The sequence below is a fragment of the Acidimicrobiales bacterium genome (genome assembly GCA_035294085.1).
Taxonomy (GTDB): Bacteria; Actinomycetota; Acidimicrobiia; order Acidimicrobiales; family Bog-793; genus DATGLP01.
This window is the reverse complement of record DATGLP010000002.1, coordinates 1-56753: the sequence shown is the minus strand read 5'-3', so window position 1 is coordinate 56753 and position 56753 is coordinate 1. Positions and strand designations below refer to the sequence as shown.

Genomic DNA, 56753 nt, shown 5'->3' with positions numbered 1-56753 from the left:
GACGATGCCCACGAGCATGAGCAGCGAGGCGCCGAAGGTGTAGAGGAAGAACTTCGTCGCCGCGTACGCCCGCCGCTCGTGCCCCCAGCCGGCGATGAGGAAGTAGACGGGGACGAGCGTCGTCTCGAAGAACAGGTAGAAGAAGAGCAGGTCGAGCGAGAGGAAGCTGCCGAGGCAGCCCGCCTCGAGCACGAGGAGCCAGAAGGCGAAGGCCTTCGGCTCCTCTCGCTCGGCCGCGCCGAGGAGCACGAGCGGGAAGAGGGCCGCCGTGAGCACGACGAGGAAGAGCGAGATGCCGTCGATCCCGAGGTTCCAGGAGATCCCGAGCGCGGGGACCCACTCGTGGAAGGTGGCGAGCTGGTAGCCGGCGACGCCGACCTTGAACTCGGCGAGCACCGCCGCCGCGACGCCGAGCACGCCGAGCGATCCGGCGAGCGCGACGGCCCGGATCGCGGCGCGCGCCGACCTCGGCAGCGCGAGGACGACGAGCGCGGCGCCCGCCGGCACGAGGACGAGCGCCGTGAGGTAGGGGAAGGCGGCCGTGGCCGGCATCGTCAACCGCCCGCCCGCACGAGGAGGTAGGCGACGAGGACGACGACGCCGCCGAGGAGGCCGAGGGCGTAGGAGCGGACGTAGCCGTTCTGCACCCGCCGCAGGCGCTGCCCGCCCGCACGCACGAGGCGGGCGAGCCCGTTCACGGCGCCGTCGACGACGGAGCGGTCGACCGAGCTGGCCACCTCGGCGAGCACCGTGCCCGGCCGGGCGATGAAGCGGTCGAGCGCCCAGTCGAGGAACCACGCCATGTAGAGGGCGCGCGGCTCGAGGGCAGGTCGCTCGCTCGCGCTGCGCCAGGCCGCGGCGGCGAGGAGGACGCCGGCCAGCGCGAGGACGCCGTCGGCGACGGCGAAGGCCCACAGCTCGGGGACGCTCCAGTGGTGGACGAGGAGCGTGCGCCGCACGACGGGGTCGAGCCACCGCTCGAGGAGGACGAAGTCGGGGTGGAAGGGGAGGTTGATGAACCCGGCGAGCGCCGAGCACGCGGCGAGCACGACGATGGGGGCCGACATCACCCAGTCGGGGTCGTGCGGCTGGACCTGCGCGAGCGCCGCGCCGTGCTCGCGTCCCCAGCGGCGCACGCCGAGGAACACGAGGAAGTACTCGCGCCCCATGTAGTAGGCGGTGAGCACGGCCGTGACGGCCCCGATCGCCCACAGCGCCGGGCTCACCGCCCAGGCGTTGAGGAGCACCTCCCCCTTCGACCAGAACCCCGACAGCGGGGGCACGCCGGCGATCGCCAGCCAGCCGACGAGGAAGGTGACGGCCGTGAGCGGCATCAGCCTCCCGAGCGCGCCCATCAGCCGCAGGTCCTGCTCCTCGTCCATGGCGTGGATCACCGCCCCGGCGCCGAGGAAGAGGAGCGCCTTGTAGAAGGCGTGCGTCAGCATGAGGAAGATCGCCGCGACGTAGGCCCCGGACCCGGCGGCGAGGAACATGTAGCCGAGCTGCGAGACCGTCGAGTAGGCGAGCACCTTCTTGATGTCGGTCTGCGAGGTCGCCGCCATGGCGGCCACGAACGCGGTGACGGCGCCGAGCCAGGCGATCACGTGCGCCGCGTCGGGCGCGAGGTGCAGCACCGGGTTGATCCGGCACATGAGGTAGACGCCAGCGGTGACCATCGTCGCCGCGTGGATGAGCGCCGAGACCGGCGTCGGGCCCTCCATGGCGTCGGCGAGCCAGGGGAACAGCGGGATCTGGGCGGACTTGCCCACCGCCCCCAGGAAGAGCAGGAGGCCGACGGCGACGAGATCCCCGCTCGACAGGCGCGAGAGGCGAGAGAAGACCACCGTGTAGTCGAGGCTGCCGGTGCGCTCGAAGATGAGGAAGAGGGCGAGGAGGAAGCCGGCGTCGCCGACCCGGTTGTAGATCATGGCCTTCTTCCCGGCGCTCGCCGCGCTCGGTCGCTCGAACCAGAAGGCGATGAGCAGGTACGAGCAGACCCCGACGCCCTCCCAGCCGAAGAAGGTGACGAGGAGGTTGCTCGACAGGACGAGCATGAGCATGCAGAGGACGAAGAGGTTCATGTAGCAGAAGAACTGCTCGAAACGCTCGTCGTGGCGCATGTAGCCGACCGAGTAGAGGTGGATGAGCGCGCTCACCCCGGTGACGAAGGCGGCCATCGTGAGCGACAGCGGGTCGAGGAGCAGTCCCACGCCGACGTGCAGGCGCTCGACGGAGAACCACGGGAAGAGGTGCTCGGTGACCTGCCGGTGGGCCGGCGCGCGCTCGAAGAGCGCCGCGAAGACGACCGCCGTGACGACGAAGGACGCCGCGACGAACGCCGTCGCGAGCCAGCCGGCGAGCGGGTTGCCGAGCCGGCGCCCGAACGCCACGAGCAGCGCGAAGCCGAGGAGCGGGAAGGCGGGGATGAGGAAGGCGGCGTGCAGCACGTTCGGTCCGATCAGCCCTTCAGGAGGTTGGCGTCGTCAGCGGTCGCCCCGGTGCGGCGGCGGAAGAGGGCGACGATGATGCCGAGGCCCACGACAACCTCCGCCGCCGCGACGACGAGGACGAAGAACACCGCGACCTGGCCGGCGACGTCGTTCAGCTCGCGGGCGAAGGTCACGAAGGTGAGGTTGGCGGCGTTCAGCATGAGCTCGATGCACATGAACATGACGAGCACGTTCCGCCGCACGAGGAGGCCGACGGCGCCGATCGTGAAGAGGGCGGCGGCGAGCACGAGGTACCACGAGGCGGCGACGCTCATCGCGAGGCGACCTCCTCGCGCTCGCCCTCGTCGTCCTCGGGCTCGCGAGCGCGCGCGCCGATCTCCTCGAGGGGGCGCCGGCCCGGCCGGCGGGCCAGCACGACAGCGCCGATGACCGCGACGACCAGGAGCGCGGAGGTCACCTCGAAGGGGACGAGGTACGTCGTGAAGAGCGCGCGCCCGAGCTTGGCGACGTTGGAGCCCGGCCCCGTGAGCGGCGCGCTCACGCTGCGCGCGCCGGTCGTCCAGTGCCCCGTGCCGAGGAGGAGGACCTCGGCGAGCACCGCGGCGGCGACGAGGAGCGAGACGCCGCGCTGGACGCGCAGCCGCTCGCTGAAGATCCGCTCCCGCTCGTCGACGCCGAGGAGCATGATCACGAAGAGGAAGAGGACGACGATCGCCCCGGCGTAGACGATGACCTGGACCGCCGCGAGGAACTGGGCGTTCTCCTCGAGGAAGAGCACGGCGACGCCGAAGAGCGTCATGACGAGCAGCAGCGCCGCGTGCACGGGGTTGCGCGCGAGGACCACCCCGAGGGCGCCGGCGAGCGAGATCGCCGCGGCGACGGCGAAGGTCACGGCGTCCGGGTAGGTCGCGGCGAGCAGGTGCGCCCCGCCCATCAGCGCACCTTCCCGCCGAGTCGCACCGGGATCTTGCGCGCCGCGACCTCGCGGATCGAGATGTTGCCCGTCGCGGCGTCGTCACGCCGGCCGCTCTGGCCGCCCTCCGGTGGCCGCACGCCGTAGCCGAGCTCGCCGGACCACTGCACCGTCCCCTCGTAGGCGGCCGCGCCCGACGGCGCGGTCGCCCGCATCCAGCCGGAGGTGTGCGCGTCCTCGCCCTCCCGCCAGTCCTCCCAGGGCAGCCGCTTCGGCCGCCCGTCGTCGTCGACGAGGAGCTCGGCACGGGTGTAGATGGCGTCCGCCCGGCTCGTGAAGGAGAACTCGAAGAGCTTCGACTCGGTGATCGCCTCCGTGGGGCAGGCCTCGACGCACATGTCGCAGTGGATGCAGCGCAGGTAGTTGATCTCGTAGACGAACCCGAAGCGCTCGCCCGGGGACACGGGCGCGTCCTCGGGGTTGTCCGCGCCCCGCACGTAGATGCAGTCGGCCGGGCACACCGCCGCGCACAGCTCGCAGCCGATGCACTTCTCCATCCCGTCCTCGTAGCGGTTGAGGACGTGGCGCCCGTGCAGCCGGGGTGGCTTCGGGCGCTTCGCCTTGGGGTACTCGGTCGTGACGCGCGGCGAGACCACCTGCTTCAAGGTCTGCTTGAAGCCGCCGAAGAACCGGAGGTCGTCGAGGAGACCCACGGCTAGCCCCTCCCCTCGCCGCCGTCGACGAGCGGTCGAAGGCCCACGGTGCGCAGCTCCGCCGCGGCGAGGGCCTCCCGACGACGGCGCGCGACGCGCAGCGCCTGGGCGAGGAGCAGCCCCGCCACGAGGCACGCCCCGATGAGCCCGAGGCCCCACGACGCCGACTCGATGACGCCCGCGACGATGAGGAGCCACGCGAGCGACAGCGGGATGAGCTGCTTCCACCCGAGCTCCATCAGCTGGTCGTAGCGCATCCGCGGGAGCGAGGCCCGGATCCAGACCTGGACGTAGCAGAAGACGGTCGTCTTGCCGACGAACCACAAGATGGGCCACAGCCAGCGCACGACGTGGAACCCGGGACCGTCGGGTCCGCCGAAGAACAGCGTGACGACGATCGCCGACATCGTCACCGTGTTCATGAACTCGGCGAGGAAGAAGAGGGCGAAGCGGATCGAGGAGTACTCGGTGTGGAAGCCGCCGCCGAGCTCGGACTCGCCCTCCGCGAGGTCGAACGGCGGGCGGTTGAGCTCGGCGGTCGAGGCGACGAAGAAGATCGCGAAGGGAACGACGCCGAGGCGCAGGACGTTCCACATCCAGAAGTGCGGCGCCTGGCTGTCGACGATGGCTCGCGTCGAGAGGCTGTGCGCCTCGAGGATCACCATCACGACGGTGAGCCCCATCGCGGCCTCGTAGGAGATCATCTGGGCGGAGGCGCGCACCGAGCCGAGCAGCGGGTACTTCGAGCCCGAGGACCACCCGGCGAGCATCGTCCCGTAGACGGCGACCGACGAGAGGGCGAGGAGGAGGAGGATGCCGATCGGCGGGTCCGCCACCTGGAGCTCGACGACGTGGTGGGCGATGGTGACGACCCCCCCGACAGGGACGATCGTGAAGACGAGGAAGGCGGGCAGCAGCGCGAGGTAGGGCGCGAGCCGGAACACGACGCGGTCCGCCCGCTCGGGGAGGAGGTCCTCCTTGAAGAAGAGCTTCGTCCCGTCCGCGAGCGTCTGGAGGATGCCGAAGGGACCGGCGCGGTTCGGCCCGATGCGGTTCTGCATGTCCGAGATCGCCTTGCGCTCGAACCAGATCATGAGCAGGACGGAGACGAGCAGGGCGGCGAACGCGACGACGACCTTCACGAGCGCGATGACGAAGGCCCCGAGGTCCACGCCGTGGAGGAAGAGCGGGTCGCCCACTACGCGCGCTCCAGCCGGACGTCGGTGGCGAGCGCCGTGGCGTCCACGAGCTCACCGGGGTCGGGGCCCACGGCGTTGGCGCTGAGCGCGACGACGCCGCTCGGCACGCCCTCGTCGGGCCGCGCCGGGACGACGAGCTCGCCGCGCGCCGAGCGCAGCCGCACGGCGCCGCCGGGCGCGACGCCGAGGCGCTCGAGGTCCGCCGGGTTGGCGCGCAGGACCTGCTCGGGCGCGAGCTGCGCGAGCGAGCGGCTCGCGCCGACGAGGGTGCCGCGGTCGTAGAGGGTGCGGGTGACGACGAGACGGTGCGAGGAGTCATCCAGGCGCGCCGGCGCGGGCGGGGTCGGCGGCGCCTCGGCGCGCAGCGTCGAGGGCGCCGTGCGGCCGATCCCGGCCGACCGCCCGAGCGGCTCCCCCCCGGGCGGGACCGCCGCGCCGGCCGACAGCGGCGCTCCCTGCTCCGGCACCGACACGATGCCCGGCGTCGCCATCGCGTCGATCGGCCGCGGCGAGCGCCCGATCGCGACCGGGACCGACGAGAGCGGGACGACGACGCCGTCTCGCCACTCGGGGCGTCCGAGGAGGTCCGGCCGCAGGCCTCGGTGCGTCGGAACGAGGGAGGCGATCTCCTCGCCGATCGACTCGACGTTCTCGAAGCCGAGGTCAGCCCCGAGGAGGCGGGCGAGCTCCGCGGCGACCGACCAGGCCGGCCAGGCGACGCCGGGTGGGAGGACCTTCTGGGCGAGGCGGGTGACCCGGCCCTCGCAGCTCGTCGTCGTGCCGGTGCGCTCGTTGTCCCCGGCGAGCGGCAGCACGACCGCGGCCGCCCGATTCGAGGCGTCGTGGTGCGTCCCGAGCGAGACGACGAACCTCGCGCGCGAGAGCGCCTCGCGCGCGAGCGAGCGGTCCGGGAAGTCGGCGAGCGGGTCGGCCCCGAGCAGGACGAGGACCGAGAGCTCCCCGGCGGCCACAGCCTGGAGGAGCGCCGTGGCGTCCCGGCCCTCGGCCGCCGGGAGGGCCCCCCACGCCGCCTCGTAGTAGTCGCGGCCGTCCCCGAGCGCGACGCGCCCGGGGAGCACGCCCGGCGCGAGGCCCATGTCGAGCGCGCCCTGGACGTTCGCCCGGCGCAGACCCGAGAAGAAGCGCGCCGCGGGCAGGGCGTCGCGCAGGATCGAGGCGGCCGCCCCGAGCGTCTCGCCCGACTCCGCGAGCGACGCGCGCCCGACGACGACGACCACGCCCGCGCCGGCCGCCTCGCCCGCGGGGGCCTCGAGGAGGCGGCGGGCCGCGGCGAGCGACGCGGGGTCGACGCCCGGCACCTCTGTCGCGCGCCCGGCGAGGGCGCTCGCGAGACGAGCAGCCTCGCCGGGGCGGTAGGGGAGGCGCACCGAGGCGTGCGCGGCGAGCGAGCTCGGGAGGGTGCCGCACTCGACGAGCGACACCGCGCCGGACAGCACCGCCGCGCGCAGCCGCAGGTAGAGGACCGGGAGCTCCTCGCGCAGGTCCCCCGACAGCAGCACGACGGCGCGCGCGCGCAGGAGGTCCTCGATCGTCGCGCGCGGCAGGCCGAGCAGGTGGACGGCGGGCACCCCGTCGCCGAGCTGGGCGTCGACCGAGTCGGTGCGCAGCACGGACTTGACGAGCTTGGCCCACGCGTACGCGTCCTCGTTCGTGAGCCGGGCGCCGCCGAGGACGCCGATGCGCGGGTCATCGGTGCCGGCGCCGGCTGCCCGCAGCTCGTCCGCCACGAGGCGCAGGGCGCGAGCCCAGCTCGCTGGGCGCTGCTCGCCGGCCTCGGCGACGAGCGGCTCGACGAGGCGGGAGGGGGCGTGGGTCGCCTCGAAGCCGAAGCGGCCCTTGTCGCACAGCCAGCTGTGGTTGATCGGGTCCGAGTCGACGCCGAGGTAGCGCACGAGCGCGCCGGCCGACGACTGGGCGGCGACCCGGCAGCCGAGCGCGCAGGTCGTGCAGGTCGTCTCGACCTGCTCGAGGTCCCAGGGGCGGGCCTTGAAGCGGTACGAGGTGGTCGTGAGCGCGCCGACCGGGCAGATCTGCGCGGTGTTGCCCGAGAAGTAGGAGCTGAACGGGCGCTCCGGGAAGACCGCGACCTCGATCCGGTCGCCACGGGAGAAGTAGTCGATGAGCGCCTCGCCGGCGACCTCCTCGGCGAAGCGGATGCAGCGGGCGCACTGGATGCAGCGCTCGCGGTCGAGCAGGATGAGCGGGCTGATGGCGATCGGCTTCGCCCAGTGGCGCTTCTCCTCGATGAAGCGGCTCTCGCCCGGCCCGTGCGAGAGGTCCTGGTCCTGCAGCGGGCACTCCCCGCCCTTGTCGCACACCGGGCAGTCGAGCGGGTGGTTGATGAGGAGGTACTCGAGCACCCCCTCCTGCGCCTTGCGGGCCTTCGGCGACGAGGTCAGCACCTCCTGGCCGTCGGCGACGCGCACGAAGCACGCGGGCTGCAGGGAGAAGCCGCGCGGGCCGGAGATCTCGACGAGGCACATCCGGCACATGCCCACCGGCCGCATCCGGGGGTGGTAGCAGAAGCGCGGGATGAAGACGCCGGCGCGCTCGGCGGCCTCGATGACGAGCTCGCCAGGGTGCGCGGTCACGGCGCGGCCGTCGATCGTCAGGCTCACGCGCGCCGAGGCGACCGTCTCGCTCACCGCCGGCCTCCCAGCGGGCAGCGGCCCTCCTTCACGTGCAGCAGGATCTCGTCGCGGAACATGCGGATCGCCGAGGCGATCGACGAGGGGATCGAGGGGCCGAGCACGCAGATCGTCGTCATCTGGGGAGGCCAGGTCAGGCCAGGAGCGATGTTGTCGCAGACGTCGAGCAGCAAGTCGACGTCCTCCTCCCGACCGTCGCCGCGCTCGAGGCGCCAGAGGATCTTCTCGAGCCAGCCGCTGCCCTCTCGGCACGGCGTGCACTGGCCGCAGGACTCCCGCCAGAAGAAGCGGGTGATGCGCCACGCGGCGCGCAGCGCACAGGTCGTGTCGTCCATCACGACGACCGAGCCGGAGCCGAGCATCGAGCCGGCCTTGCCCACCGCCTCCTGGTCGAGTCCGAGGTCGAGGTGCTCGGGGCCGAACCACGGGGCCGAGACCCCCCCGGGGATGAAGGCCTTGAGCTCGCGCCCCGGTGCGAGCCCCCCGCCGAGGGAGGGGTCGAAGATGAGGTCGCGGAAGGTCGTCTTCGACATCTCGAGCTCGTACCAGCCGGGCCGAAGCACCTGACCGGAGAGGGCGAACAGGCGCGTCCCCGTCGACGAGCCGTGGCCGAGCGCGGCGAAGGCCTCCCCCCCGTGCAGCACGATCCACGGAAGGTTGGAGACGGTCTCGACGTTGTTCACGACGGTCGGCTCGCCGTACAGGCCGATCGCTGCCGGGAAGTACGGCGGCTTGATGCGGGGGAAGCCTCGCTTGCCCTCGAGGCTCTCGAGGAGGGCCGTCTCCTCCCCGCAGATGTAGGCGCCGGCACCCGGGTGCACGACGAGGTCGAGCGAGAAGCCCGACCCGAAGATGTCGGCGCCGAGGGCGCCGTGCTCGTACGCCTCGTTGCACGCCTGGGTGAGCCGCTCGAGGCCGAGCGCGAACTCCCCGCGGCAGAAGACGAACGCCTGGGCGGCACCGACCGCGAAGGCGGCGATGATCGCGCCCTCGATCACCTGGTGCGGGTCGCGCTCGATGAGGAGGTGGTCCTTGAACGTGGCCGGCTCGCTCTCGTCCCCGTTCACGACGAGGTAGGTGGTCGCCGCCGGCCGCAGCATCGACCACTTCCGCCCGGCAGGGAAGCCGGCGCCGCCGCGCCCGAGCAGGCTCGCCCGGTCGACCTCGGCGCGCACGGCCTCGGGCCCGAGCTCGAGGGCGCGCCGCAGGCCCGCGTAGCCGCCCGTCGCGAGGTAGCGCTCCAGGGTGTGGCTGTCCTCGTAGGAGAGCCGGGCGGTGACGATCGGCTCGGGCGTGCGGATCACGGGCGCGCCCCCCCGTCGCGGCGCGCCTCGGCCGCCGGTAGGCCGACGGTCCGCTCGACGCGGCACAGCACCCCGTGCGGTGGTACGACGTCGGCGAGGGCCCCGCGCCGCAGGTCCTCGACGAGCGAGTCGAAGCCCGACGGATCGAGCGGCCCGAAGAAGCGGTGGTTCACCTGCACGCACGGGGCGATGTCGCACGCCGCGACGCACTCGGCGTCCTCGAGGGTGAACTCCCCGTCCGGCGTCGTCTGCCCGACGCCGATCCCGAGGCGCGCCTCGGCGTGCTCGAGCAGCTCGTAGGCGCCGCGCAGCATGCAGGCGATGTTCGTGCACACGGCGATGACGTGGCGACCGACCGGCTCGAGGTGGAGCATCTCGTAGAAGCTCGCCGTGCCCCGCACCTCCGCCGGGGTGATCCCGAGGATCTCCGCGATGTCCTCCATCGCCTCGGCGCTCAGGTAGCCGTCCTGCGCCTGGGCGAGGTGGCACAGCGGGATGAGGGCGGAGCGACGCCTCGGGTAGAGCGAGACGACCTCGAGGGCGCGCCGACGCGTCTCGGCGCTGAGGCGCGCCATCAGCGGTCGACCTCGCCGATCACCGGGTCCACCGACGACAAGATGGCGATGGCGTCCGCCACGAGGCCCTGGCGCAGGAGGGCGGGCACGCTCTGGAGGTTGACGAAGCTCGGCGCGCGGATGTGCATCCGGTAGGGCTTGTTCGAGCCGTCGGCGACGAGGTAGCAGCCGAGCTCGCCGCGGGGCGACTCGACGGCGACGTAGGTCTCCCCGGCCGGCACCTCGATGCCGCGCGTGAAGAGCTTGAAGTGGTGGATGAGCGCCTCCATCGACTCGTCGATGCGGGCGCGAGGCGGCGGGGTCACCTTCTTGTCCTGGAGGCGGTAGTCGCCGGCCGGCATCTTCTCGAGGATCTGGCGAACGATGCGGACCGACTCGCGGATCTCCTGGAGCCGCACCGCGTAGCGGTCGAAGGTGTCCCCGACGGTACCGACGATGACGTCGAAGTCGACCTCGTCGTAGGCGAGGTAGGGCTGGGCGCGCCGCAGGTCGAGCGGCACGCCGGCGGCCCGCAGGATCGGTCCGGTGGCCGAGAGCGCAATCGCCAGCTCGGGCCGCATGATCCCGACCCCCTCGGTGCGCTCACGGAAGATCGGCTGGTTCGTGATGAGCTCGTCGTAGTCGTCGACGCGCAGCTCGATCGTGTCGACGACGGCGGCGACGTCGTCCTCCCAGCCGTCGGGCAGGTCGGCGGCCACCCCCCCGGGGCGGATGTAGTTGTGGTTCATCCGCAGCCCGGTGACCTTCTCGAAGAAGGACAGGACGAGGTCGCGCTCGCGAAAGCCGAAGATCATCATCGTCGTCGAGGCGAGGTCCATGCCGTTCGTCGCCGCCCACATGCAGTGCGAGGCGATGCGGTTGAGCTCGCACATGAGCATCCGGATCCACGTCGCGCGCGGCGGGACCTCCACGTCGAGGAGGCGCTCGACGGCGAGGGCGTAGACGAGCTCGTTGAACAGCGGCGAGAGGTAGTCCATGCGCGTGACGTTCGTCCCGCCGGAGATGTAGGGCAGCTCCTCGCCGGTCTTCTCCATCCCGGTGTGGAGGTAGCCGATGATCGGCTTCGAGCGGACCACCGTCTCGCCCTCGAGCTCGAGCATCATCCGCAGCACGCCGTGGGTCGAGGGGTGCTGCGGGCCCAGGTTGAGGATCATGGTCTCGCCCTCGCCGAAGCGCACGTCTGCCTCGTCGGGGTCGAGCGCCGCGTCCTCGGGGAGCCGCAGCACGGCACCCTCCTCGATGAGCAGCTCGATCGGGCTCGTCGCCTCGCGGGGGCGTAGCTCCTGGGGACCCTCCAGCGTCTCGTGCTCGAGGCGGGCCTCCTCGGCCTCGTCGGGCACGACGGTGCGCGCGCCGGGGGCGTCCGGGTGGAGGACGCGGCGAACGGTCATCGCGGCCCCGGGGCCTCCTTGAACTGCACCGGGACGCGGCCGACGCTGTAGTCCTTGCGGAGCGGATGGCCCTCCCAGTCCTGGGGCATGAGGATGCGGGTCATGTCCGGGTGGTCGGTGAACACGATCCCGAACAGGTCGTAGGCCTCCCGCTCCATGTTCTCGCTGCCCGGGTAGACGTAGAAGAGGGTCGGGCAGCGGGCGTCGTCCTCGGGCACCTGCACGCGCAGGCGGACGCGCTGGAACGGATCGAGGGCGAGGAGGTTGACGACCACCTCGAAGCGCTCCGGCACCACCTCGGCGGGGAGCGGCCGGTCCGGGTGGCGCAGGTAGTCGACGGCGCAGAGGTCCGCGCACATCGCGAAGCCGGCGTCGCGCAGCGCCTCGGCGAGCGCCACGTAGCGCTCCCGGCTCGGGAAGAGCACGTCCTGGTCGTGCGAGCGGACGGCGGGCACGCCCGCGCACGCCGGCAGCTCGGCCAGCGACCGCAGCGGTGCGCCCGGTGCCGCGGCGGCGCTCACCGCGGGGTCCCGACGTGCACCGGGACCGAGAGCGGCTGCACCCAGCCGGGGACCTCGACCGGCTCGGTGGGTGCGCCTGCCCCCTTGCGCCGACGGGCGAGCTCTCCCGTGCGCACCTTCTCGTGGAGCGTGAGGATGGCGTGCATGAGCGTCTGCGGGCTCGGGGGGCAGCCCGGCGCGTAGACGTCCACGGGGACGATCTCGTCGACGCCCTGGACGATGGCGTAGTTGTTGAACATCCCCCCGGTCGACGCGCACACGCCCATGGAGATGACCCACTTCGGCTCGACCATCTGGTCGTAGACCTGGCGGAGCACCGGGGCCATCTTCTGCGAGACGCGCCCCGCCACGATCATGAGGTCGGCCTGGCGCGGCGACGGCCGGAAGACCTCCATGCCGAAGCGGGCGAGGTCGTACTCGGCGGTGCCCGCTGCCATCATCTCGATGGCGCAGCACGCGAGGCCGAAGGTGGCCGGCCACATGCTCATGCGCCGGGCCCACTTGACGAGCTCCTCGAGCCGCCCGACGAGGAAGTTGTGGGTCAGCGACTCGAGCCCCTGCCAGGACGCCACGCCGACCTCCTAGGCCGCTTCCCCCGGCGCCGAGGCGGCGCGACGGATCGTCGTGCGCGTCGTGCGGCCCGAGGGGGCCACCGGGCGGACGCGCTTGATCGGGCCCCAGTCGATGGCGCCGTCCGCGACGAGGTAGAGGAACGAGAAGAAGACCGCGGCCGCGAAGACGATGATCTCGACGAGGCCGAAGCGGCCGAGCTGACGGTACACGACGGCCCAGGGGAACAGGAAGACAATTTCGATGTCGAAGATGATGAAGATCATCGCGACGAGGTAGAAGCGCACCGGGAAGCGCCGGGGCGGCTCGTAGGTGGGGACGATCCCGCACTCGTAGGGGGCGTCCTTCGCCGCCGTCGGCCGGCGCGGGGCGAGCAGCCGGGAGGCGGCGAGGGAGAGCCCGGCGAAGAGCACGCCGAGCACGAGGAGCATGAAGATCGGCAGGTAGCTGTCGAGGCTTCCCATGGCTTCGGCCCGTTCTACCACGGCTCGCCGGAGGCGGTCACATTGGGCGCGAGCGCCCTGTCCGGCGCGCCGGGACGGCCGAGGGCCTCCCCGGCCGGTACGCTCGGGCCGTGCCCGCACCCTCCGACGGCGCGCCGCCCGCCGGGCGCGCCCGCAGCGATCGCCGCCACGACGTGCTCGTCGTCGGCGCGGGGCCGAGCGGGGCGGCCGCCGCCTACTGGCTCGCCACCGCCGGCCTCGACGTGCTCGTCGTCGACAAGAAGCGCTTCCCGCGCGACAAGACCTGCGGCGACGGCCTCACCCCACGGTCGGTCCGTCAGCTGCACGACATGGGCCTCGGCGACGAGCTCGCCGGGTTCCACCGCTTCGTCGGGCTGCGGGCGCACGCCTTCGCCAGGGAGCTCGCCCTCGCCTGGCCGCGCCGGCGAGGACTGCCCGACCATGGCCTCGTCGTCACGCGGCGCGACCTCGACGCCCTCGTCGCCGGGCACGCGGAGAAGGCAGGGGCCACGCTCTGGCAGGGCGCGGAGGCCGTCGCGCCGCTCGGTGCGGGTGCAGGCCGAGGCGGGCCGGCCGAGGGCGCCGTCGTCGTCGAGCGCGAGCGCGGCACCACGACGGAGGTGCGCGCCCGCTTCGTCGTCGTCGCCGACGGCGCCAACTCGCGCTTCGGGCGCGCGCTCGGGACGCAGCGGGACCGCTCGCTGCCGCTCGGGCTGGCGCTTCGCGGCTACTACGCCTCGCCTCGCTCGGCTGAGCCCTACCTCGAGTCGCACCTCGACGTGCGCGACGAGGCGGGGAACGTGGTCCCCGGCTACGGGTGGATCTTCCCGCTCGGCGACGGACGGGTGAACGTCGGCGTCGGCCTGCTGTCGACGTTCGACCGCTGGCGCTCCGTGAACACCTCGAGGCTCTTCGACGCCTTCGTCGCGTTCGCGCCCACCTCGTGGTGCCTCTCGTCCGAGACGCGCCTCGGGCCGCCGACGGGTGGACGGCTGCCGACCGGCCTGTCGGTCGGCCCGCGCGTCGGCCCGGACTGGCTCCTCGTCGGCGACGCCGGGGGCGCGATCAACCCCTTCAACGGGGAGGGCATCGCCTACGCGTACGAGACCGGGCGGCTCGCGGCGACGACGATCTCGGAGGCGGCGGCGGGCGGCGGCCAGGGCGCCCTCGCCGCCTACGCGGCACGCCTCGAGGAGGAGTACGGCCTCTACTACAAGGTCGCGTCCGCCTGCATGCGCGCCATGGGCCGGCCCGACCTCATGCGCCGCCTCGTGGCGACGGGCATGCACTCCGCCTCGGTGATGGGCTGGGTGCTGCGCATCATGTCGAACATGCTGCGCGACGACGAGACCGGGCCGGCCGAGCTCGCCTACCGGGCCCTCGTGCGCCTGGCGACGCGCCGCGACCGCTCGGCCGCCGCGACCGCCCTGGCGGAGGCCGCGGCGGCCTCGAGCGTGCGGGCGAGCTCCGCCTCGCCGTGGGCGAGCGAGCAGAAGAGCACCTCGTAGGGGCTCGGCGGCAGCGCGACGCCGCGCGCGAGCATCTCGGCGAAGAAGGCCGCGTAGCGCTCGTGCGCAGCGGCGCGAGCGCCCTCGTAGTCGCGCACCGGCGCGTCGGCGAAGAAGACCCCCGCGAGCGTGCCGACCTGGGGCACCTGCGCTGCGAGGTCGGCCTCGGCGAAGGCCTCGGCGAGCCCGGCAACGAGGGCGCCGACGCGACGCTCGAGGAGCTCGAAGGCGTCGTCGCCGAGCACTCCGAGCACCGCGAGGCCCGCGGCGGTGGCGAGCGGGTTCCCCGACAGCGTCCCCGCCTGGTAGACCTCGCCCGAAGGGGCGAGCACCTCCATCACCGCGGCCCGTCCGCCCAGCGCGGCGAGCGGCAGGCCGCCGCCGATCACCTTGCCGAGGCACACGAGGTCCGGCGTGACGTGGTAGCGGCCCGCGGCGCCGGCCCGCCCCAGCCGGAAGCCGGTGATCACCTCGTCGAAGACGAGGAGCGCGCCCACCTCGTCGCACGCCCGGCGCAGGCCCTCGAGGAAGCCGGGCACGGGTGCGACGAGGCCCATGTTCGCCGCCACCGGCTCGACGATCACGCAGGCGACGCGCTCGTCGAGCTCGGGGACGACGTTGAAGGGCACGACGAGCGTGTCCGCGACCGCTCGAGCCGGAACGCCCGCCGAGCCCGCGAGCCCGAGCGTGGCCACGCCGCTTCCTCCCGCGGCGAGGAGCGCGTCGGCGTGGCCGTGGTAGCAGCCGGCGAACTTCACGATGCGGTCGCGCCCGGTGAAGCCCCGGGCGACGCGCACCGCCGTCATCGCCGCCTCCGTCCCGGACGACACGAGCCGGACCATCTCGCAGCCGGGCACGGCCTCGACGAGCGTCTCGGCGAGACGGACCTCGCCTTCGGTCGGCGCGCCGAAGGTGGTGCCCCGCTCGGCCGCGGCGGCCACCGCGCGCACCACCTCGGGGTGGGCGTGGCCGAGGATGGAGGCGCCCCAGGACTGCACGTAGTCGACGTAGCGCCTCCCGTCGACGTCGGTGACGTAGGCACCCGAGGCCGACGCCACGAAGAACGGCTCGCCCCCGACCGCACGGAATGCCCGGACCGGCGAGTTCACCCCGCCGGGGATGACCGCGCGTGCCCGCTCGAAGAGCGCTGCCGACGACGCGAGCCGCTGGCTCACCGCGAGCCGAGCGCCTCGGCCACCTCGGCGGCGAGGTACGTGCACACGAGGTCGGCGCCGGCACGTCGCATCGCGTACAGCGCCTCGAGGGCGACCGCGCGCCGGTCGAGCCAGCCCCGCTCGGCGGCGGCGGCGAGCATCGCGTACTCGCCGGAGACGTGGTAGGTGACGACGGGAACGTCCACCGCGGCGCGCACGTCCGAGACCACGTCGAGGTAGAAGAGCGCCGGCTTGACCATGACCAGGTCGGCCCCCTCGGCCAGGTCGAGCCGCACCTCGGCGAGCGCCTCGCGCCGGTTCGCGGGGTCCTGCTGGTAGCCGCGCCGGTCGCCGCCGCCTGCGATCGTCACGTCGACGGCATCCCGGAAGGGCCCGTAGAGGGCCGACGCGTACTTCGCCGCGTAGGCGAGGATCGCCGTCTCGGCGTGGCCGGCGGCGTCGAGGGCGGTCCGGATGGCCGAGACCTGGCCGTCCATCATCCCGCTCGGCGCGACGACGTCGGCGCCGGCTCGAGCCTGGGCGACGGCGATCTCCGCGTAGCGCTCGAGGGTGGCGTCGTTGTCCACCGTGCCGTCGGCGCGGACGAGGCCGCAGTGGCCGTGGTCGGTGTACTCGTCGAGGCAGCAGTCCGCGATGCACACGAGCGCGTCGCCCACCTCGGCGCGCAGCTCCGCCAGCGCGACCTGGACGATCCCGTCGGGGGCCGACGCCTGCGAGCCGGTGGCGTCCTTGCGCTCGGGCACGCCGAAGAGCAGGATCGCCGGCACGCCGAGGGACACGAGGCGCTTCGCCTCGGCTCGCAGCGACGCCACCGTGTGCTGCACGACGCCGGGCATCGACGCCACCGGCACCGGCTCGTCGATGCCCTCCCGGACGAACAGCGGCGCGACGAGGTCGTCGACGGACAGCCTCGTCTCGGCGACCATGCGCCGCAGCGCCGGCGTGCGGCGCAGCCGGCGCATCCTCCTCGCCGGGTAGCCGCCGACGCGAAGCGGCTCGGGCATCGGCACGAGACTACCGCGGGCCCGGCGCCCCCGCCCCCGGGCCCGCGCCCACGGGGCGAGGCCGGCCGCGTGCGTACGAGGCGAGGGCGGCGACGATCCCCTCGGCGTCGTGACGGGTCGCCTCGCACTCCACTGCCACCCCCGCGGCCTTCGCCGCGCGGGTCGTCTCGGGTCCGATCGACACGGCGACCGGCGGCAGCAGCTCGCGCCCGGCCAGCGCGAGGAAGCCGCGCACCGTCGACGGCGAGGAGAAGACGACGGCGTGCGCGCCCTCGAGCGCGCGCAGCGCCTCCTCCGCGGCGGCGGGCGGGACGCTGCGGTAGGCCTCGACGGCCTCGACCTCGTAGCCGAGCGCAGCGAGCCCCTCGACAAGGGCGTCGCGGGCGGCGGCGGCGCGGGGCACGAGCACCGGCGGCCGCCGCCCTTCCGGCGCCGGCGGGAACGCCTCGACGAGCCCCTCGGCGACGGCGCGCGTCGCGACGAGGTCGGCGCGCACCCCCCGCTCGGCGAGCGCGCGCGCCGTCGCGGGGCCGACCGCGGCGACCCGGGCAGCGCCGAGGTCGCGCGCGTCGCGCAGGTGGGCGAAGAGCGCCTCGACGGCGTTCGCCGACGCGAAGACGACCCACTCGAAGGACCCGGCTCGGCGCGCCGCGGCCTCGAGCGCGCCCGGGTCGCTCGGCGGTGCCACCTCGATCGTCGGGAAGGCGATCGGGCGCGCGCCCGCCTCGGCGAGCTGCTCGAGGAGGCGCCCCGCCTGGCGCGCCGGGCGGGTCACGACGACGCTCCAGCCGAACAGCGGGCGGGCCTCGATGGACGCGAGGTGCAGCCCGGCCACCCGGCCGACCACGATGGTCGCCGGGCTCTCGACCGGCGCGCCGCCGAGGCCTGCGAGGGTCGTGCGCAGGCTCGTCTGCTCGGGCGTCGTCCCCGCCGTGACGGCGAGCACCGGGGTGTCCTCCGGCCAGCCCGCGGCGAGGAGGTGCTCGGCGACCTCGGCGCGACGGGCCGCGCCCATGAGCACGACGAGGGTCGCCTGGCTCGACGGCGGCGGCCAGGACGCCAGCGCCCCCGGGTCGTGGCCGGTCACGACGGCGATCGTGGAGGACACCCCGCGCATCGTGAGGGGGACGCCGGCCGCCGCCGGCACGGCGGCGATCGACGGCACGCCGGGGACGACCTCGTAGTCGACGCCGGCGGCCTCGAGGGCGAGCGCCTCCTCCCCGCCGCGCCCGAAGACGTAGGGGTCCCCTCCCTTCAGCCGGACGACCGTCTCGCGAGCCCCGCGGCGCACGAGGAGGTCGTTGATCGCGCCCTGGTCCGGGGCACCGCCGCCGACCGGCTTGCCGACGTCGACGAGCTCGGCCCCCGGTCGCGCCAGCGCGAGGACCGCCGGGTCGACGAGGCGGTCGTGCACGACGACGTCCGCCGCCTGGAGGAGGCGCTCGGCGCGGCGCGTGAGCAGCCCCGGATCGCCGGGGCCGGCTCCGACGAGGTAGACGGTCACGGCCGATCCCCGACGAGCGCCCTCCCTCCGGCGGCCTCGAGCAGCTCGGCGGCAAGGGCCCGGCCGAGCGCCGTCGGGTCGTCGCCTTCGAGCGCGCGACGGACCACGACGTGGCCGTCGGCGCTCGCGAGGACCCCCTCGAGCCGCAGGCCGCCAGCGCCGATCTCGGTCGCGAGCCCGCCGATCGGCGCGTCGCAGCCGCCCCCGAGGCCGGCGAGCAGCGCCCGCTCCGCGAGCAGCGCTCGGTGCGAGCCCGGGTGGTCGATCGCCGCCAGCGCCTCGCGGGTCGCACCGTCGTCCTCCCGGCAGCGCACGGCCAGCGCCCCCTGGCCGACCTGGGGCAGGACGGCGGTCGTCGGGAGCACCTCGGCCGCCTCGGCCTCCAGGCCGAGGCGGCAGAGCGCCGCGAGCGCGACGACGACCGCGCCGGCTGCGGGCACCTTCGACAGCCTCGTGTGCACGTTCCCGCGCAGCTCGACGAAGCCGAGGTCCGGGCGCAGCCAGGCGAGCTGGGCGCGCCGGCGGGGCGCGCCGGTGGCGACGAGTGCACCCGGCGCCAGCTCGTCGAGGCGACGGCCGACGAGGGCGTCCTGCACGGCGGAGCGCTCGGGCACCGCCGCGATGCACAGCCCGTCCTCGGCGCTGCTCGCCGGCAGGTCCTTCGCCGAGTGCACCGCCGCGTCGGCACGCCCCGACAGCACCGCCAGGTCGACCTCCGCGCTGAACACGCCGCGGCCGGCCAGCGAGGAGATGGGGACCCCGGCGAGACGGTCGCCGAGCGTCTCGAGCGGCACGAGGTCGACGGCGATCCTGCTCGACGCCTCGAGCTGCGCCGCGACGAGCTCCGCCTGGCGCATGGCGAGCGGGCTGCGCCGCGTCGCCAGCCGCAGGCGCGCCGCGCTCATCGCGCGCGTCGCGCGGACCGCGCGGTCATCTCAGGAGAGCTCGAACAACGTGCGCAGCGCCTCCGCGAGGCGCTGGCCCTTCGGCGTCCCCGCGGCGCGCTTCAGCTCGACCGTCGGGGCGTGGAGGAGCTTGGCGACGATGCGCCGGCTCAGGGCCTCGACGCTGGCGCGCTCCTCGGGGGCGAGCCGCTCGAGCAGCGGGTACAGCCGCTCGAGCTCCGCGAGGCGCACCTGCTCGGCGCGCGCACGGAGCTGGGCCACGACCGGCGCCACCGTGCGCTGGCGCGCGCTCATCCGGTAGCGCTCGAGCTCCTCGTCGATCACGCGCTCGACGCTCGCGAGCTCGGCGCGACGCGCGGCCCGCCCCTCGTCGGCGAAGGCCGTGAGCGCGGCGAGGTCGAGGAGGGTCACGCCGGGCAGCGACCCGACGGCGGGGTCGACGTCACGCGGCACGGCCGCGTCGACGACGAGGAGGGGCCGTCCGGCCCGCTCCGCCAGCACGCCGGCGACGTCGGCCTCCTCGACGAGGACCTCGCCGGCCGCGGTGGCGGTGACGACGACGTCGGCGTCGGCGAGCTCGGCGCGAAGGCGCGCCAGCCCGACGTGGCGTGCCCCGAGTCGCTGCGCGAGCTGGGCCGCGCGCGCCGTCGATCGGTTCGCGAGGGTGATCGCCGGCGCCGGGCGCTCCTGCGCGAGCGCGGCGGCGATCGCCTGCCCCATCTCGCCGGCACCGATGACGAGCGCCCGCCGGCCCTCGAGCGACCCCCCGAGCCCCTGGCGCGCCAGCGCCACGGCCACGTGCGCGAGGGAGGTGGTCCCCCGGGCGATGCCCGTCTCCGAGCGCACGCGCTTGCCGGCCTCGACGGCGTGGCGGAACAGCGCGGCGAGCACGGGGCCGGCGGCCCGCTCGCGCAGCGCCCGCTCGCCGGCCCGGCGCACCTGGCGGAGCACCTCCCCCTCCCCCAGCACGGCCGAGTCCGCGCCAGCCGCCACCTCGAAGAGGTGGCGCGCCGCGGCATCGTCGTAGGCCACGAGGAGGTGCTCGCCGAGCGAGGCGGCCGCCGGCGAGGCGCCGAGGCGGCTCTCGAAGAAGGCGAGGATGTCGGCGAGGCCGTCGTGGAAGCGCTCGAGCACCGCGTAGACCTCGGTGCGCATGCAGGTCGAGACGACGACGGCCTCCGAGAGGTGCGGGCTGTCGCACAGCCGCTCGAGTGCCTTCGGCAGGTCGGAGTCGCCAATGGCCAGGCGCTCGAACACGTCGAGGGGGACGCGGCGCTCGTGGACGCCGACGACGACGAGCGACACGCCTACCTCCTCCCGCCGGTCCCGAGCGCGTCGTTGGCGCAGGTCCCCGGGGCCACGCGCGCTGCCCCCGGGGGCCGGCAATCACCTCCGAGGTTAGCGAGGCCCGGCCGCAGCCGCCGGTCGGGGCCTCGACCGGTCGAGCCGGCGCGCCTCGCCGTGGGCGCCGAAGTAGGCGAGGACCTGGAGCTCGACCGCGAGGTCGACGTGGCGCACGGCGACCCCCTCGGGCACCTCGAGGTGCGCCGGCGCGAAGTTGAGGATCGAGCGGACGCCGGCCTCGGCGAGGCGCCACACGACGTGCTGCGCGGCGCTCGCCGGCGTCGCCACGATGCCGATCGCGACGTGCTCGCGCGCCACGATCGCCGGGAGGTCGTCGAGGTGCTCGACGAGCGTGGTACCGACGCGCGAGCCGACGACCCTGGGATCGACGTCGACGAGGGCGACGACGCGGAAGCCGTCCGAGGTGAAGCCCCTCGAGCCCGCGAGCGCGCGACCCAGGTTGCCGACGCCCACGATCGCGACGGGCCAGTCCCGGTCCAGCGCGAGGGCGGCGTCCACCCGCGCGAGGAGGTGCGCGACGTCGTAGCCGGTGCCTCGTAGCCCGTAGCTGCCGAGGCGCGAGAGGTCGCGCCGGACCGTGGCGGCGTTGACGCCGAGGCGCGAGGCGAGCTCGGAGGACGACACGGTCGCCTCCTCCCGTCGGAGAAGGTCGGCGAGCTCCCGCCGGTAGGCGGCGAGCCGGACGACCGCGACTCCGGGGATCCCCCGCACCCAGCGCGCTCCCCCCTCGGCCTCGACGGGCGCCGACGCTACCGGGCCGCTCGCCCTGGCGACAAGGCTTCTCCGTAGACTCGCCGCTTCTCCGTAGACTCGCCCCGATGACCGCCTCGGTGGCCGCCGTCGCCGCGACGCTCGTCGCGCTCTGCCTGTCGCTGTCGACCTTCGAGCGCTACCTCACCCGGCGGGCCCGCCACGAGCTCGCCTTCGCGCTCGCGTTCCTCGCCTTCGCCCTGGCGTCGGGCGCCCTCGCCCTCGGCTCGACGAGCGGCTTCGACGGCCCGACGTTCCGCCTCTTCTACCTCGTCGGGGCGATCGTCGACGTTCCCGTGCTCGCGCTCGGCACCGTCTACCTGCACCTGCGAACGCGCGTCGGCGACTGGTTCGCCCTCGGCGTCGCCGCGTGGACCGTCGCGGCCGCCGTCGTCATGGCCACCGCGCCCTTCACGCACCCCCTGCCCGCCCACGGCCTGCCGCAGGGCTCCGCCGTGCTCGGCCCGCTGCCGCGCGCCCTCGCGGGCGTCGGCTCGGGGGGCGGCACGGCCGTGATCCTCGCCGGCACCATCCTCAGCGCGGCGCGCCGGCGGCGCGGCCCCGTCGCCGTCGGCAACGTGCTGATCGCCGCCGGCACGCTCATCACGGGCGCGAGTGGCGTCGCCAACTCGGCGTTCGGCGCCATGACGGCGTTCGCCGTCGCGCTCGGCGTCGGCGTCGCCGTGATCTTCGCCGGCTTCCTCGTCGTCGCGTCGACGCGCCCGGTGGGCGCTGCTCAGCCCGCCTCGGTGAAGCGCGCCGCGAGGTAGCGGTCGACGTCCTCCTCCCGCAGCCGGTAGGACTTGCCGACGCGCACGGCCGCGAGCTGGCCCGAGCTGATGAGACGGTAGACGGTCATGTTCGAGACGCGCAGCACCCGCGCCACCTCGGCAACCGTCATGAACTGCGACTTCGTGTAGTGGACGGTCAGTTCGATCACCCCTCTCCGCCGCTTGCACTGTAGGCCAGTGGGGTTCGTGGGGGAAGTGGGGTGGCGCGGCGGGCACCGGCCGCTAGCCGGCGCCGCCGAGCTCCTCGGCGCGGCGCGCCGCGGCGAGGACCGCCTCGAGGAACGCGGAGCGCACGGAGCGCTCCTCGAGGACGCGCAGCGCCGCGGCGGTCGTCCCGCCGGGCGAGGTCACCGCGGCGCGCAGCGCCTCGGGCGACTCGCCGCTCTCGGTGAGCAGGCGGCCCGCGCCGAGGATCGTCTGGAGCGCGAGGGTGCGCGCGACGTCCCGGTCGAGACCCGCGAGCACGCCGGCGTCGATGAGCGCCTCCGCGACGAGGAACAGGTAGGCGGGCCCGGAGCCCGACAGCCCCGTCGCCGCGTCGACGAGCCGCTCGTCCAGGCGTACGACGACGCCGATCGCCGAGAGGACCTCCTCGGCCCAGGCGAGGTCCTCCTCGGTCGCCGCGCTGCCCCCCGCGACCACCGACGCGGAGGCCCCGACGAGCGCCGGCGTGTTCGGCATGGCCCGGACGACGGCCGTCTGCGGCCCCAGCCATGCCTCGAGCGTGGCGAGGCGCACGCCCGCGACGACGGAGAGGACCCGGCGGTACCCGCCGGAGCGCACGAGCGCGCACGCGCCCCTCGCGTCGTCCGGCTTGACGGCGAGGACGGCGGCTTCGGCCGCGACGGGCGCCTCGACGACCGCGACCCCGGCGAAGCGAGCCGCGAGGGCGCTACGAGCCTCCGGCCGGCGCTCGAGCACGGCGCACTCGCCGGGCGCGGCCCAGCCCGCCCGGAGCAGGCCGCCGAGCAGCGCGCTGCCCATCCGACCGCCACCGACCACGAGGACGCGCCGCACGCCGGGGAAGGCTAGGCGCTCAGGCGCACTCGACGAGCGTGCGCGCCGCGAGGTCCTCGTAGAGCGAGGCGAGGCGCGCCGCGGCCGTCGGCCACGTGTAGCGCCTGGCGACACGCGCCGCGCGCTCGCCGAGGGCGGCGGCGAGGGACGGCCGGCTGAGGACCGCCTCCACCGCCGCGCTGAAGCCGGCGACGTCGCCCCGCTCGACGAGGTACCCGGTGCGGCCGTGCTCGACGAGCGTCGTGAGCCCGCCGACGGCGGCGGCGACGACCGGCGTGCCGCAGGCGGCCGCCTCGAGGGCGACGAGCCCGAACGACTCCGAGCGGCTGGGCACGATGCAGCAGTCGGCCGCCCGGTAGTAGGTGGAGAGGAGCTCGTGGGGCTGGGGCGCGACGAAGGAGACCGCCGCCTCGAGGCCGAGCGCGACGGCGAGCCCGCGCAGCGCCACGTACTCCTCCTCGCCGCGCGGCCCGCTCGGCCCGCCGACGACGACGAGACGAGCGCCGTCGAGGCCGCCCGCCCGGAGGGCCGCGAGGACCCGCAGCGCCACGTCCGCCGCCTTGAGCGGCTGGATCCGGCCGACGAAGAGGAGGATCGGCGCACGCTCCTCGAGTCGCAGGGCGCGGCGCGCCTGCGCCTTGTCGCCCGGGGAGAAGAAGGCGTGGTCGACGCCGGGCGCGACCACCTCGACGCGCCCGGGGTCGGCCCCGTAGAGGTCGACGAGCTGGTCCACCTCGACGGTGCACGACGCGAGGACGGCGTCCGAGCACTCGATCACGGCTGCCTCGGCGTTCGCCCGCCGGCCTGGCGCCTCGGGGTCGAGCTCCTCCGGGCTCGCCTCCGCCTTCACCCGGTCGAGGGTGTGGAAGGTGGAGACGAGCGGGAGGCCGAGGCGGTGCTTGAGCGCGTGGCCCGCCACGCCCGACAGCCAGTAGTTGGCGTGGATCACCTCGGCGGGACCACCGCTCTCCGCCGCGGTCTCCATCGCCGCCTCGACCGCCTGCGCGAAGGCGTCGACGAGGGTGTGCAGACGGCCCTTGGGCACCTCGGCGGGCGGACCGGCGACGAGGTGGTGGACCGTGAGCCCCGGCTCGACGGCCACCGACGCCGGCTGTCCCGGCGCCGTCGCGCGCGTGTAGACGTCGCAGGTGACGCCGGCTCGCGCGAGCGCCGAGGAGAGCTCGCGCACGTAGACGTTCATGCCGCCGCCGTCGCCCGTTCCGGGCTGGGCGAGCGGCGACGTGTGCATGGAGAGCATCGCCACCCTGCGCATGGGACGCTACAGCGTACCGGGGAGCGCCCCCCGCCGCCCTTGGGCTCGCTCGCCGCGCGGCTCGCGCGCCGGGCGCGCCAGCCGGCCCGCTGCCGAGCTCGGCGCGTACCGGTACCAGGCGACGCCGACGAGCAGGTCTCGCCCGACGGGCCCGAAGGCGCGGCTGTCGCGGCTCGCGCGGGGGTTGTCGCCACCGAGCCACAGCCTCGAGCCCTCGCGGGCGAGCAGCCGCTTCACGAGGAGACGTCCCGGGTCGTCGGGGTCGCGCACGACGACGAGGTCCCCCGGGCGCACGCGCCGCGTGCGGCGCACGAGGAGGCGCTCGCCGTCCGCGAGCGTCGGAAGCATGCTCGGGCCGCGCACCTCGACGCGCCGGCCGGCGAGCCAGGCCACGGTGGCGCCGATCCCGGCCAGCAGCGACGCGGCCACGAGGCGAGCGGGGTGGGGACCGGTAATGTTGACCCGTTCGCCGACGCCGGCGGTCCGGCCGCGTCGCTGGCGACGCTCAGGTACCTGCGATCGAAGGAGTCGACGCATGCATCTCACCTCACGCCTCCTGCAGCTGCTCGACCGGGCGCGCACCCCGAGCGTCGTGCACGCCCACTGCGACCTGCCCTGCGGCGTCTACGACCCCGCGCAGGCGAGGATCGAGGCGGAGTCGGTCAAGGCGATCATGGAGAAGTACCACGCCTCGGACGACCCGGTGTTCAAGGAGCGGGCGGTCACGATCAAAGAGCAGCGCGCCGAGCTCGTGAAGCACCACCTGTGGGTGCTGTGGACCGACTACTTCAAGCCGGAGCACCTCGAGCGGTACCCCCAGCTCCACGAGCTGTTCTGGAAGGCGACGAAGTCCGCGGGCGAGGCGAAGAAGACGAACGACGTCGCGGTGGGCACCCGCCTGCTCGACGAGATCGCCGAGATCGACCGCATCTTCTGGGAGACGAAGAAGGCCTAGCCCAACCTGGCGCGGCCGCCGGTCGGCCCCGTCGACGCCAGCCGGCGGCCGCGGCTCGGGACCGCCGGGCCCGCCGGCGCCGGTGGCGACCCTTCGACCTCTGCCTGACCCGTACGGCGCGAGGCAACCCGGCGCCCGCCCGCGGCGAGCGACCTTCGGCCCTACCGGCGCCCCCGGCCGCCGTGGCTCGCTCTGGGTGGACGGGTGAGCGAAGGGGGGCCCCATGCGGATCCGGCGACCGAGAGGAGCGGGCGGCGAGCCGCCCTCGTACCTGCTGGCGTGCGAGCCTGCCCCCCTGCGCCTGCACCCCGGGCTGCGCACGGCCGCGCAGCTCGCGCTCGAGCTGACCGGGAGCGCGCCCGAGGGCCCGCCAGCGCGCCCCGACAACGGCCCCGCCCACCCCGGACACGCCACCGCGGCCTGAGGCGTCGCCGGGGCGCGCCTAGCGAGCGGGCGGCGGCACGGCGTGGCGCTCGCAGCGGCTCACGCCAGCGGTCTCGGTGGCGTCGAGCGGCGTGGCGCAGACCTCGCAGACGGCCTGCTCGCGCTCGAGGCTGGCGAGTTCCGCCTCGATGCGGTCCAGCTCGGCCTCGAGCTCGTGGACGATGCGCCTCGCGTCGGCGAGCGGGTCGTCGCCGACGGGCTCGCGCCCATCCGGCGCGTCCTGCGGCTCCGTCCAGGCTGGCACCGCGCCCGAGGCTAGCGTCGGCACGGCCCGCTCGCCGTCGGCAGCCCGACGTGGCCGCTCACCGCCGGTACCCTGGCGGCGTGCGCTCGCGGTGGCTGTCGAGGCGGGCGATCGGCCTGCACGTCGCGCTCGGTGCGTGCCTGCCGACCTTCGCCTGGCTCACCGACTGGCAGCTGCACCGCGCCCTCGGCGGGAACTCCCTCAGCTGGGCCTACACGTTCGAGTGGCCGCTGTTCGCGTGCTACGCGCTGTTCATGTGGTGGCGGCTGCTGCACGAGGACGGCACGCCGCCCGAGGCGGCCGACGACGACGCCCCCGCCGGTGCGCCCGACCCCGTCGACCTCGAGCTCGCCGCCTACAACGCCTACCTCGCCGGCCTGGCCGCCGAGGACGAGCGCCGCCGGCGCGAGGCGAGCGCCGGTCGGTCCCCCGAGGGACGGCGAGCGCAGCAGCCGTAGGCTGGGCGAGAGCCCCAAGGAGGCGCGCGTGGCCCTGTCGATCGGCATCGTCGGACTCCCGAACGTCGGGAAGTCCACGCTGTTCAACGCGCTGACCCGCGCCGAGGCGCTCGCCGCGAACTACCCCTTCGCCACGATCGACCCCAACGTCGGGGTCGTCGCCCTGCCCGACGATCGCCTCGAGCGCCTCGCCGCCCTCTACCGAAGCGAGCGGATCGTCCCGGCCACCGTGCGCTTCGTGGACATCGCTGGCCTCGTGCGCGGAGCCTCGAGGGGCGAGGGGCTCGGGAACCGCTTCCTCGCCGCGATCCGCGAGGTCGACGCGATCTGCCAGGTCGTGCGCGCCTTCGACGACGCGGACGTCGTCCACGTCGAAGGCCGGGTCGACCCCGCCGAGGACATCGCGACCGTCAACCTCGAGCTCGTCCTCGCCGACCTCGAGACCGTCGATCGCCGCCTCGCCCGCCTCGAGAAGGAGGCGCGCGCGAAGGCGCAGCTCGGCCCGCAGCTCGAGGCGACGCGCGCCGCACGCGCGATCCTCGAGTCGGGGCGCACCATCTCCTCGGCCCTCGGTGCCGTCGACGCCGGCCTCCTCGAGGACCTCCACCTGCTCACGGCGAAGCCCTTCGTCTACGTCTTCAACGTCGACGAGTCCTCGCTCGGCGACCCGCTGCGGCGCAAGGAGCTCGAGAGCCTCGTCGCCCCAGCGGAGGCCGTCGTGCTGAGCGCCAAGCTCGAGGCAGAGCTCGCCGCGCTCGAGGGGCGCGAGGCGGCGGAGCTCCTCGCCGCCTACGGCGAGTCGGCGTCCGGCCTCGTCAAGCTCGTGCAGGCCGGTTTCCGGCTGCTCGGGTTGCAGACCTTCCTCACCGCCGGACCGAAGGAGGCGCGTGCCTGGACGATCCGGGCGGGCGAGAGCGCGCAGCGCGCCGCCGGGGTCATCCACAGCGACTTCGAACGCGGCTTCATCAAGGCCGAGGTGGTCAGCTTCGACGACCTGATGGCCGCCGGATCGCTCGCTGCCGCGCGCGCCGCGGGCCGCGCACGCGTCGAGGGTCGCGACTACGTGCTGCGCGACGGGGATGTCGTCGAGTTCCGCGTCAGCACCTGACGCGCCGCCCGAGCGGTGGCGGCTCCCGCCCGGGCGCCGCCTCGGAGACGCCGTCGCGGGGCGCCGGCGAGGCTAGCCTCGGCCCATGCCGTCGCGGCGCGCCCCGACGCAGCGGCGGCGGGCGCTCCACCGCAGGCGGCGCTCGCCGAGCCGCCGCGCCGTCCTCGCCGCGTCGGCGTCCGTCCTCGCCGTCCTCCTCGCCGTCCTCGGCTACCTCGTGGCGACGACCGCGCCTCGGCCAGCGGCATCACGGCGGTCCCGACGACCGGTCCCCCTCGCGCCGAGGCCCACGGCCCGGTCCCCGTCGGGCGGCGCGAACCGCTCCGGGCCGCGCACGGCGACGACGACGCGCGGGCCGAGCACGACAGCGGCCCCGACGACGAGTGCTGCCGGGGCTGCGCCGACGACGAGCGCCGCGCCGGCTCCGGTGCCGGAGGTGACCGTCCCCCCCTCGAGCGTCGTCGTCGAGGTCCTCAACGGCATGGGCGAGCGCCACGCCGCCGCGGACGCCGCGGCGGCGCTGGCGCGCGTCGGCTTCCGCATCAACGGGACCGGGAACGCGGCGAGCTTCGCCTACCGCGAGAACGTCGTCGAGTACCCGCCCGGTATCCAGGCCGCCGCGGCGACGGTCAGCCGCCACGTGCTCGGCGCGACGCGCGTCGTCGAGGACGCGTCGCTGCCCCCCGGCGTGGTCGACCTCATCCTCGGCGCGACCTACGACGGCATCTCCTGACGGGAGCGGACCGCCGACGGCCGTTCCGGGGGGAGGGCTCGAACCTCCAACATCCGGCTCCAAAGGCCGACGTTCTGCCAGTTGAACTACCCCGGAGGGCCCCCGCCGCACCGCCGCCGGCCTGCCGCGAGTCAACCACAGCGCCGCGGTGGCGTCGAGGTCGAGGTGGGCGACCGCGGCCGGCCGCGGCGCGTCGCGCACGAGGGAGCGGCGCCTCGCTCCCACCCCAGGCGGGTCGTGCCCCGTCCCTGCCCGGCCGCCGGCCAGGGCTGCAGAGCCGAGGCGACGCCGGTGGCGGCCGCGGGACCAGCGAGCGGTGCGAGCCGCCCGAGCCGGCCTGCGCCGGAGCGATCGCCGGCGGGCCCGAGTGGTGGCGATCCCTCGTAGACTCGGAGACGGATCGGGAGTGGCCGCGACCTCGAGCGGCGACCGGCGCGCTGGCGCGCCCCCCGATCACCGACGGAGGAGTGACGTGGCCCCCGAGCAGCGCCGACGTGAGCCGAGACGCCCGGCGCGCCGGCGGGCGTGGCGTGCCGTCGCCGGCCTCGCCGCGGCGACCTGCGCGCCGCTCGCCCCCGCTGGCGTCGCGCGCGCCGCGCCCCCCGGGCCCCCGGCCTTCGTGCGGCTCGGGCCCTCGCCGCTCGTGCCGCGCTCGGCGCGCCTCCTCGGACCGGCAGCGGGCAGCGCCGAGGTCTCCTTCGAGGTGGTCCTCGCGCCCCGCCACCGCCGGAAGCTCGCCGCGCTCGTGCGCGCCGTGACCGATCCCGCCTCGCCCGCCTACCGCCGCTTCCTGCGACCCGGCGAGTTCGCCGCCCGCTTCGCGCCCGGGAGGGCCGAGGTGGCCGCCGTCGAGCAGGGACTGCGCCGCCTCGGCCTCGAGGCGACGGGACTGGACGCGGACCACCTCGGGATCGAGGTGCGGGCGAGCGCCGCCGCGGCGGCGGCAGCCCTCGCGACCCCCCTCGAGCGCTACCGGCTCGCGTCGGGAGCCGTCGTCGTCGCGCCACGCCGCGCGCCGCGCCTGCCGCGCCAGCTCGGTGCCGACGTCCAGGCCATCCTCGGCCTCGACGGGCTGGCCGCCGAGGTGCCCGTCGGCCTCTCCCCGCGCCGGGCGCCGCTGCCGCCCGCGAGCCGCACGCCGCACGACACCGTCGGGCCCGTGCCCACGAGCGGCTGCGCCCCCGACGCCAGCCAGGCCGGCTACACACCCGACCAGATCGCCGCGGCCTACGGCTTCACCGGCCTGTACGGCGCCGGCGACCTCGGCTCGGGGGTGACCGTCGCGCTCGCCGAGTTCGCGCCCTACTCCCCGAGCGACCTCGCCGCCTACGCCGCCTGCTTCGGGGGGACGGTCGTCCCCTCGGTCACCGCGGTGCCCGTCGACGGCGGCCCCGGCAGCTACGACCTCTCGAGCGAGGTGGAGACCGAGCTCGACCTCGAGGACGTCGTCGGCCTCGTCCCCGAGGGGCGCGTCCTCGTCTACGAGGGGCCGAACGACAACGGGGTCGTGAGCGACCAGGCCGCCTACGACACCTACGCCGCGATCGTCGCCGCCGACCGGGCCCAGGTGATCTCGACGTCGTGGGGGGCGTGCGAGGCGGACGTCGGGTCGAGGGCGATCGACGCCGAGAACGTCCTCTTCGAGCAGGCGGCACTGCAGGGCGAGACCGTCGTCGCCGCCTCGGGCGACAACGGGTCGTCCGACTGCGGCGCGAGCCGGCACGCCTCGGGCGGGGCGGCCCTGGCGGTCGACGACCCGGCGAGCCAGCCCTACGTCACCGGGGTGGGGGGCACGACCCTCGTGCTCTCGCCGCGCAGCGAGACCGTGTGGAACACCGGCGCCACGGGCGCCTCGGACGAGGGCGCGAGCGGCGGCGGGCTGTCCGCGCACTGGGCGATGCCCGCCTACCAGGCCGACGCCCCGCCGTCCCTCGGGGTCGTCGGGCCGAGCTCGACGGCCGATCCCTGCCACGCGGCGAGCGGCCTGTGCCGGGAGGTGCCCGACGTCTCGGCGGACGCCGGCGCCCCCTACGCCATCTACTGCACGATGGGCGACCTCCTGTGCAGCGGCGACGGCTGGACGCCGCTCGGCGGCACGAGCGCGGCCGCGCCGACCGTCGCCGCGCTCTTCGCGCTCGCCGACGCCTCGAGCGCCTGCGCCGGCCGGCCGGTCGGCTTCGCCAACCCCGCCCTCTACAAGATCGCCGGCGGCGCGTGGTCCTCGCTCGCCTTCACCGACGTCACCTCGGGGACGAACGACCTCACCGGCGCCAACGGCGGCCGCTACGAGGCGGGCCCCGGCTACGACCTGGCGAGCGGGCTCGGCACGCCGATCGCTGGGAACGGCGCGGACGGCGGCCTGGTCGCCCAGCTGTGCGCGGGGAACCTCCTCGCCGCGACGAGCGCGAGCCTGCCGCGCCCGCTCGTCTCGAAGGTGTCCCCGACGACGGCCCGCTCGAGGGGCGGGGCACGCGTCGTCGTGACGGGCTCGCGCTTCTACGGCGTGACCGCCGTCCACTTCGGGGCGGCCGTCGCCCGCTCCTTCTCCGTCCTGTCCCCGACGAGGCTCGTCGCGACCGTGCCCGCCGGGCGCGGCAGCGTCCACGTCACGGTCACGGACCCGGCCGGCACGAGCCGGCCGACGCGCGACGACGTCTTCCGCTACCTCGCCGTCCCGCAGGTGCGCCGGGTCGTCCCCGCCGCCGGTCCCGGGGCGGGCGGCACGCGCGTCGTCGTGGTCGGCCAGGACTTCGACGGCGTCGTCGCCGTCTACTTCGGCGATCGACCCGCCACGGGCGTGCGCCTGCTGTCGCCGACGCGCCTCGCCGTCGTCACGCCGCCGGGCGCCGGGCGCGTGCGGGTCGCGGTGCGCGCGAGGGGCGGGACGAGCCCACCCGGGCACGCCGCCGCCTTCGCCTACCGCTGAGGTCGGCTGGACCTGACCGGGCCGCCATCAGCTAGCCTCTCGGGCGCCATGGGATCGCTCATCAAGAAGCGCCGCAAGCGCATGCGCAAGAAGAAGCACAAGAAGATGCTGAAGCGCACGCGCTGGCAGCGCCGCGCGAAGTAGCGCCCGGCGCCGCGTCGCCTCAGGCCGGTCCCACCGCCGTCGCGACCACGACCGCGCCGCGCCGGCGCTCGCCGGCGAGCGCGTCGCGCAGCTCGCTCGCCCAGCGCTCGGCGTCGCGAGCGCCGTCGGGGCACTCGACGTACCACGTCGAGCCGCTGCCAGCGAGCGCGGCGCGGTGCCCCGTCACCTCCTCGAGCAGCGCGCGCGCCCGTGCCAGGGACGGCTCGACGGCGAGCGCCGCGGCCTCGAGGTCGTTCGTCGCGCCCGGCGTGGGGCCGACGAGGTCGAAGGCGGCGTAGACGGCTGGCGTCGGTGCCGGACGGTCCGGTACGAGGAGCAGGAAGCACGCCTCGATCGGCTCGAGCGGCTCCACGACCTCCCCGATCCCCCGCACGAGCGCGCGCCCGCCTCGCAGGCAGAAGGGGACGTCCGCGCCGAGCCGGGCGGCGACGCCCGGGTCGACGACGCCCGCCCAGCGCAGCACGGCTGCCGCGTCCGACGAGCCACCCCCGAGGCCGGCGCCCGGCGGGATGCGCTTCGTGAGCCGGACGAAGGCGCGCCGGCCGACGAGCTCGAGCGCGCGCGCGACGAGGTTCGAGCGCCCGGCCGGAACCGCCAGCGTCGGCAGCGGGCCCGTGCCGGACCACGCGAGCGCGTCGACGACCTCGAGGCCGTCGCCCTCGAGCAGGTCGAGCTCGTCGGCGAGGTCGAGCGACACCATCTCGCTCTCGAGGAGGTGGTAGCCGTCGGGACGCCGGCCGACGACTCGCAGCGTGCGCGTCAGCTTGGCGTGGGCGAGCTCGTGGCCGAGCGGGCGCATGCCGCTAGCTTGCCCCAGGCGGCGACGTCGAGCTCCTCGGCGCGCGCCGTCGGGTCGACGCCCGCGGCGCCGAAGGCCTCGGGCGCCACGATGCCGGCGAGCGAGCGCCGCAGCATCTTCCGGCGGCCGGCGAACCCGGCGCGCACGAGCGCGGCGATCTCCTCGTAGGAGGCGAGCGCCGGGTCCACGGCCGGGGCGGCCCGCCGCTCGACCTCGAGGAGGGCGGACTCGACGCGCGGACGGGGGAAGAAGACGTCGGGGCCCACCCGGCCGACGACGCGCGCCCTCGCGAAGTACGCGACGCGCACGCTCGGCGCGCCGCAGCCGCGCCCGCCCGGCGGCGCGGCGAGGCGCTCGGCGACCTCCCGCTGGACCATGACGAGCATGCGCCGCACGGCCGGCGTGCGCTCGAGGAGGCCGAGGACGAGGGGCGTCGCCACGCCGTACGGCAGGTTCGCGACGAGGGAGCAGCCGGCCGCCCCGGCATCGGCGACGAGCGGTCCCCAGTCGATCGCGAGCGCGTCGGCGTGCACGAGCCGGACGCTGTCGGGGAGCACCCGGCGCGCCAACGCCACGAGCCGCTCGTCGATCTCGACGGCGGTCACGGCGGCCCCGGTGCCGGCGAGCGCCAGGGTGAGCGAGCCGAGGCCGGGGCCGACCTCGAGCACGTGCTCGCCCGGCCCGACGCCCGCCAGGCGGACGACGCGCTCGACGGTGTTCGGGTCGACGACGAAGTGCTGGCCGAGCGCCTTGGAGGGGACGACGCCGGCGTCGTCGAGCAGGCGCAGGACCTCGGCACGCCCGAGGCGCCGGGAGGTCGCGAGCGACGGCACTCAGAGCTCGAGGCGGAAGGCCCGCGCCGCGTTCTCGCTCGTCGCCTCGGCGAGCGCGGCGGCCGGCACGCCGCGCAGCTCGGCGACCGCCTCGCCGACCAGCGCGACGAGGGCGGGCTCGTTGCGCTGCCCGCGCCGCGGCGCGGGGGCGAGGAAGGGCGAGTCCGTCTCGACGAGGAGGCGGTCGGTCGGGCAGCGGCGGGCCGCCTCGCGCACCTCGTCGACTCCCTTGAAGGTCACGATCCCGCTGAAGGAGAGGTAGCAGCCGAGGTCGAGGAAGCGGCGAGCCTCGTCGGGGCCGCCCGTGAAGCAGTGGATGACCGTCCGCTCGGGCAGGCCCTCGGTCGCCAGCAGCGCCGCCGTCTCCTCGAAGGCCGAGCGCGTGTGCACGACGAGGGCGAGGTCGAGGCGCCGGGCGCAGCGGATCTGCGCGGCGAACGCCTCGAGCTGCTGCGGGCGGGGCGAGCGGTCGTAGTGGAAGTCGAGGCCGCACTCGCCGACCGCGACGAGGCCCGGGGCGCCACCTTTGGCCTCCTCGAGCAGCGAGAGCGTCTCGTCCACCCCGGCCGCCGCCTCGTGCGGGTGGAGCCCGGCCGTCGCCCAGATCGCCGGTCGCCCGGCGCCTCGCTCGCGGGCCAGCGCGAGGGCGGCACGCGACGCCGCCGGATCGGTGCCGACGCACACGAGGCCACCGACCCCGGCCGCCGCCGCCCGCTCGAGGACCGGACCCGGCCCCGCCGGGTCCTCGAGGTAGCCGTCCTGGATGTGGCAGTGGCTGTCGACCCAGCGCGGCAGCGTCCCGGGACGACTCACGAGCCCTCCAGCACGGGGGCGAGCTGGCGACGGGGGAAGAGCGGGGCGGCCTTCGTGACCGGGCGGCCCGGCGGGTAGCGGCCCCACTCGAGCTCGCCCCCCTCCGCGGCGGCGCGCCCGGGCTCGTCGGGCGCCCCCTCGAGGCCGATGCGCCGCCACAGCTCCCTCGCCGCGCCCGGCATGGCGGGCGAGACGAGCAGTGCGACGATGCGCAGCGCCTCGAGCGCGTCGCCGAGCGCGGCGCTCGCGGCCGGCCCGGGAGGCAGCTTCCACGGTTCCGCGGCCTCGAGCTCTGCGTTCGTCTCGTGGACGAGCCGGAACGCGGCGGCGAGCGCCTCGCTCGGGGCGAAGCGGTCCCACGCGGCGCGCGCCTCGGCGACGACCTCGGCAGCGACGGCGGCCAGGCGATGGCCGGGGCCCGCGGGGCGCGGCGCGGGGCCGATACCCTCGCACCGGGAGCCCACGACGGTCGCGACGCGCTGGACGAGGTTGCCCAGGTTGTTGGCGAGGTCCGCGTTGTAGCGGGCGAGGAGGCCCTCGTAGGTGAAGTCGCCGTCGGCACCGAGGGCGACGTCGCGCAGCAGGTGGTAGCGGAGCGGGTCGACGCCCACGTCGTCGGCCAGCTCGAGCGGGTCCACCTGGTTGGCCCGCGACTTCGACATCTTCTCGCCGCCGACGAGGAGCCACCCGTGCGCCACGATGCGTCCCGGCGGATCGATGCCCGCCGCCATGCACATCGCCGGCCACCACACGCAGTGGAAGCGAACGATGTCCTTGCCGATGAGGTGGCACACGGCCGGCCACCAGGCGGCGAAGCGCTGCGCATCCGTGCCGTACCCGATGGCCGTGACGTAGTTCACGAGTGCGTCGCACCAGACGTAGACGACGTGGTCGGGGTCCCACGGGACGCGCACCCCCCAGTCGAAGGAGGTGCGCGTGATCGAGATGTCCTCGAGGCCCTGGCGGATGAGCCCGAGCGCCTCGTTGCGCCGCGCCTCGGGCACGACGGCGCCGGGGTGGTCCTCGTAGTAGGCGACGAGGGCGTCGGCGAAGCGCGACAGCGCGAAGAAGTAGTTCTCCTCGACGAGCCACTCGACCGGCCGCAGGTGCACCGGGCAAGTCCGGGCCTCGGCGAGCTCGTCGGGCGCGTAGTACGCCTCGCACGAGACGCAGTACCAGCCGGCGTACTCGCCCTTGTAGATGTGGCCGTTGTCGTAGATCGCCTGCAGGAAGCGCTGCACCGCGAGCGCGTGGCGAGCCTCGGTCGTGCGGATGAAGTCGTCGTTCGAGATGCCGAGCCGGTCCCAGGCCTCGCGGAAGAGCTGGCTCGTGCGATCGACCCAGGTCGAGGGGTCGAGCCCCTGCTCGGCCGCGGCACGGGCGATCTTCAGCCCGTGCTCGTCGGTACCGGTGAGGAAGAAGACCTCGTCGCCCACGAGGCGGTGCCAGCGCGCGAGGGCGTCCGCGACGACCATCGTGTAGGCGGTCCCGAGGTGGGGCCGATCGTTCACGTAGTAGATCGGCGTCGTCTGGAAGTAGCGCCCCGCCACGGCCCTCCAGCGTAGTGGCCGGCTTCGGGCGTCCCCCCTGGCGAGACGCCCGAAGCCGCCGCCGCCTCCAGCTCGAGCGCCGCGGCGTACGCGTCTCGGTGGGCGACGCCGAGGAGCGCTGCCGCGGCGGCCACCGCGTCGCGGCGGGCGAGGCCCGCCTCGCGCAGGCGGGCGAGCGCGTCGCGAAGCGCCAGCGCGTCCGCCGCCACGGGCGCGGCGGCCGGCTCGAGGACGAGGACGTGCTCGCCGCGCGCCTCGCTCGCGGCGGCCTCGGCGGCGGCCTCGGCGAGGCTCGAGCGGCGGACCTCCTCGTGCAGCTTCGTCAGCTCCCGGCAGATCGCGACGCGCCGGTCCGGCCCGCACGCCTCGGCGAGGTCGGCGAGCGTGGCCCGCAGGCGCTGGGGCGCCTCGTAGAGCACCGTCGTGCGCCTAGCGGCGGCGATCTCGGCGAGGCGCGCCCGGCGCGCCGGGCCGCGCCGCGGCAGGAAGCCCTCGAAGGCGAACGGCACCGCCGAGAAGCCGGACGCGACGAGCGCCGCGAGGAGCGCCGAGGGGCCGGGGACGGCGACGACCGGCAGGCCCGCGGCGATCGCCGCGGCGACGAGGCGCTCGCCGGGGTCGCACACGAGCGGGGTGCCCGCGTCCGACACGAGCGCGACCGTCGCCCCCGCGGCGAGTTCGCCCAGCACGGCCGAGGTGCGCCCCGCCTCGTTGTGGGCGTGCAGCGAGAGGAGCCGGCGCCCGGCGATGCCGGCGCGCTCGAGCAGGCGACCGGTGCGGCGGGTGTCCTCGCAGCAGATGAGGTCCGCGCCGCGCAGCGCCTTCTCGGCCCGCGGCGAGAGGTCCTCGAGGTTCCCGATCGGCGTCGCCACGACGACGAGCCGACCGGCGGGCGCTCGCGGCCTCGTCACCCCCGCACCTCGAGGCGGTCGCCCGGGACGAGCCCCCAGCGCTCGAAGGCGCCGGCCGGCACCTCGAGGACCGCCGCGGCTCCTCGGCGCGGGAGGCCCAGGCGGAAGGGCGCCATGCGCACCGTCGCGAGCACGACGAGGTGCTCGTCGAGGAAGGCGACGTCGAGGGGGACGCGCACCCCGAGGGTGTGCGCCGTGCGCGACGGCCGGAGCAGCACGGCGCAGCGCGCGTCGGCCCGGCCGATGAAGCCTCGCGCCCGCTCGAGCGGCGAACTGGCGAGCTCGACGCTCGCCAGCACCTGACCGCTGCGCAGCAGCCACGCCATCGCCACCTCCGGCCGAGCGCCCCGACGAGCCTTCGGCCACGGTAGCGCCGTGGGCACGGCGCCTCGCGTCGGCTATCGTCTCGGGCTCGTGTCGAAGAGAACCTCCAAGCGCAAGACGTCGAAGAAGAAGAGCGCGAACCACGGCAAGAAGCCGAACTGCGGCCGCGGCTGAGCCCGGGCCGCCGCCTCACCGGCGCGGCGCGCGCCAGGCGACGCCGAGCTCGCCGAGCACGGCGACGAGGCGGCTCGGCACGTCCGACATGATGCCGTCGACGCCGAGGCCGACGAGCCGGCGCATCTCCGCCTCGTCGTCCACCGTCCACACGTGGACGGCGACGCCGCAGCGATGCGCCGCCTCCACGAAGGCGCCGTCGACGACCTCCACCCCGGCGAAGCGCGTCGGCACCTGCAAGGCCGCGTAGCGCGCGACGGCCGGCGCCGGGGAGCGTCCGGCCTCGACGGCGGCCTTGAAGGCGCGCACCGCGCCGGGCGGCGCGGCCAGCGCGACGCCGGGCGCCTCGCGCGCGAAGGCCTCGAGCGCGGCGCCGTGGAAGGAGGCGACGATGACCCGCTCGGCGCGCCCGCAGCGGGCGAGCAGGCGGGCGAGGGCCGCCTCGTAGGGCCGGACCGCCGGCGCCGTCTGCTTGATGTCGAGGTTGAAGAACGCCTCGGGGAAGCTCGCGAGGACCTCGTCGATCCGAGCGACGCCCAGCGTGCGCTCGGCGGGCGCCCGGTGGCGCAGGGGGTAGGCGTCCTCGGCCAGCCCCGGGCGCGCCCCGAGACCGGGAACGAAGTTGTAGGCGTTGTCGAGGCGCGCGAGCTCCTCGAAGCTGTGCGCCGCGATGGCGCCGCGCCCGTTCGTCGTCGCCTCGAGCGTCGCGTCGTGGCAGGCGACGAGCACGCCGTCGGCGCTGGCGTGCACGTCGAGCTCGATGCCGTGGGCCCCCGAGCGCAGCGCCCGCTCGATCGCTGCGAGCGTCGAGGCGGGCGCCTCGCGCGCACCGCCCTGGTGGGCGTAGGCGAGGACGCGCCGCGACAGCCACGGGTTGGAGCCGCCGGCACCGTCCACCTGGCGGCCTCGGTGACGGGGGGCGCCGAACGCCATTAGCCTCGCCTCGCCATGATCGACCACATCCTGCTCGACGTCATCGCCGCGCTGCGCGAGGCGCTCGAGGGGGCGCTCCTCGAGCAGCAGGCGGTGGAGGAGCGCTTCCAGGTCGACGTGTTCCTCGGCGACGTCACCTTCGAGACGTCCTACAGCCTCCCCGGCGAGCAGGACCCGCCCAGGGTGCGCGCCGAGATCAGCCTCGAGTGGCCGACCTGGAGCCAGAGCACGTACCGCTCGTGGTCGATCGGCGAGCCGATCGGCGAGGGTCCCGAGCTGCTCGTCGAGGTGGTGCTGCGGCTCCAGCGCCTCGTCACGGCCCCCGACCCCGCCGTCGTCCTCGACGCGCTCGGCGGCACGCTCCCCGAGATCGGCGGCGAGCCGCTCGAGCGCACCGGCCCGACGATCGAGCAGGCCTTCGACGCCGACGGCGGCTCGGCCGCGGCGATCGAGGTCTCCTACCAGGGCAGCTACCGCCTCGAGGAGGCCGTCCTCGAGGACCCCGAGCGCCTCGACGGCGTCGTGGCCCCGCTGGCGCGCTTCATCGCCTCGGGGCTCGTGCGCCTGGCCGACCTCGACCTGCCGTTCCTGCCCGCCGAGGACTCCGGCATCAGCGACTGAGGCCCGCCCGGCGCGCGAGCTGGGCGAGCGCGGTCTCCGGGCGCCCCCCGAGGTGGGCGACGACCTCCGCCGCGCACGAGGCCCCGAGGCGCGCGGCACGCGCCGGGTCGGCGCCGCGGGCGAGGCCGAAGAGCGCCCCGGCGGCGAACAGGTCGCCGGCGCCCGTCGCGTCGACGACGCGCTCCGCGCGCGCGGCGGGCACGGCCACGACGCGCGCCGCGGTCACGACGAGGGCGCCGCTCGCACCGCGGGTGAGGAAGGCGACGAGGCCCGGGCGTCGCAGCGCCTCGGCAGCCGCCTCGAGGCTCGGCGCCCCGGTGAGCGCGAGCGCCTCGGCCTCGTTCGCGAAGAGGACCTCGACCGGCCCGGCCACGAGCGCCTCGACGGCCGCTCGGTGGCGCTCGACGGCGAGCGGGTCGGCGAGGCCGAAGGCGACCGTCGTCCCGGCGACGGCGGCCTCCTCGAGCACCCGCTCGACGAGCACCCCGCCGTCTCGGAGGTCGAGGACGTAGGCATCGAGGAAGACGCAGCCGGCGGTGCCGACGAGCCCGGGCGGGCAGGCACCCCGGTCGAGCCGGGCCGCCGCGCCGAGCGCCGTCGCCATGGTGCGCTCGGCGTCGGGGGTCACGATGACGTGGCAGCGGCCGGTCGCCGCCTCCGGGTCGGCCCCGGCGGGGTGCACCTGGAGGAGGGCGCGCACGCCGGCGGCCTCGAGGTCCGCCGCGTAGGCCTTCCCGAGCGGGTCGTCGGCGACGGCCCCGACGAAGGCCGGCCGGCCGCCGAGGGAGGCGACGCCGACGGCGACGTTCGCCTCCGAGCCCCCCGAGACCTGCCGCACCGGCGCGAGCGCCTGGGCGATGCGCTCGGTCGTCGCGACGTCGACGAGCGTCGTCGTGCCGTGCCGCAGGCCGAGCGCCGAGAGCGCCTCGTGGCCGGCGAAGGCGAGGTGGTCCATGAGGGCGATCCCGATCGCGAGGAGGTCGAGGCGCCGGCGGGCGGCGGGCGGCGGGCGCGTCACGCCCCGCAGGCTACCGGGCTCGGGCCCCCGAACTAGCCTGCCTGCAATGACCCAGGACGACTCCCCCGACGGCGCCTACCGCCTCCCCTACGACGTGGCGCCGCGCCGCTACGTGCTGCACCTGTCCCCCGACCTCGCCGCCGCGACCTTCTCGGGCGAGGAGACGATCGAGCTCGAGGTGCTCGCGCCGACCCGTCGCGTCGTGCTCCACGCCGACGGCCTGGCGATCGCCGACGCGCGCATCGCCGAGGAGGCAGGCGCCGAGCCCGGCGTGCCCTGCGACCTCGAGGCCGACGCGGCGGCCCAGCGGGTGACCTTCGTCGCCCCTGCGGTGCTCGCGCCGGGCCGCTACCGCCTCTCGTGCCGGTTCTCCGGCGTCCTGAACGACCGGCTCGAGGGCTTCTACCGCAGCACCTACGTCGACGAGGACGGCAACGAGCGCGTCATCGCCACCACCCAGTTCGAGGAGACGAAGGCCCGCAAGGCCTTCCCCTGCTTCGACGAGCCGGACCGCAAGGCGGTCTTCTCGGTCACCCTCGACGAGCCGCCGGGGATGCTCGCCGTGTCGAACGGCCCGGAGGTCGCGAGCGAGCCGCTCCCGGGCGGCGGCCGGCGCGTCCGCTTCAAGGACACGATCCCGATGTCGACCTACCTCGTCGCCTTCGTCGTCGGCCCGCTCGTCGCCACCGAGCCCGTCGACGCCGCCGGCGTCGCGCTGCGCGTCGTCCACCGACCGGGCAGGGAGCACCTGTGCGCGACCGCCCTCGACGTCGCGCGCCACGCCCTCGGCTTCTTCACCGACTACTTCGCGCAGCCCTACCCCGGCGACAAGCTCGACCTCGTCGCGCTGCCGGACTTCGCGGCCGGCGCGATGGAGAACCTCGGCTGCGTCACCTTCCGTGAGGCGATCCTGCTCGCCGACCCGGCGAACACCTCCCAGGTCGAGCTCGAGCGCCTCGCCGAGGTCGTCGAGCACGAGATCGCCCACATGTGGTTCGGCGACCTCGTCACGATGCGCTGGTGGAACGGGATCTGGCTGAACGAGGCGTTCGCCACCTTCATGGCGTTGCTGTGCCAGGACGACTACCGCCCGCAGTGGCGCTGCTTCACGAGCTTCGCCCGGGCGAAGGCCGAGGCGCTCGGCGTCGACGGCCTGCACTCGACGCGCCCGATCGAGTACCCGGTGCGCCACCCCGACGAGGCCGCCGCGATGTTCGACGTCCTCACCTACGAGAAGGGCGCCGCGGTGCTGTGGATGGTCGAGCGCTTCCTCGGCGGCACGGCGTTTCGCGACGGGGTGCGCCGCTACCTCGCCGCCCACCGCCTCTCGAACGCCGAGACGGGCGACCTGTGGGACGCGATCGAGGCGGAGGCCGGCGACGTGCCGATCCGGGCCCTCATGGAGTCGTGGATCCTCCAGGGCGGCTACCCGCTCGTGAGCGCCCGGGCCGCGATCGGCGAGGGCGGCCAGGAGGCCGTCGAGCTCGCCCAGCGACCCTTCGCCTACCTGCCGGCCGGCGAGGCCCCCGAGGGCGAGAGCGCCATCGGCCGCGACTGGCTCGTCCCGGTGATCGCCACCGGGCCTTCGGGCGAGCGCAGGACGGTGCTCGGCCCCCAGGGCGCTCGCCTCGAGGGCGTCGCCGCGCCCGTCGTCGTGAACGCCGGCGGCAGCGGCTTCTACCGCGTCGCCTACGACGCCGACCTGCGCAGCGCGCTGCTGAGCGAGATCGAGGGCCTCGAGGCGCTGGAGCGCTACACGATCGTGTCGGACGCCTGGGCGACGGTCCTCGCCCGCCTCGCCGAGCTCGAGGAGTTCCTCGACGTCGTCGAGCGCCTCGGCAACGAGCAGGACCCCCACGTCTGGTCGGTCGTGCTCGGCGCGCTGCGCACGCTCGACGTCGTCGCCCGGCCGGCGGACCGCCCCGCGCTCGCCGCCTACACCCGGCGCCTGCTCGGCCCGCGCCTCGAGCGGCTGACCTGGGAGCGGGCGGCCGACGAGGACGAGCAGACCCCCGTGCTGCGCGCCAGCCTCATCGGCGCCCTCGGCACGATCGGCGAGGACGGCCTCGTCGTGGCGCGCGCCCGGGAGGCCTTCGCCGCCGACCAGTCCGGCGCGCGCCCCTACGACGCCGACCTCGCGGCGGCGATCCTGTCGGTCGTCGCCGCGCACGCGGACGAGGCCGCCTTCTCGGCGATCGTCGCCCGCTACCGCGCGCCGCGCGACCCGATCGACGAGCAGCGCCACCTCATGAGCCTCGGGTCGCTTCGCGACCCGGCGCTCGCGGCGGCGGTGCACGAGATGGCGCTGCGCGAGATCCGCTCGCAGAACGCCCCCTACCTCCTCGGCGCCATGCTGGCGAACCGCCACGTCGGGCCGGCGACCTACGAGTTCGTCACCGCCCGCTTCGACGAGCTCGCGGCGCGCTTCCCGGAGAACTCCATCCACCGGATGCTCGAGGGGATCACCGGCCTCGCCGGCGAGGGGGCGCCCGACTTCGACGCGGTGCGCGCCTTCGTCGAGGGCCACGTGGCAGGAGGCCGGCGGCGCCTCGTCACCCAGAGCCTCGAGCGCCTCGCGGTGCACCGGCGGCTCGGGCTCGCCCTCGGCGAGCGCCTCGGCGAGGTCCTCGCCAAGCGGGGCTGAGGGGTGAACCTCGGCCTCGCCGCGACGACCTTCGCGATCGTCATCCCGGCCGAGCTCCCCGACAAGACCTTCATCTCGGCGGTCATCCTCTCGTCGCGCCACCGTCCGCTGCCGGTCTGGGGCGGCACGGCGGCCGGGCTCCTCGTCCAGGCCGCCCTCGCCGTCGTCGCGGGACGCGCCCTCGCGCTCGCCCCCCAGCGGGTCGTCGAGGCGGTCGTCGCCGCCGCCTTCCTCGCCGGCGCGGCCTACCTCCTCCTCGTCCCGGAGCGCTCGGCCGAGCGCGCGGGGGCGCAGATCGCCGAGCAGGGCGAGGTGCGCGTCGTGCGCGCCGGCGCCCGGACGCCGGGCGAGGCGCCCTGGCCGCGGGTCGCCCTGTCCACCTTCGCGCTCGTCGTGCTCGCCGAGCTCGGCGACCTCACCCAGGTCGTGATCGCCAACCTGGCGGCCCGCTCCGCCGACGCCCTCAGCGTCTTCGTCGGGGCGGCGGTCGCCTTCGTGCTCGTGAGCGGCCTCGGCGTCGCGACGGGGCGCAGTCTCGTGCGGGTCGTGCCGCTCGAGGCCCTCCGCAAGCTCTCCGGCCTCGTCCTGCTCGGCTTCGGCGTCTGGAGCGCGCTGCGTGCTGCCTGAGCGCGCGCGAGCACTCCTCGCCGCCTCGCGCCGCACGGCGGGCTTCCTGCCCGAGGACGAGGCCGACGCCCTCTTCGCCGTCGCCCGGCGCGCCGCGCTCAGCCGGCTCGGACCGCTCCTCGAGGTCGGCGCCTACTGCGGGCGTTCGACGCTCGTGCTCGCCGCGGCGCTCGCTGCCGCCGACGCCTCGCCGCCGCTCGTGTGCTTCAGCGTCGACCACCACCGCGGCTCGGAGGAGATGCAGGCCGGGTGGGAGGCCCACGACCCCTCGCTCGTCGACCCGGCGACCGGCCGCATGGACTCGCTGCCGGCGTGGCGGCGCGCCGTCACCGAGGCGGGCGCCGAGGACCTCGTCGTCGGCGTCGTCGGCGAGTCCTCCCTCGTCGCGGCGAACTGGTCGACGCCGCTCAGCCTCGCCTTCATCGACGGCGGCCACGGGAGCGAGCCGGCCTGGGCCGACTACCGCGGCTGGGCGCCGCACGTCGCGCCCGGCGGCTTCCTCGCCTTCCACGACGTCTTCGAGGACCCCGCGGCCGGGGGCCGCCCGCCCTACGAGTGCTTCGAGCACGCCCGCGCGAGCGGCGCCTTCGTCGAGGTACCGGCGCTCAGCCGGGCCAGCCTGCGAGTCCTGCAGCGGGTCGCGCCCGAGGGTCGACGCTGAACACGGCTCGCGTCGCCTCGCCGCCGGCGAGCGCGTCGGCGGCGAGCAGCACCGCCGCGGTCGAGTAGGTGGACGCCTCGCCGGCCGGGAAGCTCGAGCGCTCCGGCAGGACGAGGCCCGTGAGGTAGGAGCCGTCGCGAAGGCGCTTGTCCTCGGTCGTGCGCAGGAGGGCCGCCGCCTCCTCGGCGCAGCCGGCCCGCAGGTAGGCGAGGGCGCACTCGGCGGTCTCGGCCGTCGTCACCCAGCGGCGGTCGCGCCGGCAGCGCACCCCCGCCCCCTCGAGGACGAACGTGCTGCGGCGAGCGGCCAGGCGGCGCCGAGCCGGGGCCCCCGCCAGGACGCCGCCGAGCACCGGGTAGTACCAGTCCATCGCGTACACGGAGCGGTCGGCGAAGGAGGGCTCTCGCCACGCGATCGCCTCGCCGAGCGCGCCCGCCGCCGCGGCGAGGCGCGGGCGGCGGGCGCCGACGAGGCGCGCGAGGCGCGCCGCGGCGCGCAGGCTGGCGTGGATCGAGCAGGAGGCGGCGAGGAGCGCGAAGGTCCCCTCCCGACCACCTGGCTCGACCGACCAGGCGACCTGCCCGCCGGGCCACTGGTGCGCGAGCACGAAGCCGAGCGCGCGGTCGACGACGGCGAGGAGCTGCCTGGCGAAGGCGACGTCGCCGCTCGACAGGAGGAAGTGGAGGGCGCCGGCGGCGACGTAGGCCGTCTGGTTCGTGTCGAGGCGCTCGTCCGCGACGCTCCCGTCCGGGCGGTAGGAGGCGTGGAAGGCGCCGTCGGGGCGCTGGACGCGCGCGAGCCACTCGTAGGCGCGGCCCGCGGCGTCGAGCTCGCCGAAGGCGGCGAGCGCCATCGCCGCCTCGACGTGGTTCCAGGGATCGCCCTCGCCCGCGGCGCGTCGAGGGATCATCCCGCTGTCGCACTGCACGGCGGCGATCGAGCGCGCGCTCTCGCCCCACGGCGACGGCGGCCTCGCGAGCGGCTCGCCGGCGACGCTCATGGCCGCTTCTCGAGGTAGAGGACGAGGCTCTTGCCGATGAGCGGGTCGAGCACCCGCCCGAGCAGGCGCGTGAGCGCCGGGCGCCGGACGATGTCCCACACGAGGAGCCGGTGGTAGGCGGCGACGAGGGGATGGTCCTCGCGACCGACCCCGACGGCGCAGCGCAGCCACCAGTACGGCGAGTGGAGGCCGTGCGCGTAGTGGCGACGGCGAGGCTCGAGCCCGGCGCGCCGGCACTGCTCCTCGAGCGCGGCGCGCCGGTAGATGCGCACGTGCCCGCCGGGGACCGAGTGGTACTCCTGCGACAGCGCCCAGTTGACGCGCTCGGGCCAGGCCCGCGGCACGCTCAGCGCGACGAGCCCCCCGGGCCGCGTCACCCGTGCGAGCTCGGCGAGCGCGGCGTCGTCGCGTGCGAGGTGCTCGAGGACCTCGGCGGCGATGACCCGGTCGAAGGCGTCGTCGGGGAACGGGAGCGCGGCGGCGTCGCCGGCGACGACGAGCCCGAGCGCGCCCTCGGGCAGCTCGCCGGCGTCGCCCATCGCCGCGAGCGTCGCCGCCACCGCGCGCAGCTCGCCCGGCGCGGCGTCGAGGGCGACGACCGTCGCGCCAGCCCGGGCGCAGGCGAAGGCGTGCCGCCCACCGCCGCAGCCGAGGTCGAGGACGCGCTGACCCGGCCCGATGCGCGCCAGGGCGAGGTCGATCGTCAGCACCGCCCGCCTCCCTCGAGGACCCGCCGGTACTCCTCGGCGGTGCGCGTCGCCGTCGCCGCCCAGGTGAAGCGGTCGAGGACGCGCCGGCGCGCGCGCTCGGCGAGACGCCTCGCGAGGCGCGCGTCGCCGAGCAGCCGGCCGATCGCCTCGGCGAGGGCGGACGCGTCGGCCGGCGGCACGAGGAGCGCCGCGTCCCCGTCCTCGCCCACGACCTCGGGCAGCGCTCCCCCCGTCGTCGCGACGAGGGGGGTGCCGGTCGCCATCGCCTCGATGGCGGGCAGGGAGAAGCCCTCGTACAGCGACGGCACCACGGCGCAGCTCGCCGTCGCGTACCGGCGGGCGATCTGCTCGTCCGCCTCGCCGCTCACGAAGGTCACGGCCCGCTCGAGCCCGAAGCGGCCGAGCACCTCGCGCGCCCGGCTCTGCTCGCGCAGGCGGCCGATCACGACGAGGTGCGCCTGCTCGTGCTCGGTGCGCAGCTTCGCCAGGGCCTCGAGGAGGTAGGCGAGCCCCTTCAGGGCCACGTCCGAGCTCGCCGTCGTCATGATGCGCCCCGGGACGCGCGCGACCTGCGGGTAGGGGCGGAAGGTGGCGTCGTCGACGCCGACGGGGACCACCGCGATGCGGCCGGGGTCGACGCCCATCTCGGCGGCGACGTCGCGCGCCGAGGACCGGGAGACGGTGAGGAGACGGGGCAGGGCGCGCGCGACGCGCGCCTGCATGCGCGCGAACCGGTACCAGCGGCGCAGCGACCGGCGCCGCGCCCGGCTCGGCGCCTCGGCGAGCTCGAGCGCGAGGTCGACGGTGACGGGGTGGTGGACCGACGCCACGACCGGCAGGCCGCCTGCGAGCACCCGGAGCAGGCCGGTCCCCAGGCTCTGGTTGTCGTGCACGACGTCGAGCTCGCCACGGCGCGCGAGGAGCAGCGGCGCGACGCGCAGCGAGAAGGTCCTCGGTTCCGGGAAGCCGCCGGTGCACATCGTCGCCACCTCGAGCAGGTCGACGGGCGACGCGATCTCGCGGGCGCGCGGGATCCGGAAGGGGTCCTCCTCTCGGTACAGGTCGAGGCTCGGGACCTTGACGAGGCGCACGCCCGGGTCGAGGACCGGGTAGGGCTGGCCGGCGAAGACGGTCACGGCGTGGCCGAGCGCGGCGAGCTCGCGGCTCAGGTGGCGCACGTAGACGCCCTGGCCGCCGCAGTGCGGGTTGCCCCGGTAGCTGAGCAGGGCGACGCGCAGCGGGCGTGGCGCGCCCTCGCCGGTCTCGCGCACGGCGCCCGCTCAGCGGTGGCCCAGGCCGAGCTGCACGGCCTTCACGACGAGGAGGGCGACCGCGAGTCCGAGGTAGGCCCGCAGCACGTACATCGTCGCCCTGCGGCCGCGCGTCCAGCGCGGCGGCTCGAGCAGGGCGAGCGGCGGCATGCGCCACGCCTCGCGCTGCGCCCTGGTGAGCTCGGGGCGCGGCCGGGCGCCGAGGCGCGCGGCGGCGACGACGGACACTGCGGCCCCGCCGACGAGCACGGCGGCCAGCACGGCGAAGATCGCCGAGAGCCGCAGGCCGGGGAAGACGGTCGTCGCCGTGAGGATGAGAGAGAGCCCGAGCAGCACCGAGACGATCAGCCCCGACAGCACGTTCAGCCACGGGCGGTTGACCCAGGGTCCGAGGACCGCAGGGTCGTTGCACAACAGCAGCAAGAAGATCGTGGCGCTCGGCAGCAGCACGCCGGCGAGCGCCTGCACGGCCGTCGTGATCACGCCGAGGGGCGCGTGGGGGATGAGCACGATCCCGGCCGCCACGACGACGAGGCCGGAGAAGCTGGCGTAGAAGGGCTTCGCCTCGCCGAAGCGCCGGTGCAGCGAGTGGCTGAGGCCGGAGATGTCGCCGAACGCGTACGACGTGGCGAGCGTGACCGAGGCGGCGCCGATGATCGAGGCGTTGAGGAGCACGACGGCGAAGAGCGCGCCCGCGCCGTGCCCGAGGTAGCGGGCGAGGCCGCGCGCGACGCCCCCGGCGTCGGTGTAGCGCCCGGCCAGCGGGGTGCCGTGGAAGGCGAAGGCGGTCGTCACGACGAGGAGGCAGGCGGCGACGACGGTCACGAGGGAGCCGATGACCGTGTCGGTGCGCTCGTAGTTGATGAAGCGCGGGATGATGCGCTTGTCGACGATGTTCGACTGCTGGAAGAACAGCTGCCAGGGGGCCACCGTCGTGCCGACGATGGCGATGATGAGCAGCACCGACGTCGAGGTGAGGCCCCCCTCCACCCCGGGCACGAACAGGTCGCGCAGCACCGGCACGACGTGGGGACGGCTGAGGACCGCGAGCGGGACGACGAGGAAGTTGGCGAGGACGAAGACGAGCATGAAGCGCTCCCAGCGGCGGAAGCTCCCGCCGGCGGTCATGGCGACGAGCGCGGCGGCGGCGAGGGGGACCGAGACGTAGGGCGTGACGCCGAAGTAGCGCAGCGCCAGGCTGACGCCGATGAACTCGGTGACGATGGTGAGGAAGTTGAGGACGAACAGGTCGACGACCGAGAAGAGGCCCCACAGCCGGCCGAAGCGCTCCGAGATGAGGCGCGCGTGGCCGACGCCCGTCACGGCGCCGAGGCGGACCACCATCTCCTGGTTGACGACGAGCACGGGCACGAGCAGCGGCAGCGTCCACAGCAGGCTGAGACCGAAGTTCTGGCCGGCCTGGGCGTAGGTCGAGACCCCCCCGGCGTCGTTGTCCCCGACCATGACGATGAGGCCCGGCCCCATGACGGCGAGGAGCGTGAGCACCTTGGCGACCCAGCCACGGCTCGCCGAGGCCTCCGCGAGGCGGATGGTGCCGAGGGCGCCCGTGATGTCGCCGGCTGGGGGGGCGTCGGAGACGCCGGGCGCGCGCTGGCTCGCGCTGGCGTGCTCGGCCATGTGGCGACGACCTCCCTTCGGCTCGGACGCTCTTCGCGTGGTGCGGCGCGCCCGCGGGGAGGTCGGCCCGGGTCAGCTGCGCGAGTCGGCCTCCGCCCTGGGCGGCGCCCTTCGTTGGTCAGACGGTCGATGGTCGGTGCTCAGGGTTGCTCCCTCGACGGCCCAGCCTCCAGCCTCACCTCGAGGGGGGTGGAGCCCGGTGGGCGCCGGACCCGTCGCGGAAGCCCACGACGCACCCCTCTCGTCAGAGCTTTGGCGCCCGCCGGCGTAAGCCCGTGAGGGCCAGCCACTTCGGGCCACCCCTTCGGCCGGGGCGGCCTGGCCTGACCCGGAGTGTCTCTCGACAGGTGGGGTCAGTGGCCTCTGTCCGACGAGCCGCCTCACCGAACGAGGTGCGGCTGCTTGCGAGGCGATTCTAGGCGCGAGCGGTCGCGAGCTGCAGGGCGTCGGACGGCTGGCGGGTCACTCCTCCGGCGCGCTCATCCCGAAGTCCCGCCGCCAGCCCGTCGGCAGCAGGAGCTCGAGGACGTCGTCGACCGTCACCACGCCGAGCATGGAGCCCGCCTCGTCGACGACGGGGACCGAGGAGAGGTTGAAGTCGGCCATCTTGCGCACGATCGCGTGCAGGTCGGCGTCGGCGCGCACCGTGATCGGGTCGCGCTCGGCGACCTCGGCGAGGGTCGCGCCCGGCGGCGCCTTGAGCAGGCGCACGGCCGAGGCCGTGCCGGCGAGGTGCCCGCCTTCGTCCGCGGCGTAGACCGTGCCGAGCGCCTCGGGCGCGATCGGGCTCGCCCGCAGTGCGTCGAGCGCGGCGGCGACGGTCGTCGACTCGGGGAGCAGGAGGAAGTCCGGGCTCATGAGGCCGCCGGCGGTCTCCGGGTTGTAGCTGAGCAGCGCGCGGACCTTCGCCTGCTGGGGGGCGGGCAGCGCCTCGAGCAGCGGCAGGCGGCGCTCCTGGTCGAGGTCCGCGATGAGGTCGGCCGCGTCGTCGGGCGCCATGCGGGCCAGCAGGCGAGCCGCCTCGGCGTCGGAGCGGGAGCTGAGGAACTCGCGCTGGTGCTCGGGGTCGAGCTCCTCGAACACGTCCGCCTCGAGCTCGCGGTCCTGGCCGACCGCCTCGATGATCTCCTCGCCCTCCTCGTGCGACGCCGCCTCGACGAGGTCGGCGATCTGCGCGGGGCGCAGGCGTGCGAGCTTGCGGTAGGGGATGCGGGTGCGCGCGCTCGGCACGTGCGCGACGAAGGGCTCGATGCTCGCCCAGTCGACGAGCGACTTCGGGCCGATGCGCCGGGCCAGCCGGCGGCCGAGGAGGCGGCGCAGGACGCCCCGGCCGCTCGGATCGACGCCGACGACCTCCCAGGCGCCGTTGACGCACGCGAGCTCGATCTCGTTGGCCCGGATGAGGCGGGGCCCGACCAGGTTGATGAGGTGGCGCGCCGAGAGGTCGCGCGCGAGCAGAAGCTCGCCCGGGCGGCGCTCGAAGCGGCGGAGGTTGAGCGTCTCGCCCTCGAGCTCCACGCCGCTCGGGCCGATGCGCGAGACGAGCGAGATCGGCACGTACAGGCGCCGGCCGCCCACGCTCGCGACGAGCCCGGTGATCGGCGGGTGCGCGCCGCCGCGCACCCGCACGATGAGGTCCTCGACCCGCCCGATCCGGTCGCCCGAGGGGCCGAGGAGCGGGCTGCCGACCACGCTCGAGAGGTGGAGTACCTCCGCGCTCACGGCGTGGCGCGCCGCCGGGGCACTCCCCCGCTGTGCACGGCCGACATGGTACCGAGCACCGGACGCTCGTGGAGAGGTCGGCAGCTGCGGTCGAGGTCGCCCCACTACCATGCGCCCGTGCGCTACGAGCCGCTCGGCCGGACGGGCATCCACGTCTCCTCGTACTGCCTCGGCACGATGATGCTCGGTGCCTGGGGCAACGCCGACCACGGCGAGTCCGTCCGCATCGTCCACGCCGCGCTCGACGCCGGGATCAACTTCGTCGACACCGCCGACGTCTACGGGCGCGGCGAGTCCGAGGAGATCGTCGGCAAGGCGCTCGCCGGCCGGCGCGACGCGGTGGTCCTCGCCACGAAGGTACACGGCGCGATGGGCGACGACGTGAACGAGCGGGGCAACTCCCGGCGCTGGATCGTGCGCGCCGTGGAGGCCAGCCTCCGGCGGCTGCGCACCGACTACATCGACCTCTACCAGATCCACCGCCCCGACCCGGCGACCGCGATCGAGGAGACCCTCTCGGCCCTCTCCGACCTCGTCCACGCGGGCAAGGTGCGCGCCATCGGCTCGTCGTGCTTCCCGCCCTCGGCGATCGTCGAGGCGCAGTGGGCGGCCGAGCGCCACGGCTTCGAGCGCTTCCGCTGCGAGCAGCCGCCCTACTCCCTCCTCGTGCGCGGGATCGAGGCGGAGGTGCTGCCCACCTGCGCCCGCTACGGGATGGGTGTCATCACGTGGGGCCCGCTCAACGGCAGCTGGCTCTCCGGCCGCTACCGCCGCCCGGAGGACATCGACTTCACCGTCGGGCGCGCGAGGCGGCTCCCGTCGCGCTTCGACCCGTCGGTCCCCGGCAACCGGGCCAAGTTCGAGGCCGTGGACCGCCTCGCGGCGCTCGCGGCCGAGGCGGGCCTGTCGCTCGTCCACCTCGCCCTCGCCTTCGCGCGCGCCCACCCGGCCGTGACCTCGGTCATCCTCGGCCCGCGCACGATGGAACAGCTCGAGGACCAGCTCGCCAGCGCGAGCGTCGAACTCGACGACGCGCTCCTCGACCGCATCGACGAGGTCGTGCCGCCGGGGACGAACCTCAACCCGGCCGACGCCGGGTACGTGCCCCCGGCCCTCGCCGCGTCGGCGCGCCGCCGTCCGGGCGGCCGCCGCGAGGCGTGAGGCGCGGGCCCTTCCGCGAGGCCGCGGCGCGCCCTAGCATGGCGGGAGAGGAGGAGCGGTGGGCTTCCAGGTCTGTGCGGGCGCGATCTTGACCTGTACCTTCGGCATGGCGCCGTCGGTGCTCGACGTCCTGCCCGACAGCGGGGTGCTCTGCCCGACGCCGGCCGCCAACATCGAGGACTCGATCCCGCTGCTCAACATCGAGCCCTTCGGGATGTGCATGAGCGAGTCGAACCCCGAGGTCGCAGCCGCCACCGCCGCGAAGCTCGGGGTCTTCACCCCCATGCCGTGCGTGCCGGTCGTGACCGACCCGTGGTTCCCCGGGGCGGACACCGTCATGATCGGCGGGCTGCCCGCGCTCGACGACCTGTCGATCTGCCTGTGCGACTGGGGCGGCGTCATCACGATCGAGGACCCCGGTCAGTTCGAGATCCTCGTCGAGTAGCCGGTCCTCGGGCCCGGCCGACCGCCCTCAGCCGGACGCACGCCCGCCCGGCCGCACGACGGCGAGGGAGCGGGCGACCTCGACGAGGCGATCGATGCCGAGGACGCTCGAGGACAGCTCGACGAAGGTCGAGGCGAGCCTGGCGCGTACCTTGGCGCGCGCCAGGCGGCCCGATCGCTCCTCGCAGCCCTCGATGCCCGGAGCGACCTCGCGCCAGCGGTCGCGCGCCGATCGCGGCGGCTCGCTGCCCGCGAGCAGGATGCGAAGCTGCCCGCGCCCGACCGCCGGATCGGCGATCGCGTAGGTGAGGACCGCGTGCGTCGGGGTGCCTGTGCGAGCGTCGGCGTCGAAGAGGGCGACGTGCGGCGGCGAGGGGCTCGGGCTCGGGACGGGCACGAGCACCGCGAACCCGACCCGCTCGGCGAGGTCCGCCGGGCTGAGGCGGCGCACGAGGTTCCCCCCGGCGACGAAGTGCTGGTCCGGCGCGGCCGCCGGTGCGAAGAGCTCGGCGGCCAGCTCCTCGTCGAACGTGACGGCGTCCGTCGTGCACGCCTGGAACGCCTCCCCGTCCAGGAGCGCCGTGACGGCGAGGATCACGCCCCGCTCGGCGTCGACGGCGACGAGGTACTCGTCGGCCCCCATGCCCGCCTCGCGCAGCGCGAGACGGGCACGACCGCCGCCCGCCCTCGGCACGGCGCGCACCGCGTAGGCGGGGCGACCGGCGACGACGGCCTCCTCCACCGAGGCGAGCTCGAGCGCGTCGAGGAGGCGGCGGCCGTCGACGAGGACGGACGGCGGGCCGAGGACGAGGCCGACCGGCGCGCCCGCACCGCCGCCGCTCGTCGCGCCGAGGCGAGGCGACCACCGCCACCAGCGCGGCCCCTGGCCGACGACGGTGACGGTCTCGGCGCCGAGCTCGTACTCGGCCCGCACGAGCACCGCCCCGCCCCGCCAGAGCCGCCAGGCGGTCGCCCGCTCGCCGAGCGGCGTCGAGGAGACCTCGCGCGCCGGTAGGCCCCGGGGCTGGACCCCGAGGCGCGTGCGGCGCCTGGCGAGGGCGCGGCGCGTCGCCTGCCGGTCCTGCCAGAAGCGCCCCGCGGCGCGCACCGACCGCCAGCGGTCCTCGGCCGTGGCGACGAGGTCGCGCACGGCCTCCGGTGCGGTCATGGCGCGGCCCGCGCCTCAGCTCGCACCGGCGCCTGTGATCTGGGCCGTCCCGTCGAAGTAGACGTTGGCGGCGCACGCGCTCGTCCCGCCCCCCGCACAGCTCACCGTGATGACGAAGGTGTAGCCCTGCTGCAGCACGAGGGGCGTCTTGAGCGAGAAGTCCTCCGAGGTGAGCTGCGTCAGCGACATCTCGAAGAAGTACTTCGGCGCCGTCTGACCGGGGAGCTCGAGGCCGACCTGCACCGTGCTGCCGTCCACCTGCGTCAGGTTCTCGATGATGATGTCGGTGAGGTCGAGCGCGTTGCCCTGCGGCACGACGAACGTTCCCTGCTGGACCTTCCCCGGCGCGGCGACGACCTCGATCGCGTTCGAGTACGGGCCCGGCGTGAGCTGCGCCGCGTTGGCTCCCGGTGGCAGCGTCGTCGTGGTGGTCGTGGTCGTCGTCGAGCTCGTCGTCGTCGAGGCCGGCGCGGTGGTGGTCGTCGAGCTCGCCGGGAGCGTCGTCGTGGTCGTGGCGCTCACCGCGGCCGCAGCGGCGGCCGCCGCCGCGGCCGCGGCCGCCGAGGCGTTCTGCGTCGTCGTCGTCGCCACCTTGTTCACCTTGGACTGGACCTGGTTCACCTTCTTCGCCGTCGTGGCGAGCTGTGCCTGGACCTTCTGCTGCTGGCGCTGCTGGCTCGCCAGCTGGGGCTGGACGGCGGACACGGCGGCGTTCTTCACCGTCGGCCTGATGACGAGGAACCAGGCGAGCAGGAGCGCCACGACGGCGAGGCCGGCGAGGGAGCCCTTCGGGAGGAGCGGCTCCTGGATGAGCGTCGCGTCGAGCAGGATCGGGTCGGCGCCCTCGGGCTCGACCGCCACCTTGAAGCGCGACTGCTTCTGCGGCCCGCGCAGGTAGCGCCGGCGCGGGACGATCTTCAACTTCGCGAAGGTCGTCGTGCCCGGCTGCAGGACGAGCTTGCGGGGCCGCACGTGGATCACGAGGGTGTCGGACGGGTCGCGCCCTCGCACGGCCGCGGGGACCGCGACGTTGCTCCAGCTGTCGATGGCGACGCCGAGCTTGCCCTTGCGCTTGCCCATCGTGACCGAGGGGATGAGCTCCGCCGCGAGCTTGCGGTAGCTGGCGATCGTGAGGACGCCCTCCTCGACGACCGAGCCCTCGGGGTCGTTCGCCGGCTGGACCTTGACGCCGAAGGGGAACTCGCCCGGCTCGACGTGCCACTCGCGCGGCGGCCGGAAGGTCACCGTGACGTCCTGCTGGGTGTTCGGGAAGAGCGACAGAGACGCCGGCTCCACGCTCGCCCACTCCGCGGCGTCCCCGACGACGCTCACGTCGTACTGCTCGACGATCGTCGAGACGTTGTGCACCGTGAGCTCCAAGGTGCTCGTCCCCCCCGGGTCCACCTCGAGGGTGGGGTTCTTCAGGACGACGACGACGGAGCTCATCGTGCGCTGCCTTTCCGCGAGGGCCGCCGCGGGCGGGCTCGGCTAGCCACTGGCGTAGTAGATCTTGGCGCCCGAATTCATATCCGAGAGGGTGTCGCTCGGGTCGACGTAGGCGACGTCGCTCGGGCTGTTGCCGCCGACGATGGTGTCGTCGGCGGGCTGGCCGTTCGAGAGCTGCGCGAGGAAGAAGTTCTGCGCCGCATCCTGGCCGACGAGGGTGTTGTGCGTTCCCTGCTCGGCCTTGAACGTCGTCTGGTAGGAGCCGCCGGCCTCGAGGGTGTCGTAGCCGGCGGCGCTCGTGACGAGGAGGTCGGCGCCGCCGCCGCCGACGAGGGTCTGGTCGGCCGCCCCGGCGACGAGGACGTCGTTCGATGTCGTGCCGACGACGCGCGACACCCCGACGAGCGTGTCCGTGCCCGTCCACGACCCGCTGCAGGTGGTCGTCACCCCTGGCGGACTCCAGGCGCCGCACTTGAGGGCGAGGCCGCCCGTGAGGGTCGGGTAGCCCGAGGGCGCCGGGGAGCCGGGCGGTCCGAGGTTCACCGCGACCCCGTACTGGCTGCCGTCCGAGCCGAGGCCGGGGCCCATCCCGGAGTAGTCGACGGTGCAGTCCGAGCCGGGGCTGCAGATGACGCTGTTGGAGCCCGACCCCGTCACGATGACGGCGGACCCCTCGCTCTTCACGGTGACCCCGGTGCCGTTCGCGATGAGCAGGTCGCTGCCTGCGCCGCCGTCCAAGGTGGCCCCGTTCGTGCCGATGAGCACGTCGTCGAAGGCGGTGCCGATCACGCTCGAGATGCCGCTCAGGGAGACCGCGGCCCCCCAGCCGCCCGACGCGTACTGGGCGGGGACGTCGTAGCTGATGCCCTCGACGGATCCCTGCATCGGCGTCGAGGAGAGGTTGACCTCGACGCCCGCGGGAGCGCCGGCGAACGACAGGGTGCCGCTCACGGCGGGCCCGCTCTGGGTGACGATCGTGAGGCTGCCGGAGCCCGGGACGTAGGTGGTCGCGCCGAGGCCGCCGTCCATCGTCACCGTACCGCTGCCCGCGACGAGCGTCGCGGGCTGGGTGCTCGCCGCGTCGTCGAGGACGTAGCTCCCGCTCCCCGCGCTGAGCAGGTCGCTCGACCCCGGCTGGGTCGCCTCGCCGGTGATCGTACCGCTGCCTGTCGCGCCGAGGATCGTACTCCCGAAGGGCGAGCCGACCACGTTCTGCACGGTCCCGGGCTCGACGAGCACCTCCCCCGCCCCCCCCGTGTACTGGAAGGAGGGATCGGTGAGGTCGAGCCACACGGCCGAGGTCGTCTCGGACAGGTTGACGGTGTTCGAGCCGCCGCCCCCGTTCACGACCGTCGGGCCGCCGCGCAGGTAGAAGGTGTCGTTCGCGGCGCCGCCGACGAGCACGCCCGGGAGCGTCGCGCTCCCGTAGAGCGTGTTGGGAGCCGTCGCGCTGCCGATCACGCTCGCGATCCCCGAGAGCGTCACCGTGTAGGACGTGGCGCCGCTGAAGCCGCCGCTCACCGTACCGGCGTCGACGTTCACGGTGAGCGGGTTCGGTGCTGCAGAGAAGTCGACCGTGTCGTCGCCGCCCCCGCCGGCGAGCGTCCAGTTGCCGGCCGCGACCACGAAGGTGTCGGGGTTCGGGCTCCCGGTGATGGTGGTGATCGCCGAGAAGCTGTCGTGGGCGCCCGAGCACGTCGCACCGAAGTACACGGCACCGGACCCGAGCTCGGCGCAGATCCCCGCGCCGCCGCTCGGGATGCCGCCGAAGCTGAGCGTCGTCGCCATCGCCCCGCTCGGCGCGCCGTTGAAGCTGTAGCCGGGCGTCGCATCGGCGACGAAGGCCGTCGTGAGCCCGGGCGTCGAGGTGGTCGCGGCCGTGAAGGTCGTGAAGCCGTGCAGCGAGAGGCCGAGGGCCGTCGAGACCGAGACCGTCGTGCCGGAGACGACGACCTGGAGCGTCGAGCCGCTCGGCGGGGTCGGCAGGCTGACCGCGAGCCCCGAGCTGCCGGTGAGCGACGGGATCGAGGCGAAGGTCGAGACGACCGACCCGATCGTGATCGAGCCGCTGCCATCCGGGTTGATCGCCACGGTCCCGCTCGGCGTGCCGCTCACGGTCAGGGTCGTCGTCGTCGAGTTGCCCGTGAAGCTGTACGGGGCGCTGCCGTCGGTCACGAAGTTCGTCGTCCCCGTCGCCGGCGCGACGAGCGAGGGGAAGCCGACGAGGAGGATCCCGTTCACCCCCACGCCGCTCGAGGTCACCGTGACCGTGAGGGTCCCCGAGCCGGTCGGCAGGACGACGCTGTTCGTCCCGCCGCCGCCGACGAGCTTCGAGATCGCGGTGAAGGTGTCGTGGGCGGCCGGGCTGCCGCAGGTCGCGGAGCCGAAGTAGACGGTCCCGGTCGAGAGGCAGGCCGTGAGCGCGCTGCCTCCGCTCGGGATCCCGGCGTAGCTGAGGGTCGTCCCCCCCGCCGCGCCGTTGAAGGTGTAGCCCGCCGTCGCGTCGGAGGTGAAGGTCGTGCCCGAGGCCTCGGCGGTGAAGACGGTGAACCCGGACAGGGCCTGGCTCGCCGAGCCCACGGCGAAGCTCACCGAGCCCGAGGTCACGGTGAGCGACACCGTGCCGGACGCCGGGAGCTCGACGTCGACCGCGCTCGGGCCGCTGATCGTCCCCTTGATGGCCGAGAAGCTCGTCGAGCCGTAGCTGCCCGACCCGATCCCGCTCAGCACGAGCGGGAACGACCCGCTCACCGCCAGCGTGGAGTTCGTCGTCGCCCCGGTGTCGTTCCCCGTGAAGGTGGCCGCCGAGCCGTCCGTCGCGAACGCGACGGCGTAGGTGCCGCCGGCGGTGAAGGACGTGAAGCCCGACAGCGTCTCGTTCCCCGAGCCCGCCGTGAGGGTCCCGGTCGTCCCCGAGAACGAGAGCGACGACGCGAAGTCCAGGGTGACGGTCACCGTGGCGGACCCGCTGATCCCCCCGATGGCGCTGAAGGTGGTCGCGCCGAACGTCCCGCTCCCGAGGCCCGAGAGGACGAGGGACCCGGAGCCGCTGAGGGTGATCGTCGTGCCGGCCTGCGCGTTGCCGGTGAAGGTGGCGCTCGTCGTGTCGCTCGTCGTGAAGGCGACGGCGTAGGTGCCGCCGGCGGTGAAGGACGTGAAGCCCGACAGCGTCTGGGACGAGGAGGAGACCG

General features: G+C 75.1%; 55 protein-coding genes, 1 tRNA gene, 1 pseudogene and 1 riboswitch (1 of these 58 running past the window's edge). Of the genes and pseudogenes, 16 read left to right on the top strand and 41 right to left on the bottom strand.

Annotation, left to right across the window (positions count from 1 at the left end):
* The 13 genes in view from VKV23_00385 to ndhC are tightly spaced (at most 23 nt apart) and all read right to left on the bottom strand, a layout consistent with a single transcriptional unit that may run on beyond the window.
* On the bottom strand, positions 1-552 hold the beginning of the coding sequence (locus VKV23_00385; GenBank protein ID HLI14498.1) for an NADH-quinone oxidoreductase subunit M. 1020 nt of this gene lie to the left of the window's left edge; 552 of the gene's 1572 nt are visible here — the first part of the coding sequence; the start codon lies at positions 550-552; the stop codon falls past the left edge of the window.
* A 2-nt stretch (positions 553-554) separates the two neighbouring features.
* Positions 555-2447 (bottom strand): NADH-quinone oxidoreductase subunit L, encoded by a 1893-nt coding sequence (nuoL, locus tag VKV23_00380; protein HLI14497.1) that lies wholly within the window; start codon positions 2445-2447, stop codon positions 555-557.
* Between the two features lie 11 nt (positions 2448-2458).
* Positions 2459-2764, bottom strand: a complete 306-nt coding sequence (gene nuoK, locus VKV23_00375) for an NADH-quinone oxidoreductase subunit NuoK (protein ID HLI14496.1) — start codon at positions 2762-2764, stop codon at positions 2459-2461.
* Positions 2761-3384 (bottom strand): NADH-quinone oxidoreductase subunit J, encoded by a 624-nt coding sequence (locus VKV23_00370; protein ID HLI14495.1) that lies wholly within the window; start codon positions 3382-3384, stop codon positions 2761-2763. Before VKV23_00370 ends, nuoK begins: the two co-directional genes overlap by 4 nt.
* Complete coding sequence (gene nuoI, locus VKV23_00365) at positions 3384-4076, bottom strand: NADH-quinone oxidoreductase subunit NuoI (GenBank protein HLI14494.1); 693 nt, start codon at positions 4074-4076, stop codon at positions 3384-3386. The genes VKV23_00370 and nuoI overlap by 1 nt, the downstream gene beginning before the upstream one ends.
* A 2-nt stretch (positions 4077-4078) precedes the next feature.
* Complete coding sequence (nuoH, locus tag VKV23_00360; GenBank protein ID HLI14493.1) at positions 4079-5275, bottom strand: NADH-quinone oxidoreductase subunit NuoH; 1197 nt, start codon at positions 5273-5275, stop codon at positions 4079-4081.
* The gene (nuoG, locus tag VKV23_00355; protein ID HLI14492.1) at positions 5275-7914 is read right to left on the bottom strand and encodes an NADH-quinone oxidoreductase subunit NuoG; all 2640 of its coding nucleotides are present in this window, start codon (positions 7912-7914) and stop codon (positions 5275-5277) included. The genes nuoH and nuoG overlap by 1 nt, the downstream gene beginning before the upstream one ends.
* Before the next feature lie 23 nt (positions 7915-7937).
* On the bottom strand, positions 7938-9248 hold the full coding sequence (gene nuoF, locus VKV23_00350) for an NADH-quinone oxidoreductase subunit NuoF (protein HLI14491.1): 1311 nt from the start codon (positions 9246-9248) through the stop codon (positions 7938-7940).
* Positions 9245-9823, bottom strand: a complete 579-nt coding sequence (locus tag VKV23_00345; GenBank protein ID HLI14490.1) for an NAD(P)H-dependent oxidoreductase subunit E — start codon at positions 9821-9823, stop codon at positions 9245-9247. Before VKV23_00345 ends, nuoF begins: the two co-directional genes overlap by 4 nt.
* Positions 9823-11214 (bottom strand): NADH-quinone oxidoreductase subunit D, encoded by a 1392-nt coding sequence (locus tag VKV23_00340; protein ID HLI14489.1) that lies wholly within the window; start codon positions 11212-11214, stop codon positions 9823-9825. Before VKV23_00340 ends, VKV23_00345 begins: the two co-directional genes overlap by 1 nt.
* Positions 11211-11735 carry an NADH-quinone oxidoreductase subunit C gene (locus tag VKV23_00335; GenBank protein HLI14488.1) on the bottom strand — a complete coding sequence of 175 codons (525 nt, stop codon included), beginning with the start codon at positions 11733-11735 and terminating at the stop codon, positions 11211-11213. Before VKV23_00335 ends, VKV23_00340 begins: the two co-directional genes overlap by 4 nt.
* A complete protein-coding gene (locus VKV23_00330; protein ID HLI14487.1) occupies positions 11732-12307 on the bottom strand; it encodes an NADH-quinone oxidoreductase subunit B family protein in 576 nt (191 codons plus the stop codon). The genes VKV23_00335 and VKV23_00330 overlap by 4 nt, the downstream gene beginning before the upstream one ends.
* Positions 12308-12316: 9 nt before the next feature.
* Positions 12317-12769 carry an NADH-quinone oxidoreductase subunit A gene (gene ndhC / locus VKV23_00325; protein ID HLI14486.1) on the bottom strand — a complete coding sequence of 151 codons (453 nt, stop codon included), beginning with the start codon at positions 12767-12769 and terminating at the stop codon, positions 12317-12319.
* Positions 12770-12879: 110 nt separating this feature from the next.
* On the opposite strand from ndhC, the pseudogene VKV23_00320 reads away from it, so the two are divergent.
* Positions 12880-13890 (top strand): annotated as a pseudogene (locus tag VKV23_00320) (geranylgeranyl reductase family protein).
* A 248-nt stretch (positions 13891-14138) separates the two neighbouring features.
* On the opposite strand, the gene hemL reads toward VKV23_00320, so the two are convergent.
* From hemL to VKV23_00290, 6 genes are all read right to left on the bottom strand, one after another.
* Entirely contained in the window at positions 14139-15452 is a 1314-nt protein-coding gene (hemL, locus tag VKV23_00315; GenBank protein HLI14485.1) for a glutamate-1-semialdehyde 2,1-aminomutase, read from the bottom strand.
* Complete coding sequence (gene hemB / locus VKV23_00310; GenBank protein HLI14484.1) at positions 15449-16456, bottom strand: porphobilinogen synthase; 1008 nt, start codon at positions 16454-16456, stop codon at positions 15449-15451. Before hemB ends, hemL begins: the two co-directional genes overlap by 4 nt.
* A gap of 10 nt (positions 16457-16466) precedes the next feature.
* A complete protein-coding gene (gene cobA, locus VKV23_00305; protein ID HLI14483.1) occupies positions 16467-17960 on the bottom strand; it encodes a uroporphyrinogen-III C-methyltransferase in 1494 nt (497 codons plus the stop codon).
* The gene (gene hemC / locus VKV23_00300) at positions 17957-18865 is read right to left on the bottom strand and encodes a hydroxymethylbilane synthase (protein HLI14482.1); all 909 of its coding nucleotides are present in this window, start codon (positions 18863-18865) and stop codon (positions 17957-17959) included. Before hemC ends, cobA begins: the two co-directional genes overlap by 4 nt.
* Positions 18866-18895: 30 nt before the next feature.
* Positions 18896-20170, bottom strand: a complete 1275-nt coding sequence (hemA, locus tag VKV23_00295; GenBank protein ID HLI14481.1) for a glutamyl-tRNA reductase — start codon at positions 20168-20170, stop codon at positions 18896-18898.
* A gap of 93 nt (positions 20171-20263) precedes the next feature.
* Complete coding sequence (locus VKV23_00290; GenBank protein HLI14480.1) at positions 20264-20941, bottom strand: redox-sensing transcriptional repressor Rex; 678 nt, start codon at positions 20939-20941, stop codon at positions 20264-20266.
* A 107-nt stretch (positions 20942-21048) separates the two neighbouring features.
* Between VKV23_00290 and VKV23_00285 the strand changes: the two genes are divergently transcribed.
* Positions 21049-21750: a hypothetical protein gene (locus tag VKV23_00285; protein HLI14479.1), complete on the top strand. Its 702-nt coding sequence runs from the start codon at positions 21049-21051 to the stop codon at positions 21748-21750.
* Here VKV23_00285 and VKV23_00280 read toward each other — a convergent pair.
* The 4 genes from VKV23_00280 to sodX form a co-directional block, all read right to left on the bottom strand.
* Positions 21717-21920 carry a helix-turn-helix domain-containing protein gene (locus VKV23_00280; protein ID HLI14478.1) on the bottom strand — a complete coding sequence of 68 codons (204 nt, stop codon included), beginning with the start codon at positions 21918-21920 and terminating at the stop codon, positions 21717-21719. The genes VKV23_00285 and VKV23_00280 overlap by 34 nt on opposite strands.
* Before the next feature lie 73 nt (positions 21921-21993).
* A complete protein-coding gene (proC, locus tag VKV23_00275) occupies positions 21994-22788 on the bottom strand; it encodes a pyrroline-5-carboxylate reductase (GenBank protein ID HLI14477.1) in 795 nt (264 codons plus the stop codon).
* Between the two features lie 19 nt (positions 22789-22807).
* Positions 22808-24046 carry a glycosyltransferase gene (locus tag VKV23_00270; protein HLI14476.1) on the bottom strand — a complete coding sequence of 413 codons (1239 nt, stop codon included), beginning with the start codon at positions 24044-24046 and terminating at the stop codon, positions 22808-22810.
* Between the two features lie 21 nt (positions 24047-24067).
* Positions 24068-24598, bottom strand: a complete 531-nt coding sequence (gene sodX, locus VKV23_00265) for a nickel-type superoxide dismutase maturation protease (GenBank protein HLI14475.1) — start codon at positions 24596-24598, stop codon at positions 24068-24070.
* Here sodX and sodN point away from each other — a divergent pair.
* Both sodN and VKV23_00255 read left to right on the top strand, forming a co-directional pair.
* The gene (sodN, locus tag VKV23_00260; GenBank protein HLI14474.1) at positions 24597-25016 is read left to right on the top strand and encodes a superoxide dismutase, Ni; all 420 of its coding nucleotides are present in this window, start codon (positions 24597-24599) and stop codon (positions 25014-25016) included. The genes sodX and sodN overlap by 2 nt on opposite strands.
* Before the next feature lie 223 nt (positions 25017-25239).
* A complete protein-coding gene (locus tag VKV23_00255) occupies positions 25240-25440 on the top strand; it encodes a hypothetical protein (protein ID HLI14473.1) in 201 nt (66 codons plus the stop codon).
* 18 nt (positions 25441-25458) lie between these two features.
* On the opposite strand, the gene VKV23_00250 is transcribed toward VKV23_00255, so the two are convergent.
* On the bottom strand, positions 25459-25704 hold the full coding sequence (locus VKV23_00250) for a hypothetical protein (protein ID HLI14472.1): 246 nt from the start codon (positions 25702-25704) through the stop codon (positions 25459-25461).
* Positions 25705-25784: 80 nt separating this feature from the next.
* Between VKV23_00250 and VKV23_00245 the strand changes: the two genes are divergently transcribed.
* From VKV23_00245 to VKV23_00235, 3 genes are all read left to right on the top strand, one after another.
* Complete coding sequence (locus tag VKV23_00245) at positions 25785-26162, top strand: hypothetical protein (GenBank protein ID HLI14471.1); 378 nt, start codon at positions 25785-25787, stop codon at positions 26160-26162.
* 28 nt (positions 26163-26190) lie between these two features.
* Positions 26191-27270 (top strand): redox-regulated ATPase YchF, encoded by a 1080-nt coding sequence (gene ychF, locus VKV23_00240; protein HLI14470.1) that lies wholly within the window; start codon positions 26191-26193, stop codon positions 27268-27270.
* A gap of 85 nt (positions 27271-27355) precedes the next feature.
* Entirely contained in the window at positions 27356-28003 is a 648-nt protein-coding gene (locus VKV23_00235) for a LytR C-terminal domain-containing protein (GenBank protein HLI14469.1), read from the top strand.
* A 23-nt stretch (positions 28004-28026) separates the two neighbouring features.
* Here the strand turns inward: VKV23_00235 and VKV23_00230 are convergent.
* Positions 28027-28099, bottom strand: a tRNA-Gln gene (locus VKV23_00230).
* Positions 28100-28475: 376 nt separating this feature from the next.
* On the opposite strand from VKV23_00230, the gene VKV23_00225 reads away from it, so the two are divergent.
* Together VKV23_00225 and VKV23_00220 are read left to right on the top strand one after the other, a co-directional pair.
* Positions 28476-30929: a protease pro-enzyme activation domain-containing protein gene (locus VKV23_00225; GenBank protein HLI14468.1), complete on the top strand. Its 2454-nt coding sequence runs from the start codon at positions 28476-28478 to the stop codon at positions 30927-30929.
* Positions 30930-30977: 48 nt separating this feature from the next.
* Complete coding sequence (locus VKV23_00220; GenBank protein HLI14467.1) at positions 30978-31073, top strand: AURKAIP1/COX24 domain-containing protein; 96 nt, start codon at positions 30978-30980, stop codon at positions 31071-31073.
* 19 nt (positions 31074-31092) lie between these two features.
* On the opposite strand, the gene VKV23_00215 is transcribed toward VKV23_00220, so the two are convergent.
* The 6 genes from VKV23_00215 to VKV23_00190 are packed head-to-tail and all read right to left on the bottom strand — an operon-like array spanning position 31093 to position 36326.
* Positions 31093-31893 carry a 4-(cytidine 5'-diphospho)-2-C-methyl-D-erythritol kinase gene (locus VKV23_00215; protein ID HLI14466.1) on the bottom strand — a complete coding sequence of 267 codons (801 nt, stop codon included), beginning with the start codon at positions 31891-31893 and terminating at the stop codon, positions 31093-31095.
* On the bottom strand, positions 31854-32726 hold the full coding sequence (rsmA, locus tag VKV23_00210; protein ID HLI14465.1) for a 16S rRNA (adenine(1518)-N(6)/adenine(1519)-N(6))-dimethyltransferase RsmA: 873 nt from the start codon (positions 32724-32726) through the stop codon (positions 31854-31856). Before rsmA ends, VKV23_00215 begins: the two co-directional genes overlap by 40 nt.
* A complete protein-coding gene (locus VKV23_00205; GenBank protein HLI14464.1) occupies positions 32727-33539 on the bottom strand; it encodes a TatD family hydrolase in 813 nt (270 codons plus the stop codon).
* Entirely contained in the window at positions 33536-35089 is a 1554-nt protein-coding gene (metG, locus tag VKV23_00200) for a methionine--tRNA ligase (GenBank protein HLI14463.1), read from the bottom strand. Before metG ends, VKV23_00205 begins: the two co-directional genes overlap by 4 nt.
* On the bottom strand, positions 35047-36000 hold the full coding sequence (gene rsmI / locus VKV23_00195) for a 16S rRNA (cytidine(1402)-2'-O)-methyltransferase (protein ID HLI14462.1): 954 nt from the start codon (positions 35998-36000) through the stop codon (positions 35047-35049). The genes metG and rsmI overlap by 43 nt, the downstream gene beginning before the upstream one ends.
* On the bottom strand, positions 35997-36326 hold the full coding sequence (locus VKV23_00190; GenBank protein ID HLI14461.1) for a DUF192 domain-containing protein: 330 nt from the start codon (positions 36324-36326) through the stop codon (positions 35997-35999). Before VKV23_00190 ends, rsmI begins: the two co-directional genes overlap by 4 nt.
* A gap of 49 nt (positions 36327-36375) precedes the next feature.
* Between VKV23_00190 and VKV23_00185 the strand changes: the two genes are divergently transcribed.
* The gene (locus tag VKV23_00185; GenBank protein HLI14460.1) at positions 36376-36498 is read left to right on the top strand and encodes a hypothetical protein; all 123 of its coding nucleotides are present in this window, start codon (positions 36376-36378) and stop codon (positions 36496-36498) included.
* Positions 36499-36513: 15 nt separating this feature from the next.
* Here VKV23_00185 and VKV23_00180 read toward each other — a convergent pair whose 3' ends face one another.
* Positions 36514-37431: a glycerophosphodiester phosphodiesterase gene (locus VKV23_00180; GenBank protein HLI14459.1), complete on the bottom strand. Its 918-nt coding sequence runs from the start codon at positions 37429-37431 to the stop codon at positions 36514-36516.
* A 15-nt stretch (positions 37432-37446) separates the two neighbouring features.
* Here VKV23_00180 and VKV23_00175 point away from each other — a divergent pair, with 15 nt between their 5' ends.
* On the top strand, positions 37447-38052 hold the full coding sequence (locus VKV23_00175) for a hypothetical protein (protein ID HLI14458.1): 606 nt from the start codon (positions 37447-37449) through the stop codon (positions 38050-38052).
* Here the strand turns inward: VKV23_00175 and VKV23_00170 are convergent.
* Positions 38042-39070 carry an adenosine kinase gene (locus tag VKV23_00170; protein HLI14457.1) on the bottom strand — a complete coding sequence of 343 codons (1029 nt, stop codon included), beginning with the start codon at positions 39068-39070 and terminating at the stop codon, positions 38042-38044. The genes VKV23_00175 and VKV23_00170 overlap by 11 nt on opposite strands.
* A 46-nt stretch (positions 39071-39116) precedes the next feature.
* Between VKV23_00170 and VKV23_00165 the strand changes: the two genes are divergently transcribed.
* The 3 genes from VKV23_00165 to VKV23_00155 are packed head-to-tail and all read left to right on the top strand — an operon-like array spanning position 39117 to position 43002.
* On the top strand, positions 39117-41714 hold the full coding sequence (locus VKV23_00165; protein ID HLI14456.1) for a M1 family metallopeptidase: 2598 nt from the start codon (positions 39117-39119) through the stop codon (positions 41712-41714).
* Positions 41715-41717: 3 nt separating this feature from the next.
* On the top strand, positions 41718-42341 hold the full coding sequence (locus VKV23_00160) for a TMEM165/GDT1 family protein (protein HLI14455.1): 624 nt from the start codon (positions 41718-41720) through the stop codon (positions 42339-42341).
* Entirely contained in the window at positions 42331-43002 is a 672-nt protein-coding gene (locus tag VKV23_00155) for a class I SAM-dependent methyltransferase (protein ID HLI14454.1), read from the top strand. Before VKV23_00160 ends, VKV23_00155 begins: the two co-directional genes overlap by 11 nt.
* On the opposite strand, the gene VKV23_00150 is transcribed toward VKV23_00155, so the two are convergent.
* The 5 genes from VKV23_00150 to VKV23_00130 form a co-directional block, all read right to left on the bottom strand.
* The gene (locus VKV23_00150) at positions 42947-44002 is read right to left on the bottom strand and encodes a hypothetical protein (protein HLI14453.1); all 1056 of its coding nucleotides are present in this window, start codon (positions 44000-44002) and stop codon (positions 42947-42949) included. The genes VKV23_00155 and VKV23_00150 overlap by 56 nt on opposite strands.
* On the bottom strand, positions 43999-44712 hold the full coding sequence (locus VKV23_00145) for a class I SAM-dependent methyltransferase (GenBank protein ID HLI14452.1): 714 nt from the start codon (positions 44710-44712) through the stop codon (positions 43999-44001). The genes VKV23_00150 and VKV23_00145 overlap by 4 nt, the downstream gene beginning before the upstream one ends.
* Entirely contained in the window at positions 44706-45983 is a 1278-nt protein-coding gene (locus tag VKV23_00140; GenBank protein HLI14451.1) for a glycosyltransferase family 4 protein, read from the bottom strand. The genes VKV23_00145 and VKV23_00140 overlap by 7 nt, the downstream gene beginning before the upstream one ends.
* A gap of 9 nt (positions 45984-45992) precedes the next feature.
* Complete coding sequence (locus VKV23_00135; protein ID HLI14450.1) at positions 45993-47621, bottom strand: NRAMP family divalent metal transporter; 1629 nt, start codon at positions 47619-47621, stop codon at positions 45993-45995.
* 229 nt (positions 47622-47850) lie between these two features.
* A riboswitch (M-box (ykoK) riboswitch) is annotated at positions 47851-48020 on the bottom strand.
* A gap of 63 nt (positions 48021-48083) precedes the next feature.
* Complete coding sequence (locus tag VKV23_00130; GenBank protein HLI14449.1) at positions 48084-49343, bottom strand: CBS domain-containing protein; 1260 nt, start codon at positions 49341-49343, stop codon at positions 48084-48086.
* 117 nt (positions 49344-49460) lie between these two features.
* Between VKV23_00130 and VKV23_00125 the strand changes: the two genes are divergently transcribed.
* Positions 49461-50504: an aldo/keto reductase gene (locus VKV23_00125; GenBank protein ID HLI14448.1), complete on the top strand. Its 1044-nt coding sequence runs from the start codon at positions 49461-49463 to the stop codon at positions 50502-50504.
* 58 nt (positions 50505-50562) lie between these two features.
* On the top strand, positions 50563-50949 hold the full coding sequence (locus VKV23_00120) for a DUF4280 domain-containing protein (GenBank protein ID HLI14447.1): 387 nt from the start codon (positions 50563-50565) through the stop codon (positions 50947-50949).
* Positions 50950-50976: 27 nt separating this feature from the next.
* Here VKV23_00120 and VKV23_00115 read toward each other — a convergent pair whose 3' ends face one another.
* The 3 genes from VKV23_00115 to VKV23_00105 form a co-directional block, all read right to left on the bottom strand.
* Complete coding sequence (locus tag VKV23_00115; protein HLI14446.1) at positions 50977-52116, bottom strand: hypothetical protein; 1140 nt, start codon at positions 52114-52116, stop codon at positions 50977-50979.
* Between the two features lie 15 nt (positions 52117-52131).
* Entirely contained in the window at positions 52132-53562 is a 1431-nt protein-coding gene (locus VKV23_00110; protein ID HLI14445.1) for a hypothetical protein, read from the bottom strand.
* Positions 53563-53604: 42 nt separating this feature from the next.
* On the bottom strand, positions 53605-56753 hold a 3149-nt coding region (locus tag VKV23_00105), incomplete at its 5' end, for a hypothetical protein (protein HLI14444.1).

Coding starts and splice junctions, on each gene's coding strand:
- VKV23_00165 (HLI14456.1), top strand. CDS start 39,117: ATGACCCAGGACGACTCCCCCGACGGCGCCTACCGCCTCCCCTACGAC.
- VKV23_00340 (HLI14489.1), bottom strand. CDS start 11,214: ATGACCGTTCGCCGCGTCCTCCACCCGGACGCCCCCGGCGCGCGCACC.
- sodN (HLI14474.1), top strand. CDS start 24,597: ATGCATCTCACCTCACGCCTCCTGCAGCTGCTCGACCGGGCGCGCACC.
- VKV23_00175 (HLI14458.1), top strand. CDS start 37,447: ATGATCGACCACATCCTGCTCGACGTCATCGCCGCGCTGCGCGAGGCG.
- hemB (HLI14484.1), bottom strand. CDS start 16,456: ATGCCCGAGCCGCTTCGCGTCGGCGGCTACCCGGCGAGGAGGATGCGC.
- hemC (HLI14482.1), bottom strand. CDS start 18,865: ATGAGCGCGGCGCGCCTGCGGCTGGCGACGCGGCGCAGCCCGCTCGCC.
- VKV23_00270 (HLI14476.1), bottom strand. CDS start 24,046: ATGCTCTCCATGCACACGTCGCCGCTCGCCCAGCCCGGAACGGGCGAC.
- VKV23_00235 (HLI14469.1), top strand. CDS start 27,356: ATGCCGTCGCGGCGCGCCCCGACGCAGCGGCGGCGGGCGCTCCACCGC.
- VKV23_00110 (HLI14445.1), bottom strand. CDS start 53,562: ATGAGCTCCGTCGTCGTCGTCCTGAAGAACCCCACCCTCGAGGTGGAC.
- VKV23_00150 (HLI14453.1), bottom strand. CDS start 44,002: ATGAGCGTCGCCGGCGAGCCGCTCGCGAGGCCGCCGTCGCCGTGGGGC.
- VKV23_00115 (HLI14446.1), bottom strand. CDS start 52,116: ATGACCGCACCGGAGGCCGTGCGCGACCTCGTCGCCACGGCCGAGGAC.
- VKV23_00345 (HLI14490.1), bottom strand. CDS start 9,823: ATGGCGCGCCTCAGCGCCGAGACGCGTCGGCGCGCCCTCGAGGTCGTC.
- VKV23_00285 (HLI14479.1), top strand. CDS start 21,049: ATGACCGCCTCGGTGGCCGCCGTCGCCGCGACGCTCGTCGCGCTCTGC.
- nuoK (HLI14496.1), bottom strand. CDS start 2,764: ATGAGCGTCGCCGCCTCGTGGTACCTCGTGCTCGCCGCCGCCCTCTTC.
- VKV23_00135 (HLI14450.1), bottom strand. CDS start 47,621: ATGGCCGAGCACGCCAGCGCGAGCCAGCGCGCGCCCGGCGTCTCCGAC.
- VKV23_00370 (HLI14495.1), bottom strand. CDS start 3,384: ATGGGCGGGGCGCACCTGCTCGCCGCGACCTACCCGGACGCCGTGACC.
- VKV23_00180 (HLI14459.1), bottom strand. CDS start 37,431: ATGGCGTTCGGCGCCCCCCGTCACCGAGGCCGCCAGGTGGACGGTGCC.
- ndhC (HLI14486.1), bottom strand. CDS start 12,769: ATGGGAAGCCTCGACAGCTACCTGCCGATCTTCATGCTCCTCGTGCTC.
- VKV23_00255 (HLI14473.1), top strand. CDS start 25,240: ATGCGGATCCGGCGACCGAGAGGAGCGGGCGGCGAGCCGCCCTCGTAC.
- VKV23_00190 (HLI14461.1), bottom strand. CDS start 36,326: ATGGCGTGGCTGCTGCGCAGCGGTCAGGTGCTGGCGAGCGTCGAGCTC.
- VKV23_00215 (HLI14466.1), bottom strand. CDS start 31,893: ATGCGCCCGCTCGGCCACGAGCTCGCCCACGCCAAGCTGACGCGCACG.
- sodX (HLI14475.1), bottom strand. CDS start 24,598: ATGCGTCGACTCCTTCGATCGCAGGTACCTGAGCGTCGCCAGCGACGC.
- VKV23_00220 (HLI14467.1), top strand. CDS start 30,978: ATGGGATCGCTCATCAAGAAGCGCCGCAAGCGCATGCGCAAGAAGAAG.